Source organism: Vibrio owensii CAIM 1854 = LMG 25443, from assembly GCF_000817815.1.
Lineage (GTDB): Bacteria > Pseudomonadota > Gammaproteobacteria > Enterobacterales > Vibrionaceae > Vibrio > Vibrio owensii.
The window spans coordinates 1-57671 of sequence record NZ_JPRD01000068.1 but is presented as its reverse complement, the minus strand read 5'-3'; the positions used below and the strand labels follow the sequence as shown (position 1 = coordinate 57671).

Here is a 57671-nt window from a genome sequence, read left to right as displayed (position 1 = left end):
AGTTCAAAGAAGGCGGTAAACTGTCTGACCTTGCACCAACAATGCTTTCTCTAGCAGGTCTAGAAATCCCTGCAGAAATGTCTGGTGAAGTGCTAGTTAAGTAATTAACTGACGATTCAGAATGATAAAAGCCCGAGTTCGACTCGGGCTTTTTTGTATCTGTAATTCTGTGTTCGGTAAGGCGGTGAGTTACTGAGCTCAACAGTTACTAAGCTCAACAGCCCCTAATTGAACCTGATCTATTGCACTAGGATGCCAGTGCCTATGACCGCCAGTGCTGCGCCAAACCAAGCGAATCGATTCGGACGTTTCTTGGTGTAAACCCACAACAATGGCAGCAACATGATTGGCGTTGTTGAAGAAAGTAGAGCCACCATCCCGACATTACCCTCACGCAGGGCATATAGAATCAACGTCATACCCACCGCCATGGCCAAAAAGCCGTTTAATGCGGTAATGCCAAAAACTTTCCATGTGATGGTTTGAGTCGCGCGAGCGACTTTTGCGCCAATTAACCAAAGTGCGCAATGTGCGACGAAAGCACTGATCATACGAATCGCGGAAGCGGCGACAGGATCGACACTGGTTTGCATGACAGGTTTAGCGATGATGCCGCCCAGAGCCTGACACATAGCGGCAGTTAAACCGAGCCCGACACCAATCCAAACATTACCTTTGATCTCTTCTAGCGTGTTACTGGCTTGTCCGCGTCGGCCGTAGAAAATCGCCATGACGACACCGCTAAAAACTAAGGCGGCTCCAATCAGCTCCATACCCGTCATGCTTTCGCTAAATAGAAAGTAACCTAAAATGGCGGAGAAGACGGCGTGACAAGAAAACAACAAACCTGCTTGGCGTGGCCCCATGCGGTTCAAACAAGCGAATAACGCGGTATCGCCAATAAAGATACCAATCAAACCGGACGCCATCATCGGCGTAATGTGTTCCGCCGATACGCTGAGCCAGCCACCCGTTATCCACGCCATTGTGGAGAGGATTACCGCGGTACAACCCATACGCCAACGGCTATAGGCAAACGCACCAAGATGCTGAGCGGGAACAACAGAAATTAAGCTAGAAACAGCCCATAGGAAAGCAGCGCATAGCGCCAGCCATTCATAATCCATGATTGCGAGACATCCTTGTAGAGCAGGGTAAGGCTCTAATATGCATCAATTTATAGAGATATAAAAGAGCACCTTATCGCTAATAAAAAAGCAGCTCGTGGAGCTGCTTTTGATGGGGAGGTTATACTTTAAAGCGACTGATGTTCTCACGCATCGTATTGGCGGTATCGTACATCTGGCGTGCACCTTCACTGCTCTTAAGCGATTGTTCGGCAATCATGTCGGCATCGTCTTTAATGCCTTGTGTGTTGCGGCTGATGTCTTCGCTTACCGCGCGTTGCTCTTCTGCAGCGCTTGCGATTTGCATTGCCATGTCGTTGATCTCAGTGATCGAGTTAGTAATGCTGGTTAAGCTGTCGTGTGCTTGCTGAGCATAATCCACGCTAGTATCTGCCAAACTGGTACTGGTTTGCATGCTATTGACCGCCAGCTTGGTGTTGTTTTGCAACGTTTCGATCATAGTGCGGATTTCTTCCGTTGAACCATGAGTGCGTTGGCTAAGCACGCGTACCTCATCGGCAACCACGGCAAAACCACGACCTTGCTCACCGGCACGAGCCGCTTCAATTGCTGCGTTGAGTGCCAACAAGTTAGTTTGTTCGGCAATGCCTTGGATCGTCGATAGGATTTGGTTGATGCTTTGCGTGTTTGCTTCTAGCTCTGAAATCACGCTGGCAGCATCACTGACTTGTTCAGCCAGTTCGACAATCGCTTCACGGTTTTTCTGGATAACGTTTTGCCCTTCCATACAAGCAGATGCGGAGTTTTGCGAAGCGCTTGCTGTTAGCTCTGCATGACTTGCTACTTCTGCTGCTGTCGCTGACATCTCATGAATGGCTGTAGCAATTTGGTTGACGTCATTTTGCTGATGTTCAACACGACCCGCTGCCATCGCAGATAGCTCATTCGCTTGGTTAGCCTGATCAGAAAGTTGCTCACTGTTTTCAACAATACTCTTCAACATGGTCTGCATTTGAGCAAGGAACTGGTTCACGTGAGTGGCAAGTTCGCCAATCTCATCCATGCGCTCGATCTTGATGCGTTGAGTAAGATCGCCTTCGCCCTGAGAAAGTTCTGAAAGTGCATCAGACAGTGTTTGAAGTGGCTGCAGTAGGCGAGTGATGATGTAAGTGCTGATTGCCGCAATAATCAAGTACAACACAATCGAAGCAATAGCCGTAAATGTCACTTGCTCAGAGACAGAAGCAAACGCCATTTGTTTGTCTTGCACAATACCTAAAGACCAATCGGTGTTCGGCACTTTAGCCACGTAAATCAGCTTATCGCCTTGGCTCGGCCATTGAATGGTGTCTAGTTTCGCATCACCGGCCAACGTCATCATCGTGCTATGAGTTAAGGCTGGGTTGAGTTCTGTTAGCGGTTTTTGGCTGAGCTTTTCATCTTTGTAAGCCACTAAGTTGTTGTTGCCATCAACTGGGAACGCAAAGCCATCGTTGTCAAGCTGAATGTTAAGGACTTCTTTGATGATGTCAGTTACTGCTAAGTCAGCGGCAAGTACACCTTTTTACCTTGATTGAATGCCTTAGCAAAGCTAACCACAATGCTGCCATCGAAATCTTGGTATGGCTCCGTGATGATCAACCCCGATTTCTCCATCGCATCTTGATACCAAGGGCGAGTGCGAGGATCATAGTCAGAAGGCCAAGATTCAGATTTATCACCGTAGGCAATCGAGCCGTCAGAGAAGCCAGCGTAGACCGATAAAAACTTACCAGCACGCTTGGTCAGTAGTATCTCGCGATCGGCGTTATCAGTGCCAGCGATGATGTTTTCATTCGCGAGCATCATGTCGCTGCGAATCGCCAGCCAATCGCTGATATAACGGTTGGTCGATTGAGAGATGTTTTGAATTTCTCGATTCAGGGTAGAAGTGGTTTCTTCGCGCAGTTGATTTACGGAAACCCAAGCTTGAACGCCACTAACAATGGCGATAATGACTGCAATCGCAATCTGTATTTTAAGTTTGATGGTATTTCTCATTGCCTTACCTTCATAAAACAGACAAAAAGATCAATGTCACGAGCCGTGACTTCAAAGGGTGTGAGACGATTCAAGCACTGAAAGTTACATGAAAGGCTGTAGCTAATTTATCGACGTTTTACGTGAAAACTTGAGATAAATAGCGTGATTTTTATTCAACATGTTGATTATAAAAGTGATTTTTCTAGATTCGAAAATCGATATAGATTTCGCAAATATCGCTGTGGGTTGAAAGTGCTGGAAGGAAAGAATCTGGGGTGGCGTGAACCACCCCGAAGTTAGCGTGTTAGAACAAGATAATCACAGCGCCATAGACGATGAATAGGCCCACCAAACCGATAATCACCCCGACTTTTGCCATGTCTTTGCTTTCAATTAATCCTGTTGAGTAAGCGAGTGAGTTAGGTGGTGTAGAGACTGGCAAAATCATACCGAGCGATGCCGAGAAGGCGACCACAACCAACAAACCTTGTAGGCCACCGATAGCAACCAGGCTCGGCATAGAAGCCCCAATCGCTGCAGCAATCGGCATCAACAAGTTCGCGGTGGCAGTGTTGGACATAAAGTTTGCCATTAGCCAACACACGATCGATAGGGCAACGACGACCGCAAATGGAGATAGGGACTCATAATCTATTGCGTGAGCGAGGGCTTCTGCCAAGCCGGTTTTATCTAGCGCAATACCAATGGCGATACCACCGGCAACCAGCCATAACACATCCCAGTTGATAAGCTTGAGCTCTTCTTTACCCATGATGCCTGTTAGCGTGAATACGGCGAGTGGAATAATGGCGACTACATAGGTATTCATGCCATGCACTTTGGTTGTCATCCATAGCAGAATGGTCATGGCGAAGGTCACGTAAACCACGATCGCACGCCAGCTCTTCTTGAACTTGCCATCCAGACGCAGCTTCATTTCTGGTTCGCTAGAAGGGAAGAGCTTTTGCAATAAGAACCAAGCTAGCGTCAATTGCACTAAGACAAAAGGCAAGCCCATCATCATCCAAGATAAGAAATCGATGCTGTTTTCTCCGGTTAAATATTGCAAGGCAATCGCGTTAGGCGGGGTACCGATTGGCGTTGCGATACCACCCGTATTAGCGGCAATAGGAATACACAAAACCAGCGCTTTGATCCCTAAGTCTCCTTTTGGTGCTGAAGCAACAATGGGACCAAGGAGAGCCAGCATCATAACGGTCGTCGCAGTGTTCGACATAAACATCGAGAACACGGCGGTGATCAGCATTAAGCCTAACATGATGAACTTAGGTTGAGTGCCAAACGGCTTGAGCAGCACACGAGCAAGGTTGTTATCAAGCTCGTATTTAGAGGCCGCAATAGCGAGTGCGAAACCACCCATGAAAAGGATGATGATGGGAGAGGAGAAAGCGGAGAAAATATCGGTGTAAGCAATCAACTCACCCAAATCATGTCCCGCTGGTGGATTGCGAAATAGGTGTAAGCCTTTGTCCGATATCATGATCAATTCAAGAGCGATGATCAGAATCGAAGTAGCGAAGACGGGAACCGGTTCTAAAACCCAAAGTAGTGCAGCGAGAAGGAAAATCGCCAGAAGACGATGCTGAATTAAAGTTAGATCGTCAATTGGAATGGCATCTATCGGCATCATTAAGACACCGAGTGGAATCAAAAAACACACCAGTAACTTGACCAGTGTGTCCGCACTTATCTTTGGCATTGGCAGCCCCTTTTATAATCATCCCTCAACGCAGAATAATTGATTGCGCTTTTAGGTACTTAGAGGCAAGTACGAGTTTGAAAAAGAGAGGCGAAATTTCGAACAGAGTTTTGCTTTTTGTCAATAAAAAAGCCCCCGCGAGCGGAGGCTTTAAAATCAGTTTGAGCGGAAAAGCTTACTGCTGGTGGGCGTAAGGAGTACCCATTACGGTTGGCTTGCCATTTTCCATGCTTTCATCGAATGCGATAGCATCTTTTGCGAACAGGTTGATAACGGTTGAGCCAAGCTTGAAGCGACCCATTTCCTCGCCTTTCTTCAAGATAACTGCTTTATCGCCTTCTGCAGGGTAATCCCATTTGTAAACCGAGTTACCACGTGGTGGCGTGATAGTGCCAGCCCATACTTGCTCGATGCTACCTACGATGGTTGCACCAACCAGTACTTGTGCCATTGGACCAAACTCAGTATCAAAGATACATACTACGCGTTCGTTACGTGCGAATAGGTTTGGCACGTTCTCTGCGGTTAATGGGTTTACCGAGAATAGGTCACCAGGTACGTAAATCATCTGACGTAGCGTACCGTCACATGGCATATGCACACGGTGGTAATCACGAGGTGATAGGTACAAGGTTGCGAAAGAGCCGTCTTGGAACTCTTCAGCCAGTTTTGCGTCACCGCCAAGTAATTCTTGTGCCGAGAAGTTATGACCTTTAGCTTGGATAAGCTGGCCGTCTTCAATTGGACCGAATTGGCTTACACATGCGTCCGCAGGGTGAGTAATCACGGCATCGCCTTCAGCAATTGGGCGTGCGCCTTCCTTTAGCTCACGTACAAAGAACTCATTGAAGGTTTTGAAGTGTTTAGGATCGGAGTGCTTCGCCTCATCCATGTTCACGTTGTATTGCTTGATAAACCAGCGAATGATTGCTGTTGTTAGACCGCCAGCCTCTGCTGAAGCCAGTTTGCCCACTAGGCGTGTTAACCCATGTTGTGGGATCCAGTACTGCAGTCCAACTTTAATCTTGTCCATCTTTAATTCCGATACTTCTGTTTGATTCTCGCTTTAGGGCGCGTGATGTTACTGAAATTTAATCTGCTTGTCAGTATTAGGTGATGATTTCTTACACAGTTGCAGTCTTAACTCAGCTACAGATCCGCTTTCTTGCTGCGTGAGTACTGACGGTTTGCTTTGTTTTCACTCATGCTTTCTAGGATGCGATGGTAGTTTTCAAAACGGACTTCACTCACTTCACCTTTTTCCACGGCTTCTCGCAAGATACAGCCAGGATCGTCGTTGTGCTTACAGTCGCGGAACTTACACCCACCAAGATAAGGACAGAATTCAACGAACGCTTTGGTCACTTCTTCTGCTTCTAAGTGCCACAGGCCAAATTCACGTACCCCTGGAGAGTCAATCAGATCGCCGCCAGTAGGGATGTGGTACAAGCGAGCAGCTGTAGTGGTGTGTTGACCCAAGCCTGAGTTCTCAGAGATCTCGCCTTCTTCAACTTCTTGCTCAAGTTCTGGCATTAACGCGTTCACTAGACTTGATTTACCTACACCAGATTGCCCAACGAAGATGTTGATACGGTCGCGTAGTTGCTCTTCAAGTTCTGCAATGCCCTCGCCTGACTGCTTACTTACAAACAATACTTTGTAGCCAATACGTTTGTATTCTTCTAGCCACTCTTCGTACATTGCTCGATCTTCATCAGCAAGCAAGTCGATTTTGTTGAGTACCAACAGCGGGGCAATGTTCAGTGTTTCGGACGCCACTAGGTAGCGGTCGATGATGTTGAGTGAAAGCTCTGGCAAAACCGAAGAAACGATCACCATTTGATCGATGTTTGCGGCGACGGGTTTCAAACCATCATAGTAATCAGGGCGAGTCAGCATGGATGTTCTAGGTTCAACGGCTTCAACAACACCAGAAATACCAGCCATTGATTCAAGACCTTCGCGCCATAGCACGCGATCGCCTGATACCAGTGATTCGATACCACGACGAAGGTTACAGCGCTGCACTTCACCAGTTTCTAAATCTTCGATGTCAGCGTGCTGACCGAAACGAGTGATAACGAGACCCTGTTTACTTGCGCCTAGCATGTTCTCATCCCACTGGATGGACTCTTCTTGCTTCTTTAGGCGTTTTTGTTGGTTGCTGCGTACGCGGCGCACCTGACCTTTGGTTAACTTTTTCTTTTTTGCCACAATCTTGTACTTAATGTGAGTTAACTCAGTTGATTAAACGGAATCTTCGTCAATCGAGTGAGTATCATGTTTCAAGTATTTTCAGGTATAGTACCTCTTTTATCGATAAACAAATAGGCGGCGTAATCATGTCCTTTAGCGATCAAAACCTGATTTGGGTGGATTTAGAGATGACAGGCCTCGATCCTGAAACGCATAAAATCATCGAAATTGCTTCTATCGTTACGGATAGTGAATTGAATATTTTGGCTGAAGGTCCTGTTCTTGCTGTCCATCAGCCAGAAGAAGAATTGGCTAAGATGGACGACTGGTGTACTAATACACATACGGCAAGTGGTTTGGTTGAGCGTGTTCAAAACAGCCAAATTTTAGAGCAAGATGCTGTTGCGCAGACCATTGAGTTTCTCGAAAAATGGGTACCAAAGGGCGTTTCTCCAATTTGTGGTAACAGCATTGGTCAGGACCGTCGATTCTTGTACAAACATATGCCTGAGTTGGAAGAATACTTCCACTACCGCTATTTGGACGTGAGTACGCTAAAAGAGCTGACTCGCCGCTGGAAACCAGAAGTGTTAGACGGTTTTTCGAAGCAGGGCACGCATCTGGCATTGGATGATATCCGTGAGTCGATTGCTGAGCTAAAGTACTACCGCGAAACGATCTTTAAGATCTAACTGTTAAGGCTGCGATCCAAATTGTTGGAATTAATGAGTGTTTTGCTTGCTTTTTCATCTGTTGGTAAAAAAATAAAGTTTTTTTGAACGAAGGACTTGCATCACAAAAAAATGCTCTTATAATTCGCAGCCCTGAACGACGGAAACGTTGTTGATGCGACACTAGCTCAGTTGGTAGAGCGCAACCTTGCCAAGGTTGAGGTCACGAGTTCGAACCTCGTGTGTCGCTCCAAATTAAAAGGCGTTCATCATGCCTCAAATGGTGAATTACGGACGCGGGGTGGAGCAGCTTGGTAGCTCGTCGGGCTCATAACCCGAAGGTCGTCGGTTCAAATCCGGCCCCCGCAACCAACTCTCTTTTGAGAATATGCGACACTAGCTCAGTTGGTAGAGCGCAACCTTGCCAAGGTTGAGGTCACGAGTTCGAACCTCGTGTGTCGCTCCAATTTAATAGCTCTCATTGTGCTTAACAATGAAACACGGACGCGGGATGGAGCAGCTTGGTAGCTCGTCGGGCTCATAACCCGAAGGTCGTCGGTTCAAATCCGGCTCCCGCAACCAATGCGACACTAGCTCAGTTGGTAGAGCGCAACCTTGCCAAGGTTGAGGTCACGAGTTCGAACCTCGTGTGTCGCTCCAGTTTGATAGCTCTCATTGTGCTTAACAATGAAATACGGACGCGGGATGGAGCAGCCTGGTAGCTCGTCGGGCTCATAACCCGAAGGTCGTCGGTTCAAATCCGGCTCCCGCAACCAATTCTCTTTTGAGAATATGCGACACTAGCTCAGTTGGTAGAGCGCAACCTTGCCAAGGTTGAGGTCACGAGTTCGAACCTCGTGTGTCGCTCCAGTTTGATAGCTCTCATTGTGCTTAACAATGAAATACGGACGCGGGATGGAGCAGCTTGGTAGCTCGTCGGGCTCATAACCCGAAGGTCGTCGGTTCAAATCCGGCTCCCGCAACCAATTCTCTTTGAGAATATGCGACACTAGCTCAGTTGGTAGAGCGCAACCTTGCCAAGGTTGAGGTCACGAGTTCGAACCTCGTGTGTCGCTCCAATTTAATAGTCCTCATTGTGCTTAACAGTGACATGCGACATTAGCTCAGTTGGTAGAGCGCAACCTTGCCAAGGTTGAGGTCACGAGTTCGAACCTCGTGTGTCGCTCCAGTTTGATAGCTTTCATTGCGCTTAACAGTGAATTGCGACACTCGCTCGTTTACAGAGCAAACTTACCAAGGTTGAGGTTACGCCTTTCTGTTATGGATAGGGAACTTCGTGTGTCGTTCCAATTCTTATTACTGCTTAAAGCAGTGATACATGGACGCGGGATGGAGCAGCTTGGTAGCTCGTCGGGCTCATAACCCGAAGGTCGTCGGTTCAAATCCGGCTCCCGCAACCAATTCACATCGCTCTTTTCATAATGCTGCGAAGCATGAACCCCTGAAAATCATATTTTAATCCGCATCAGTCGATGCCGGACGATTTCGTTTGTGTTTTAAACATGAGACGACTTGTCTGAGCAACGAATTATCTGGTGTTCGGAGTGCTTTCTGCTCTTTAATTAACAGAGTTATCCACATATATCATTCTGTGGATAAGTTGGTTGATAAAGTGTTTTCAGCTTGGGTTTAAAGGGCTGCAAAGAAAGATCTTTTCTTTATGCGACAACAATAAAAATTCCCCTTTACGACATAAGTGCATGTTATTTAAGGGGAAAGTTGCTTTTATTGCGGATCGGGTGCGTTAAATCAGGATCATTAATTTGTATTTTTTTGATCCTAATCATTTCTTCAGGTTGTGTTTAACTTTTTTCTCTTCCCTGAAATCTTTCGAGTCTTGACTTTTTTTCCACATTCCAGAATTGAGAACAAGGTCATGAATTGAACATGTAAAAAGTGTTTTCAATCTCTTGCATATGAGCTACGCGTTAGGCGTCTCTTGGAAGGCCTTTTTCGACGATTCTGATTAAGCGTTTCTTCTTCGTCTCGATAGAGTCTGATTCATTGGTAGGGAATTGGCTGAATTGCTGCTCTAGAGCCCAATTGATATGTTCATCTAGTAATTCACTTTCACCACGACGACTCTCTAAGGCGTCAATGGCCTTTTGGCTGTATTCTGCATTACCAAGTGCGACAGAAATATTACGCAACCATTGTAAGTGGCCAATTCGGCGGATCGCAGACCCTTCCATTTGTTTAAGGAACGTTGCTTCATCCCAATTGAACATAGTAATGAGATCTGGGTCTTCAAAACTATCACGGCGGTGAAAGTCTTCTTGAACGGTAACTTCCGCGTATCGGTTCCATGGACAAACTAACTGACAATCGTCGCATCCGTAGATACGGTTACCCATTGGTTTACGGAACTCTTCAGGGATAACACCATCAAATTCGATAGTGAGATAAGAGATACAGCGTCGTGCATCTACGATTTTATCGTCAACGATAGCTTGCGTCGGACAGGATGTGATACATGCTTTACACTTGTCACATTGATCGACGCTTGGTTCATCCACGGGTAATGGCAAGTCGATAAGTAATTCGCCAAGGAAGAACCATGAACCACAGTCTTTATCTAAAATGAGTGAGTGCTTACCTGTCCAGCCTAACCCGGCTTTTTGAGCGAGTGGGCGTTCAAGGATAGGGGCTGAGTCGACAAAGGGGCGATAGCCATATTGTCCGACTTCTTGCTCAATAAGTTTGCCAAGTTTATTAAGTTGCTTTCTCACCAACTTGTGATAATCACGACCAAGCGCATAGCGACTGATGTAAGCATGGTTTTTGTTTGCCAAATTGGAAGCGAACTTAGCTTCAGGTGGCAGATAGTCCATGCGCACGCTGATGACACGTACGGTTCCCGGTAGAAGTTCATTGGGTCTGGCTCTCATCATGCCGTGACGAGCCATCCAATCCATTGAACCGTGATAGCCAGCATCAAGCCATTTTTGCAGAGCCGCTTCATGTTCACTAAGATCAACATCGCAGATACCGACTTTCTGAAAGCCGAGCTCTTTACCCCAAATTTTGATTTGTTGAGCGAGTTGTTCGAAGTTCATGTTTTATCACCGAGATAAAGGGGGGCGGATCTTACCGGATCTTATGAATTGGTGCTACCAGAAAGTCTAGATAAGTATTTTGAAACAAAGTCAGCAAAAGTTGACGTGGGCATGAGCAATTTTCCTTATGCATTCAATAGAATCAGGTAATTAGGATTTGTCTTTTTTGGTCATTTTTTCGCATATATGACATTTGAGAGCTTGTCTCTCAAAACCAACACAGTTTACTATTCCTGTTCTTTTGATTTTTATATAGTCAACGATCATTAGTTAGAGAAACATCAATGAGCACGAAACAATTTAATCTTAAAGATGAGCATGAAACGGTAGCACTAGGCACCGCACTGGCTCAGCTTTGTTCTCAACAAACCACCATTTATCTGCACGGTGATCTGGGTGCGGGTAAAACAACCTTCAGTCGTGGTTTTGTCCGTGCTCTTGGCCATCAAGGAAATGTAAAAAGCCCGACCTATACTTTGGTTGAACCTTATCAGCTAGATAAGTGGCAAGTTTACCATTTTGATCTTTACCGATTGGCGGATCCGGAAGAGTTGGAATTCATGGGGATTCGAGACTACTTCACGGATGATGCGATTTGTTTGGTGGAATGGCCAGAGAAAGGGCAAGGAATGCTGCCACAACCAGATCTTGATGTGGACATTCGTTACCAAGGCGAGCAGCGTGTAGCCGAACTAACGGCGAACAATGAATATGGTGTGCAGTTACTCAGTCGATTGGAGCTATGTTGAGTCTTCCTAAATTTAGAGTAGTGGCGGCGTTTGTCGCCACTTTTCTCCTTATCATCCCCAATTTAGCATTTGCTAACGTCGTAAAAAGTTTCCGAGTTTGGCCTTCACCAGATGAGACTCGTGTCGTCATCGATTTGAGCTCGGAAGCAGATTATTCCTATTTTTCTCTGTCTGGACCAGACCGCTTAGTCGTGGATATTAAAAACACCACGATGCAAGCCAAATTACCAGTGACCGTAACTGACAGTCCGGTTCTAAAGCGGGTTCGTAAGAGTTCTCCTCCGAGCAAAGGTACATACCGTCTGGTATTTGAGCTCAAAAAGAACGTTAAAGCTGAACTCTTCACGCTAAAGCCAACGCCGGCTGGGCAGTATGGCCACCGTTTGGTTATTGACTTGCCACATGGCGCGAAGACATCGACAGCAGCAACCAGTACACCGAAACCAAGTACTCCAGCAACACCAAGTAAAGACATGAGCTCGGTGAAGCGCGCACAAGAGATTCTTATCGTCATCGACCCTGGTCATGGTGGTGAAGACCCTGGTTCAATCGGTCCATCGCGTCGTAAATATGAAAAGGATGCGGTGCTGAGCATTTCTCGTAAGATCTCGGCTCAGTTAGATGCGGTTCCAGGTATCAAAACTCGTATGACTCGTAACGGTGACTACTTTGTTAACCTCAACCGTCGTGTGGCGATTGCGCGTGAGAACAATGCGCACCTGCTAATTTCGATTCACGCTGATGCGTTCACCTCTCCAAAACCTCGTGGTGGTTCGGTATTTGTATTGAATACTCGTCGTGCAAACACAGAAATTTCACGTTGGGTTGAAAACCACGAGAGACAATCTGAGTTGCTCGGCGGATCGGGTACGGCGTTTGTTAGCAACACCAATGATCGTAACGTGAATCAAACATTGTTGGATCTTCAGTTTAGCCATTCGCAGAAAGAAGGCTATAAGCTAGCTACCAACATTCTTGGCGAGATGGGTAAAGTTGCTCGTTTGCATAACTCGAAGCCAATCAATACCAGCTTGGCGGTTCTGCGTTCTCCGCAAATCCCTTCAGTTCTGGTTGAAACAGGTTTTATCTCGAATCCAACGGAAGAGAAGTTATTGTTCCAACGTGCGCACCAAGACAAGCTAGCACGTGCTATCACTAAAGCAGTTGTACAATATCTGAAAGATAACCCGCCAGAGGGCACGGTGTTCTCGTCTTCTGCTAAGCCATCGATTCATACTGTGAAACGTGGTGAGTCGTTGTCAGTTATTGCTCAGAAATACGGTACGTCGACCAAAGCAATCATGAGCGCGAACAAGCTTAAATCGAGTGGTCTGGCGGTTGGTCAAAAATTGAAAATTCCTGGTTCTGGTGCGGCGTCGGTTTCTGTTCCGAACAAGCCAAATACCGTTGAAACTGAGACGATCACACACACGGTTAAATCCGGAGAGTTCCTTGGCAAGATTGCCAGTCACTACAAAGTGAAAATTGCGGATATTCGCCGTGAGAACAATCTGAAATCAGATACGGTTTGGGTTGGCCAGAAGTTGAAGATCACTGTCGCAGTGAAAGACAAACCAATCCGCAAGCACAAGGTTGCTCGCGGTGAATACCTAGGTAAGATTGCATCGAAGCATGGCGTTAGCGTGTCAAGTATTCGTAAGGCGAACAACTTACGTTCTGATGAACTAGCGGTTGGGCAGGTGCTGATCATTCCAAACAAATAAGTGAGCTGATAACTCATCATGACCATCAAGATTTTGCCAGCTCGACTGGCAAACCAAATCGCGGCAGGGGAAGTGGTTGAAAGACCCGCCTCTGTCGTGAAAGAACTGGTAGAGAACAGTCTCGACTCTGGCGCGACTCGTATTGATATTGATATCGAGAAAGGTGGCGCCAAGCTGATTCGCGTGCGCGATAACGGCAAAGGGATTGTGAAAGATGAGTTAGGTCTGGCGTTGAGTCGCCATGCTACTTCTAAGATCCACACATTGGACGATCTAGAAGCCATCATGAGTTTGGGATTCCGCGGTGAGGCGTTAGCGAGTATTAGCTCTGTGTCGCGCTTAACCATGACTTCTCGCCCGGCAGCGCAAGAACAAGCGTGGAGTGCCTACTCGGAAGGGCGTGACATGAAGGTTAAGCTTCAGCCGACGGCACACCCAATCGGTACTTCGGTTGAAGTCTTAGATCTGTTCTTTAATACGCCCGCACGCCGTAAATTCCTCCGCACTGAGAAAACCGAATTTGCTCACATCGACGAGCTGCTAAAGCGCATTGCGTTAAGTCGCTTTGATGTCACTATCAATGTGCGCCACAACGGCAAAATGATTCGCCAATACCGCGCGGCAAAGAACCAGCTTCAAACTGAAAAGCGCATTACTGCGGTATGTGGCAATGCTTTTGTGCGTAATATGCTGCGCATCGAATTGGAGCATCAAGGTCTCAAGCTTCATGGTTGGATTACCACGCCAGAAGGGGCGAGACAGCAGAGCGACCTACAGTACTGTTACGTGAATGGGCGTATGATGCGTGACAAATTGATCAATCACGCGATTCGTCAAAGCTATGAAACCAGCTTAAAGCCGGATCAGTTCGCCGCGTATGTCTTGTTTATTGAGCTCGACCCGCACCAAGTGGATGTTAACGTGCACCCTGCTAAGCATGAAGTGCGTTTCCATCAAGCCCGCTTAGTGCATGACTTTATCTATCAAGCTTTGGCAGATGCGCTTGCGCAAAGCTCGGTGATTGATAAGCCCCACGTCAACGAGTCCGCGTTCCACCATGCCGACCCTGTTGAATCTTTTGAGGCGAGCACGGCAAATCAAGAACCACTCAGCGCACCAGAGCCTGTGAATTCTCCTGTGCCAGAGCATGTCTATCAAGCGATTGATAACACTCCAGCTTATCCGGGGCGTTCAGACTATGAATCGAAACCTCTCGATAGGGCACCAAGTGATTCTTCTGTGCGAGAAGCACGTCCGACAGATTCTTTCAGACGAACAGATTGGGTTGAATCAAAACCTGCGCCTAAACCAAGTTCTAACAGAGAACAACGTCATGCTGAGCCTGCGCCAAGTAAACAAGAAGTGCGCGCTTATCATGAATTGCTTCAAACGCCAGATTTTGAGCCTAAAAAAGAAGCTCCAAAAGCGTCAGTTAGCACATCGGCAGAAGCTGCTTTACCGCCAGTTACGGCATTAAGTAAAGCGCTGGCTGTGGTGGACGAGCAGTTTGTCTTGATGAGCAGCGACAGTGGCGCTGCTTTGGTCGCGTTGCCAAGAGCGGAGTTTTATCGGACCAAAGGTCAGCTAACACCAAGCGACGGAGCGTTAAAAGCTCAGCCACTGTTGGTTCCATTATCCGTTAAGTTGGAGCCGGAATTAGTTGAGCTTGCGCGCGATTATCAGCAAGATTTTGCGCAGTTGGGCATTCAACTGAAAGCTCGAAATGACAAAGCTTTAATGGTCATGGGCGTGCCATCACCACTGCGTCAACAAAACTTACAAAATTTGATACCAGATCTGTTATCTTACGCGCAAACTCGCGTGAGAGGAGAGGTGGCAACGGTTCAGCTGTTATTAGAGCTGATAGATTGGCTTGCTTTGCAGGTCACTACCGTTAAGAGCCACTATACTCTTTCCGAAGCCATTCAAATTATTGCGGAACTTGAACAGCTAAGACATGGTCAATTGCCATTAGAAGATACAAAATTTGTGTCTGCTGTTGATTTCTCTGCCACGATTGCCAAATTAAGACCATGACAGACAAACTACCTTTGGCGCTATTTTTAATGGGGCCAACAGCATCAGGTAAAACAGAGCTAGCGATTCGACTTCGCCAGAGATACCCAGTTGAGATCATCAGCGTGGACTCGGCGTTGATCTACAAAGACATGAATATCGGCACTGCAAAGCCAGATGAGCGAGAGCTTAGTCTAGCGCCGCATCGTCTCATTGATATTCTTGACCCGAGCGAATCATACTCTGCGGCGGACTTCCGTCGTGATGCACTACAGGCAATGGATGACATTGTTGCAGAAGGAAAAATTCCGTTATTAGTCGGCGGAACAATGCTGTACTACAAAGCGTTACTTGAAGGCTTATCACCTCTTCCTGCTGCAAATCCTGAAATTCGTCAGCAAATTGAGCAAGAGGCATTGACTAAAGGTTGGTCGGTGTTGCACGATGAGCTGAAAGAGATTGATCCTGTATCAGCTGCGAGAATTCATCCAAACGATCCTCAACGTTTATCTAGGGCATTGGAAGTATTCCGCATTTCAGGTAAAACTCTTACTGAGTTGACTCAAACGAAAGGCGACAGCTTGCCTTACCGAGTCAAACAGTTTGCAATAGCTCCCAAGGACAGGGCAGAACTTCACCGTCGAATTGAGCTGCGTTTCGATAAGATGATGGAAGCGGGTTTTGAAGAAGAAATGAAAGCGTTGTATGCGCGCAAAGATCTTCACCCTGATCTTCCTTCTATCCGTTGCGTGGGCTACAGACAGATGTGGGAGTACTTAGACGGGGACTGCACCCGCGACGAAGCCGTTTTTCGTGGCATCTGTGCAACTCGTCAATTGGCCAAGCGTCAAATCACCTGGTTACGCAGCTGGAATGATTTAACTTGGTTGGATAGCGATAACATTGAACAGGCACTTGAAACTATGTCAGAAGCAATAGCATCTGATTGAGATAGCTGTGTATAATGTGATCGTTTTTGCGTGAACGCACTCTCAAAGGATCTGTTATTGGCGGTTTTTATACTATGCTGCTAATTACTTAGGGTGCATTTTGATTCGTTTAGCTCAGATGCAAAAGCAGTATCTTTTGCATTGCACCACTAGCTAAATAATTACAACTACAAATTAAATAAGGAAAATAAAATGGCTAAGGGGCAATCTCTACAAGACCCATTCCTAAATGCGCTACGTCGTGAGCGTATCCCGGTATCTATCTACCTTGTGAACGGTATTAAACTACAAGGTCAGATCGAATCTTTCGATCAATTCGTGATCCTGCTGAAAAACACTGTAAATCAAATGGTGTACAAGCACGCAATCTCTACCGTTGTTCCGGCTCGCCCAGTGAGCCACCACAGTGGTGATCGTCCTCAAGGTGATCGTCCACAAGAGAAATCTGAAGATTAATTCTTCATTTAGTATTGCAAAAATAAGGAGTTGATTGCTTGTTTGACCGTTATGAATCCGGTGAGCGAGCCGTACTTGTTCATATCAACTTCACGCAAGAAGGTGAATGGGAAGATCTGGCTGAATTCGAAATGCTGGTTTCTTCCGCTGGGGTAGAGGCGCTGCAAGTTGTGACTGGCAGTCGTCAATCCCCACACCCGAAATACTATGTCGGAGAGGGTAAGGCGCAAGAAATTGCTACTGCGGTACAATTAACTGGCGCTGAAATTGTGATTTTTAATCACTCCCTCTCTCCTGCCCAAGAACGTAACCTCGAAGCGCTGTGCAAATGTCGAGTCCTCGACCGCACCGGTCTCATCCTCGATATCTTTGCTCAACGAGCACGAACACACGAAGGTAAGCTGCAAGTCGAGCTAGCTCAACTTCGTCATATTTCTACTCGTTTGATTCGCGGTTGGACGCACCTTGAAAGGCAGAAAGGCGGCATCGGTCTACGTGGGCCAGGTGAAACCCAGTTAGAAACCGACCGTCGTTTATTGCGTGACAGAATCAAAGCTATCCTTCGTCGTCTTGAAAAAGTCGCGAAGCAGCGTGAACAAGGGCGCCGTGCCCGAAACAGAGCAGAGATCCCAACGATTTCTCTCGTGGGCTACACCAACGCGGGTAAGTCGACACTCTTCAACCGTATTACAGAAGCTGGCGTTTACGCGGCAGATCAATTGTTTGCTACTCTTGACCCAACTTTACGTAAGATAGAGTTAGCAGACGTAGGACCTGCGATACTTGCAGATACCGTTGGTTTTATCCGACACCTGCCTCACGATTTGGTTGCGGCCTTCAAAGCAACCTTGCAGGAAACGCAAGAAGCTGACATTTTGTTACATGTTGTTGATGCCAGTGACGAGCGTTTTCGTGAGAATATTCAAGCTGTTCATGAAGTTTTAGAAGAGATCGACGCACATGAAGTGCCGACACTCGTAGTAATGAACAAGATTGACAATCTAGAAGAGCAGAAACCACGTATAGAACGTGATGAGGAAGGCGTGCCTCGTACGGTCTGGGTTTCCGCGATGGACGGATTAGGCATTGATCTTCTGTTTGACGCGCTGACCGAGCGTTTAGCGTCGCAAATGGTTGAGCATCAGTTGCGAATTCCTCCACAGTATCAAGGACGATTCCGTAGTACATTCTTCCAAATGAAGTGTATTCAACGTGAGGAATATGACCAGGAAGGTAACTTGTTGATCAATATTCGAATGCAACAGGTAGATTGGTCTAGACTTGAAAAAAGAGAAGGGGCAGTTTTAGTCGACTTTATAGTCACTTAAAGGACTGCTACAGTATAACGTCATATCAAATGATGGAGCTTTCTAATGGCGTGGAATGAGCCTGGAAATAACAACGGCAACAATGGCCGCGATAATGACCCTTGGGGTAATAATAATCGTGGTGGCCAGCGTCCTGGTGGCCGAGATCAAGGTCCGCCAGATTTAGATGAAGTGTTCAGCAAACTGAGTCAAAAGCTGGGTGGCAAATTTGGTAAAAAAGGCGGCGGTGGTGGTTCACCTATCGGCGGTGGTGGTAGTGCGATTGGCTTTGGTGTCATTGCAGTTATCGCGATTGCGGTGTGGTTCTTCGCTGGCTTTTACACCATCGGTGAAGCAGAGCGCGGTGTCGTGCTGCGTTTAGGTAAATACGACCGTATCGTAGACCCTGGTCTGAACTGGCGTCCTCGTTTTATCGACGAATACGAAGCGGTTAACGTGCAAGCGATTCGTTCGCTACGTGCATCTGGTCTAATGCTGACTAAAGATGAAAACGTAGTAACGGTAGCGATGGACGTTCAATACCGTGTTGCTGACCCATACAAATACCTATATCGCGTAACCAATGCGGACGACAGCTTACGTCAAGCAACGGATTCTGCGCTACGTGCGGTAATTGGTGACTCACTGATGGATAGCATCCTAACAAGTGGTCGTCAGCAAATCCGTCAAACAACACAAGAAACTCTGAACCAAATCATCGATAGCTACGATATGGGCATCGTGATTGTTGACGTCAACTTCCAGTCTGCACGTCCGCCAGAGCAAGTTAAAGATGCCTTTGATGATGCAATCGCAGCACGTGAGGATGAAGAGCGTTTCATCCGTGAAGCAGAAGCTTACAAGAACGAAATCTTGCCTAAAGCAACTGGTCGTGCAGAGCGTTTGAAGAAAGAAGCACAAGGTTACAACGAGCGTGTAACGAACGAAGCACTTGGTCAAGTAGCTCAGTTTGAAAAACTACTACCTGAATACCTAGCGGCACCGGGTGTAACTCGTGACCGTCTGTACCTAGACGCGATGGAAGAAGTTTACTCAAGCACATCTAAAGTGCTGATTGACTCTGAATCTAGCGGCAACCTTCTTTACCTTCCAATTGATAAGTTGGCTGGTCAAGATGGTCAAACAGACACTAAACGTAAATCGAAATCGACTTCAACGTACGACCATATCCAATTGGAATCTGAGCGTACGCAAGAAGACACTTCGAGCTCGCAGTCTCGTTCAACTGGTACACGTCAAGGGAGATACTAAGAATGCGTAAGTTAATGATCCCTGTACTGGTAATCGCACTGGCATTAATGCTGATGTCACTGTTTGTGATTCCTGAAGGTGACCGCGGTATTGTGGTTCGATTTGGTCGTGTCTTGAAAGACAACAACGACATCACTCGTATTTACGAGCCGGGCTTGCACTTCAAAATGCCTTTGTTTGACCGCGTGAAAACACTTGATGCGCGTATCCAAACAATGGACGGCCGTGCTGACCGTTTCGTAACGTCTGAGAAAAAAGACGTAATCATCGATACCTACGTGAAGTGGCGTATTGAAGATTTCGGTCGTTACTACCTGGCAACTGGCGGCGGTAACACGCTGACTGCTGAAGCGCTTCTTGAGCGTAAAGTAACAGACGTTCTACGTGCGGAAATCGGTTCTCGTGAAATCAAGCAAATCGTATCTGGTCCACGTAATAACGACGTACTTCCAGAAGACGCAAGCAGTGATGAAGTAAGTACTGAAGCCGCTCGTGAAGCATTGGAAATCGATGGCGAACGTGACCTAATCATGTCTGAAGTGTTGAAAGACACGCGCGACAGCGCAATGAAAGATTTGGGTGTTCGTATCGTTGACTTCCGTATGAAGAAGATCAACCTACCAGATGAGATCAGTGAATCTATCTACCGTCGTATGCGTGCAGAGCGTGAGTCGGTAGCTCGTAAACACCGTTCTCAAGGTCGTGAGAAAGCAGAAGTAATCCGCGCACAAGCAGAGCTTGAAGTGGCAACGATTCTTGCTGAAGCAGACAAAACAGCTCGTGTAACACGAGGTGAAGCGGATGCAGAAGCAGCGAAGATCTACGCAGATGCGTACAACAAAGATCCTGAGTTCTTCAGCTTCCTACGTTCTCTAAAAGCTTACGAGAAATCGTTCAGCTCTAAGAGTGACATCCTTGTTCTGGATCCGAAGAGTGAATTCTTCCAATACATGAACAATGCGAAAGGCGCAGAAGCGAAATAAGCTCAGCGTTCAAGCAAATTGAAAAGGCTCCGTTATGGAGCCTTTTTTGTATCTATTTCTTGCTGCGCTTATTGTTAACGGCCAAATAGGTCATAGTTAGAGCGATAGAGTGATTAACTCATCATGATAGCGATCACAGCGCCGGCTACGACCAAGCAACCGCCAATGCGACGCAGATGGTTATCGGGTTGCTCGCTCAATTGGGCAACCATGTTGCGCCAGCCATTTGGGGCGACCAAGGGGCCAATCCCTTCAACAATCAATACTAGCCCTATCGCTAGCCAAATTGACTCAGACATTGCGATTCCTTGTGGATTTAAGAAAGGTAAATATTATCAGTGATGTAGTGATTTCGAAATGAACAACATCAGTGATGTTTGCATTCTAGTATCAACTCTGTGAACAAAAATGACTGCAAGAAGAGTGATTCGGTGCTAGAATCCATTTTTAACTAGCAATCAGACTTGGAAAGATGGGAAATAACGTAGTCGTTCTAGGCACCCAATGGGGTGACGAAGGTAAAGGTAAAATTGTAGACCTTTTAACTGAAGATGCAAAATACGTGGTACGCTACCAAGGCGGTCACAACGCAGGTCACACACTTGTAATTGACGGTGAAAAAACCGTTCTTCACTTAATTCCATCAGGTATCCTTCGCGATAACGTAAAATGCGTTATCGGTAACGGTGTTGTACTATCGCCTGAAGCTCTAATTAAAGAAATGAAACCTCTTGAAGAGCGCGGCATTCCAGTACGCGAGCGTCTTTTCATTTCTGAAGCATGTCCTCTAATTCTTCCTTACCACGTTGCAATGGACCAAGCTCGCGAAATCGCTCGCGGTAAAAAAGCTATCGGTACAACTGGTCGTGGTATCGGTCCAGCATACGAAGATAAAGTTGCTCGTCGCGGTCTACGCGTTGGTGACCTATTCGATATGGAAGCTTTCGCAGAGAAACTAAAAGAAGTAATGGAATACCATAACTTCCAACTAGTTAACTTCTACAAAGCTGAGCCAGTAAGCTACGAAGAAGTACTTGAGCAAGCTAAAGGCTACGCAGATCTACTAACTTCAATGGTTATCGACGTAACTGACGAACTAGACGCAGCACGTAAGCGCGGCGACAAGATCATGTTCGAAGGTGCACAAGGTACTCTACTTGATATCGACCACGGTACTTACCCGTACGTAACTTCTTCTAACACGACTGCTGGTGGCGTTGCTGCAGGTTCTGGTTTCGGTCCTCGTCACATCGGTTACATCCTTGGTATCGCGAAAGCTTACTGTACTCGCGTTGGTGCAGGTCCATTCCCGACTGAGCTATACGACGGTCTAGACAAGCAAGACCCAGTAGGTAAACACCTAGGTGAAGTTGGTCACGAGTTCGGTGCGACAACAGGTCGTCTACGCCGTACTGGTTGGTTCGATGCTGTTGCTATGCGTCGTGCAATCCAAATCAACTCTGTATCTGGTTTCTGTCTAACTAAACTAGACGTACTAGATGGTCTAGAAGAGCTAAAAATCTGTACTGGTTACAAGATGGAAGATGGCTCTACACTAGAAGTTTCTCCGATGGCTGCTGAAGCATTCGAAAAAGCAACGCCTATCTACGAAACAATGCCTGGTTGGTCTGAGAACACATTCGGTGCGAAATCAATCGAAGAGCTACCACAAGCTGCTCTAGATTACATCAAGCGCATTGAAGAGCTAACTGGCGTGCCAGTAGACATCATCTCAACAGGTCCTGACCGTAACGAAACTATCGTTAAGGTTCACCCATTCGAAGCTTAATCGATACTCGTTAGAGATTATAAAAACCGGCTTTTATCGCCGGTTTTTTTGTATCTGTGAGTTGTGTTCACTATGGAAAAACTGCTGAAAAATGCGACTCGCTGTGGCAAATATTTGCCGTTAAGCTTAAGTAGGAGGCAAAAATTGCCTAAAGCTTAACTGACCTTTGCCGATAAGGTTATCAAGCAGAGGAGATCCTTGGCTGATCTTTGGTTTCTTAGATACCTTAAAGAGTACATTTATGAAGTTACGAACAGTGGCTGCTTCACTGTTATTGATGCTGAGTGCGACATCGGCTAAGGCAAATGTTGCCGATGTAGGGGCGCCTGTTCCTATCTACACCGAAGCAGAGCTTATAAAGCTTATTGAGCAGAATAAGCATCTAGAACGCGTGCGCGCTGATAACTGCCAGTTGGTAGAAGATATCGTGGCACGTGCGACGCGCATTAACTTGCCGTCTTATGAATTCCTTTATGGCGATATGTTGGCGTGGGGCGTTTGTGTTGATCAAGATGTTGAACTTGGTCTTTACTACATGGAAAACGCAGCACACCAAGGCTTGCCTGCTGCACTAGAGCAGCTAGGTCGCTATTACTCTCGTGGTACATTAGTCCAACAAGATAAAGAACGTGCAATCCCATACCTGCGAGAAGCAGCTGCAATGGGTAACTTGAATGCGCGTATTCATCTTGCTGAGCTATTGCTACGTGATTACGGTAGCCCGTTAGATTACGAAGATGCTTACCGTTGGTTATATAACTCGGTAACTGCCGACCAAAGAAAGCACAAGCGTATTGCGATGCTGAGAAACGGTCTTGAGCAACGTATGCCACAAAACATTATTGCGCGGGCCAAACGCCGCGACACCTTCTGGTAGGTGTACTCTTAAAATACCAGTAACTTCATAAAGCTCTGCCAATAGAGACAACAAAGCCCACATCATGTGGGCTTTGTTGTTTTTCCCGAAGCGTAATCGCAGGCGATTAAACGACTTTGTGTGGGCCGAAGCACTCGTAGTGGAACTGCTCTTGAGCTACGCCAAGCTCAAGCAATTGTTTGGCTACGTGCTGCATAAAGCCAACAGGACCACAGAAGTAGACTTGTACGTTGTCTTGCTTAAGGGCTGCTTCAATTTCAGTTAAGTTGACGAAACCGGTGAAGTGGAAGTCTTCACCAATCTTGTCTTCTGCTGTTGGTTGGTTGTACCAAACCAATGAGTTCATGTTCTCTTTAGCATTCACGAGCTGGTTTACGTGCTGTTTGAATGCATGTTGTTGACCGTTTTCTGCAGCGTGCACCCAGGTTACTGGCGCTTGGTGCCCTGAAAGGCTCTCAAGCATCGATAGAGTCGGAGTTAGACCTACGCCCGCTGATACCAAAACAACCGGTGTAGTCGCGTCCACATCCATAAAGAAGTCACCCGCAGGTGCCGCAAGTTGCACCTTATCGCCGATGTTCAATTCATCGTGAAGGAAATTCGATACTTTACCGCCTTCTTCACGTTTTACCGAGATACGATAAGTGTTCTCTTGAACCGCAGAGGATAGGCTGTATTGGCGAATCTCTTGGTTTTCGAACTTATCACTGTTGATGTAGATACCTAGGTATTGACCAGGTTTGTACTCAGAAACCACTTCACCATCGGTTGGTTTGAAAACAAAGCTACAGATGTTTTCGCTCTCAAGCTGCTTGCCCACCAACTCAAATTCACGCAGACCACGCCAGCCACCTTGCAGTGCTGCGTTCTCTTGGTAGATTTGCTCTTCACGTTGAATAAACACGTTAGCCAGCACACCATAAGCTTCTGCCCATGCATCAATCACTTCCTGGCCCGGAGAGAACAGCTCGTCGATCGTCGCCAGTAGATGTGTGCCGACGATTTGGTACTGATCTTTAGTGATCATAAAGCTGGTGTGCTTGTGCGCGATTTTCTCTACAGCACCAAGTAGTGCTGGTAGGTTATCAATGTTGGTTGCGTACGCGCAGATTGCATTAAATAGAGCTTCACGTTGGTCACCATTACGCTGGTTGCTCATGTTGAAAATGTCTTTCAACTCAGGGTTATGGGTGAACATGCGATCGTAAAAATGTGCCGTTAACTTCGGACCAGTTTCTGCTAGAAGTGGTGCGGTTGCTTTCACGATATCAATGGTTTGGTTGCTGAGCATAATGGCTTCCTATTTAAAGTTGTATTTGTAATGCATGTTTAAAGTTGTATCTCAAATGTATCTTTCGATCAAGAAAAGAATTACAATTTTGCTACTACAGAGGATAGCAACATGCAGTTAACTAGCTTTACCGATTATGCGCTCAGAACCTTGATTTACTTGGCTTCATTGCCAAAAGATGAGCTAACAAATATTACCGAAGTGACTGATTTATTTGGTGTATCACGTAACCATATGGTGAAAGTGATCAACCGTCTTGGTCAACTTGGTTATGTGCATACGGTACGCGGTAAAAATGGTGGTATTCGATTACTGAAAGCACCTAAAGAAATCACAGTTGGTGGTGTGGTGCGCGATTTAGAGCCACTAGATTTGGTCAATTGCTCCGTAGAATTTTGTCACATCACGCCAGCCTGTCGTCTAAAAGAAAAGTTAGCAAAAGCGAAAATGGCGTTTTTGGCTGAATTGGATGGTTGCACGATTGAAGAGCTATTAAGTGATAATTCTGAACTGCTGATCTTACTTGCTCGTCCTTAGTCTTCTTAACGCTTTATAAATCTTCTTACTGACACTCTTTTTTAAAGCAATTTCTGTAGCTTATCGAGAGACTCGCATATACTAGCTCTATACCTTCCTTGCTAGATAGGCGTGCCTATGTCAGACAATATTCCAAACGATCCTTTCGCAGATCGTGAATCCAAAAATTACGAAAATCCAATTCCAAGCCGAGAGTTCATCACCGAGTTTCTGCAGCAAGCTGGTGTGCCGATGAATCGCAATGATTTGTTCGAAGCATTAAAGCTAGAAGGTGAAGAGCAATACGAAGGCTTACGCCGTCGACTGCGTGCAATGGAGCGTGATGGACAGCTCGTGTTTACGCGCCGTCAATGCTATGCGCTACCAGAAAAACTCGAGATGGTGAAAGGTTACGTAATTGGCCACAAAGATGGTCATGGTTGGGTTCGTCCTGAAGGCAGTGTCGGCAAGGATAATGACATTGTACTGCCGCACCATCAGATGAAGCACATCATCCATGGTGACTACGTGTTGGTGCAACCAACGGACAATAGCAAGCGTGGTCGTCGTGAAGGTCGTCTTGTTCGCGTGTTAGAAGAGCGCAACACGCAGATCGTAGGTCGTTTCTTCTTAGAGTACGGCTACTCATACGTTGTGCCTGATGACTCTCGTATTAGCCAAGATATTCTGATCCCAAATGAGCATAAAGCAGGTGCTCGTATGGGTAACGTGGTCGTTATTGAGATTACTGATCGCGGCTCTCGCTCACGTGGCATGATGGGTAAAGTGGTAGAAGTTCTTGGCGAGAACATGGCGCCGGGCATGGAAACGCAAATAGCAATCCGCACCCACCAAATTCCACACGATTGGCCAGCAGCCGTCGATAAACAGATCGAAAATCTGGGCGAAGAAGTTCCAGAAGAAGCAAAAGAAGGTCGTGTCGATCTACGTGACTTGCCGCTAGTAACCATTGATGGTGAAGACGCTCGTGACTTTGATGACGCGGTTTACTGTGAGAAGAAAAAGAGCGGCGGTTGGCGTCTATGGGTCGCGATTGCTGACGTAAGTTACTACGTACGTACAGACTCTGCGCTGGACAAAGAAGCCATCAACCGTGGTAACTCGGTGTACTTCCCATCGCAAGTAGTACCAATGCTACCTGAAGTACTATCAAACGGCTTATGTTCACTTAACCCACAAGTTGATCGTCTGTGTATGGTGTGTGAAATGACCATCTCAGAGACGGGTAAACTATCGGGCTACAAACACTATGAAGCTGTGATGAACTCGCACGCTCGTCTGACTTACAACAAAGTGGGCGCGATTCTAGAAGGGGATGAAGAGCTACGTATGCGTTATCACGCTGTCGTTCCTCACCTTGAAGAGCTGCACGCGATGTACAAAGTACTTAAAGAAGCGCGTGATAACCGCGGTGCGATTGAATTTGAAACCGTTGAAGCTAAGTTCATCTTCAACGCGGATCGTAAGATTGAAAGCATCGAGCCAGTGATTCGTAACGACGCACACAAGATCATCGAAGAATGTATGATCCTAGCGAACATCGCTTCAGCGTCTTACGTTGAGAAAGCGAAAGAGCCAGCGTTGTACCGTGTTCACGAATCTCCGGGTGAACTGCGCCTGCAAGGTTTCCGTGACTTCCTCAGTGAGCTAGGTCTGGATCTTAAAGGTGGTCTAGAGCCATCACCAACCGACTACGCTGATTTGGTAAAACAGATCGCAGAACGTCAGGACAAAGAACTGATTCAAACCATGCTGCTGCGCTCAATGAAGCAAGCGGTCTACAACGCAGACAATGCCGGTCACTTTGGTCTAGCACTGAAACGTTACGCACACTTCACGTCGCCAATTCGTCGTTACCCAGACCTGCTATTGCACCGCGCAATCAAGTATCTGATTGCTAAAGAAGAAGGTCGCAACCAAGATCGTTGGACACCAACTGGTGGTTACCACTACTCGTTTGACGACATGGACTTCTACGGTGAGCAATGCTCGATGACAGAGCGCCGTGCAGACGACGCAACTCGTGAAGTGGCTGATTGGTTGAAGTGTGAATACATGCAAGACCATGTTGGCGACGAGCTAGATGGTGTTATTGCCAACGTAACCAGCTTTGGTTTCTTTGTTCGTCTGACTGAACTGCATATCGATGGTTTGGTGCACATTTCGACGCTCGCGAACGACTACTACCAATTTGATCCGATTGGTCAAAGACTTATCGGTGAAAGCTTCGGTAACATCTATCGTCTAGGCGATGCGGTGAAAGTGAAAGTGCTTGCGGTTAACTTAAATGACAAGCAAATTGACTTTGAATTAATCGAAACAAGCCGTAAGCTACGCGGCAAAGGTAAGACTGCGAAGAAACGCGCAGCAGATGCCAAACGCAAAGCAAAAGAGAAAAAGCGTGCGGCAACCAAAGGCGGTACTCGCGCGAAGCCGATGATTGAACCGACCAAGCACCCTGAACCTGCGGAAGCAGGCAGTGCTCGCAAAGGTAGCGTGAAACGTGGTGACGCTGAAGGTACGAAAAAGCCGAAGAAAGCACGCAAGAAAAAGCCACACAGTAAGCCGAGAAAGACTAAGCGTACTAAGAGCGACGCTGAGTAGGCTGAAGCGCCAATCTAGTCCGGATTTAAAGGCGTAGATTGGCGAAGGCAAGACGACCAGAACAACAGGTTAAACAATGAGTAACGAATTTATTTACGGCATTCACGCAGTGAAAGCGGTATTGGAACGCGAACCAGAACGTTTTATCGAAGCATACGTCCTAAAAGGCCGCCAAGACGATCGTCTAATGCCAATCCTGAACGATCTTCAGGTTTGTGGTGTTTCGATTCAACAAATGACTCGTAAAACGCTAGACGACAAAGCGCACGGTGCTAACCACCAAGGCATCATTGCTCGTGTTAAAGCTGCGAAACAGCTTAATGAAAATGACATTGATGGCATCCTAGCGCAGCATGAATCACCGCTACTATTGGTATTGGATGGCGTGACGGATCCGCATAACCTAGGTGCTTGCCTACGTAATGCAGACGCAGCTGGCGTAGCGGCGATCATCGTACCGAAAGATCGTTCTGCTCCGATGAACGCAACCGTAAGCAAAGTGGCTTGTGGTGCAGCTGAAGTCGTGCCATTGATCCGAGTGACCAACTTGGCTCGTACTATGCGTACACTGCAAGAGCAAGGTATCTGGTTTGTTGGTACGGCGGGTGAAGCAACGCACGACATCTACCAAGCAAAACTGACGGGTCCTCTTGCTATCGTAATGGGTGCAGAAGGTGACGGTATGCGTCGTCTAACTCGTGAAACCTGTGACGATTTGATTAAGATCCCAATGGCTGGCAGCGTTTCTAGTTTGAACGTATCTGTGGCATCAGGTATTTGTTTGTTTGAAGCGGTTCGTCAGCGTATTGCTGCAAAGTAATTGATAAACCATTATTTTAATAAATAAGACTAATAAACAAACAGTTACTGCAAAGTCAGACATAATGATAAAAACAAAGGATGGGGTGCCATCCTTTGTCGTTTTCACCGATTTATAAATAAAAATCTTCAGGGAAGTTATGACTCAACAAGACATTAAATTCATTGCCTTTGACCTAGACGGTACTTTGCTTGATAGCGTGCCGGATCTAGCGGTTGCGGCAGACCAAGCCGTTCAAGCACTTGGTTTTCCATCTGTTTCAGAAGAGCAGGTTCGTGACTATGTTGGTAACGGTGCAGACGTGCTGATTGGACGCTCACTAAGCCAAAGCTTGACTATCAATCCAGAGTTGAGCGAAGAGCTTCGTGCAAAAGCGCGTGTACTGTTTGATGATTACTACGAGCAAAGCGGTCACAAGCTAAGTCACCTTTACCCAACGGTAAAAGAGACACTAGCAGAGCTGCACAAAGCGGGTTTTGTTATGGCGTTGGTGACCAACAAACCTTCAAAGTTTGTGCCTGACGTTTTGGAAAAGCACGACATCGCAAAATACTTCGTTGATGTTCTTGGCGGTGATGCATTCCCAGAGAAAAAACCAAACCCAGTCGCACTGAATTGGCTGATGGAAAAACACCAAATCCAACCTAGTGAAATGCTGATGGTTGGCGACTCGAAAAACGACATTCTTGCAGCGAAGAACGCAGGTTGCGCCTCATTTGGTTTGACATATGGTTACAACCACGGTGAACCTATTTCTGCATCAAATCCAGATTTCGTCGCTGACAGTTTGGCAGAATTATTGGACGTTGTAGCGGTTTCTGCATAACGGCTACAAAAGAGCTTCCAAAATACTCGTTAATGAGTACACTGAGTAAACCGTGCACCTATTACTGCACGGTTTTTTTCATTTAATTAGATTAAGAAGTCAAAGGAATCATTCTAATGAGCAAACCCATTGTATTGAGTGGTGTTCAACCTTCAGGTGAACTAAGTATCGGTAACTACTTGGGTGCTCTACGTCAATGGCAGCAGATGCAAGACGATTATGATTGCCAATACTGTGTGGTAGACCTTCACGCTATTACGGTTCGTCAGGACCCTAAAGCGCTGCATGAAGCGACTCTAGATGCACTGGCGATCTGTCTGGCAGTTGGTGTTGACCCGAAGAAGAGCACGCTATTTGTTCAGTCACACGTACCAGAGCATGCTCAACTTGGTTGGCTTCTTAACTGTTACACCCAAATGGGTGAACTGGGTCGTATGACGCAGTTTAAAGACAAATCTGCACGTTACTCAAACGACAGCTCAAGCCAGTTTGGTGATGTAAACGTTGGTCTGTTTGACTACCCAGTACTGATGGCGGCAGACATCCTGCTTTACGGCGCGCACCAAGTGCCTGTAGGTAGCGACCAGAAGCAACACCTAGAGCTAGCTCGTGATATTGCTAACCGCTTCAACAACATCTACTCACCAGAGCAGCCAATCTTCCAAGTGCCAGAGCCTTACATTCCGACGGTAAACGCGCGTGTAATGAGCCTTCAAGACGCAACCAAGAAGATGTCTAAATCTGATGACAACCGTAAAAACGTTATCACGCTATTGGAAGAGCCAAAGTCGATCATTAAGAAGATCAACAAAGCGCAAACCGACACAGAAACACCACCGCGTATCGCTCACGATTGGGACAACAAGGCAGGTATCTCTAACCTAATGGGTCTATACTCTGCGGCAACAGGCATGAGCTTTGAAGAGATTGAAGCGAAATACCAAGGCGTTGAAATGTACGGTCCATTCAAGAAAGACGTTGGTGAAGCTCTAGTTACTATGCTTGAGCCTATTCAAGCTGAATACCACCGTATCCGTGCGGACCGCGCTTACATGAACGAAGTGATGAAGCAAGGCGCTGAGAAAGCATCGGCACGTGCGGCTGAAACGTTGAAGAAAGCGTACGAAGCAGTAGGTTTTGTTGCTCGCCCATAGTTGCTAAAAAGCATTCAGAATTTAAGAGCTCCACCATCGGTGGAGCTTTTTTTATGCCTAGAGATCTACAAGCTTAAATAGCCAGAAGGCTTATTTTGATTCACACGGTAAAAAGGAAGGAAATAATAAGTTTTGTTATTCTAAATTAGCATTAATTAATATTTGGTTTGGGTTACTAGAATCAAGTGAATTCAAAATAAATATCCAGATATTCACATAACATGTTGAGAAATATAAAACTGAGTAATAAGTCTAATTCTAGCCCTTTATTGGTTTAGTTACTGTATTTGTTACAAAAAATGTTTAAATGAACAGCCCTGGCATAATTTTACGTATCCACATGTGATTTATTTCACGGCTTTTACTGGTCTTTCTTATTTATTTCATAAATAAACCTGATAGTAGGCGCAAATGGTGGGCTCTGCTTAGGGCTTAGTTTGCATTTAAATAAATATCAGGTACGACAATGGATACGTTAATCAAACCCTCTTTACTGGCACTGACGATTGCTAGCGCACTTAGTGCTAACGCTAACGCAGAAATTATCATCTCTCAGTATGTAGAAGGTGGTTCATACGACAAAGCAGTAGAGATCGCGAACACGGGCGATGCAGCGGTAACGCTAACCGGTTACGAGCTAGCGAAATCATCAAACGGTGGTGGTACTTGGGGTAGCACACTCGATCTTAGCCAAGTGACGATACAAGCTAACCAAGTGTATGTACTGGCGCATGGTGATGCGAGCGATGCCATCAAAGCTGTTGCAGATCACACGGAGAAAAGCGTCACGAACTTTAACGGAGATGATCCGATCGCACTGCTTAAAGATGGTGAAGTGCACGACATCATCGGTGTGATGGGTGACGTAGATTTTGGTAAAGACACCACATTGGTTCGTAACAGTGATGCACTAACCCCTTCTGCTACTTATGATGCATCTCAGTGGACTGCATTTGAGAAAGACAACATTGACGGCCTTGGTGAGCTAAATGCGACAGAGCCACCAGCACCATTCGCTTGTGAAGTCGACGGTCAGCAACCTAACTTCACTACCATCCAAGATATTCAAGGTGAAGGCGATACGTCTCCATTCATTGATGGTTACCCATACATTACCGACGAAGATCATTTCGTAACTGGTGTCGTGACTGCTGTTACCACTGGCCTAACCAAAGGTTTCTACCTACAAGCACTAGAAAGTGACAACAACGACAAGACCTCAGAAGGCTTGTTCATTCATACTGACGCGGCAGACACGGAGCTAAAAGCTGGTGACGTTGTTTGTGTGAAAGGTAAAGTTCAAGAGTACTACAGCAATACTCAACTAGCTTCTGATGCTAACAGCTATGTGAAAACAGGCACATCGGATATTCCTCGAGTTACCGATCTTGTTATCAAAGAAGGTGAGACACTACGTGATGCGCTAGAGCGTCATGAAGGCATGCAAGTTGAACTGACCTCGGCAAGTGACCTGTTTGTAACTCGCAACTTCTCTTACGACTACGATTCACGTCGTAACAACATGATGCTGTCTCATGAAGCGCCACTGTTTAAGCCGACTCAATTGCACGCTGCAGAGAGTGATGCTGCCGTTGAGCTTGCAAAAGACAACGCAGCGAACCGCGTATACCTAGAATCTGATGGCAAAGCACCAAACGGCCAAATCCCTTACTACCCTGACTTTGCGAAAGATGCAGACCAAGATGGCTCTTCTGAGCAGCACATTCGCCTCGGTTCGCGAGTAGAGGGTCTGCAGGGCGTCGTGGCTTACAGCTACAACGAATACCGCCTGATTGCGACCAATGAAGTTGATAACACCAACTTCGTGACTTCAGGTGAAGGCTTCGACGTGGCTCGTAAAGATGCTCCAGCGATTGCGGATTCAGATTTGCGTATCGCAAGCTTCAACGTACTAAACTACTTCAACTCTGTGGCTGACAGTGGCCATGAAAACCCAACCGGACAAAACCGCGGTGCGACTAACCTAGACGAGTTCCTGATCCAACAAGCGAAAATCGTTGCGGCGATGAACAAGATGGACGCTGACATCATTGGTTTGATGGAAGTCGAGAACAATGGCTTTGGTGACAGCAGTGCAGTGAAGAACTTGGTTGACGCATTGAATGCTGAAATCGAAGATGCAGAAGATCATTACACTTACGTTGAAATCGCAGATCAAGACAAATACCAAGACGAATACTTTGGCAGTGATGCGATCATGGTGGCGATCTTATACCGTGCAAATGAAGTGACACCAAAAGAAACTGCGAAAGTGATTGTGACGCCAGAGCAGCACATCGAAGAAAACACCATTACGCGTGGTGACAATGCGGAAGGCAACCCAGCTTACGACAAGTACCAACGTCATAGCTTGCTACAAACCTTCACGGTGAAAGAGACCGGTAAAGATCTGTCTGTTGTTGTTAACCACTTCAAATCGAAAGGTTCTGAATGTATTGAAGAGTGGATTGCGGGCGTAGAAGACTCTGAGCCAGCGGATCTGCAAGGCAACTGTAACAACTTCCGTGTTTCTGCTGCCAACGTTGTGGGTGACGCTCTGAAAGGCATTGAAGGTGACGTGCTAGTAATGGGTGACCTGAACGCCTACGGCATGGAAGATCCTCTGCTTACACTGACTGATTACTCGAAAGAGAAATACGGCCGTGACATCTACACTGCAGCTTACACAACCATTGGTGGTGGTGAGCTTCAAATCGAGAAGACCAAAATTGAAAAAGGCTACGGTTACCATAACCTGAACACAGTACTTCATGGTGCAGATACCTTCTCATACACCTACTCTGGTGAACTAGGTAACCTAGACCACGCGTTGGCGAGCAACAGCTTGGCACAAAAAGTGGTGGCGATTGAAGATTGGCACATCAACTCACTAGAAAGTAACTTGTTCGAATACAGCAGCAAGTACACAGGTGATATGCCGAAGTACAAAGATGCGTTCTCGGCGTCTGACCACGATCCTGTGATCATCGCGATTGATTTCCCAGATACAGATATCGATCTACCAAGCTCAGGTGAAAACTTAGCAGTGGAAGTTCGTCTACCACCAAACGCAGTTGTCGGTGATATCGTGACAGTAAGCCTAACGGAAGCAACTCAAGCGGCGTCGTCAACGTCTGATGCTGACGGTTACGAAGCGAGTGCAACTCTGACACAAACGGACATTGATGCTCGTAGCGTGAGTGTGGAATTCGACAAAGCACCAACAGAAGGCCAGTACGTTCTAGAAGAGAAAGTGACAGACTCTACCGGTAACACGGTTAAGTTCAGCGACTCTCGCGATGTTACGCTGGAGCCATCGAGCACGAACCCATCAGACGATGATGATGGTGGTTCATTTGGCTTTGGCGCGCTAATTGCGCTGCTAGGTCTAGGCTTATTCCGCCGTCGCCGCTAAACGAATTTATTTCCTGACAAACAGTTCCTAAATAGCTGTAAAGACCAAAGGCCAGCCTATGCTGGCCTTTTTATTCAGCAAAAACTTGCCTTTCTTGCTTGGTATAGCAAAATACCGCCCTTGATTGTCACGAACGTGGCGATTCACTACGTAAGCATTGCCAAAACGGATTGGAGCAACCGACCCTTTATGTTGTTGATCATCGATAACTACGACTCTTTTACCTACAACCTTTACCAATACTTCTGCGAGCTTGGTGCAGACGTAAAGGTGGTGCGTAACGATGAAATCGACATCCAAGGCATTGAGGCGCTCAACCCAACTCACTTGGTGATATCTCCAGGGCCATGTACCCCTAACGAAGCAGGTATCTCTCTACAAGCCATTGAACACTTTGCTGGTAAGTTACCTATCTTGGGCGTTTGCCTTGGCCATCAGGCGATTGCGCAGGTGTTTGGAGGGGAAGTGGTACGTGCTCGACAAGTGATGCACGGTAAGACCTCACCAATTCGTCACAACGGTCGCAGTGTGTTTAAAAACCTAAATAACCCACTGACGGTAACCCGCTACCACTCTCTCGTGGTGAAAAACGGCACATTACCTGATGTGTTTGAATTGACCGCTTGGACTGAACTGCCTGACGGAACCATGGATGAAATCATGGGTTATCAGCATAAAACCCTGCCAATTGACGCAGTACAGTTTCATCCTGAGTCGATTAAGACAGAACAAGGTCACGAGCTGCTTGGAAACTTTCTTGCGCGCAAAGCGATCTGATCGTGATCACCTTTCTTAACAAATTCTTCATGTTTTTCGCCTAAGAATGGGAATGCAAAACTATGCGTTCCGTCTATTTGGTGGCGGCTATTCATTTTTCTCCTTTCTTTCTAACCCTTGTCATACATAACTTTTATAAAAAATCGCTTCTCTATTTGCGTTTCTTGGTGCATAAATAATCATAGATAGTGAGTATGGGTGGTTGCGCTCCAAGGCGAAAAGAATAAATCACTATTGAAATGGTTAATTAAATGTAAATACAATGCCGCAATAGCTTAAATGCAAAACATTATTTGCTGGCAAAGAGTGCTGGTTAAATTCGCTTATCTGCTAGGCATGCGGTATCAAGAAGGAATGTGCAATGACAACGGAAAACAAAGTAGAGCGCGGTTTATTCGATGAGGTAATGGTACCTTGCTATAACCCGATGGAAATGATCCCTGTAAAAGGTGAAGGTTCACGCATTTGGGATCAGAACGGAAATGAGTACATCGACTTTGCTGGTGGTATTGCGGTGAGCTGTCTTGGTCATTGTCACCCAGTTATGGTGAACGCATTGACTGAGCAAGGTAACAAGCTTTGGCACCTAAGTAATGTTATGACTAACGAGCCGGCACTGCGATTGGCGAAGAAGCTAACAGAAGTCAGCTTTGCTGAGCGCGTGTTCTTTGCTAACTCTGGCGCAGAAGCGAACGAAGCGGCACTAAAGCTAGCACGTCGTTACGCAGCAGACGTTCATGGTACAGAGAAATCTGAAATCATCGCATTCAAACAAGGTTTCCATGGTCGTACTTTCTTTACTGTAACGGTTGGTGGTCAAGCGGCTTACTCAGACGGTTTCGGTCCTAAGCCAGGCGATGTGACACACCTTCCTTACAACGATATCGAAGCGCTACAAGCACACATGTCTGATCGCACTTGTGCGGTAATGATGGAGCCTCTGCAAGGTGAGGGCGGCATCATTCCACCAACACCTGAGTTCGCTCAAGCAGTTCGCGAGCTGTGTGACAAGCACAACGCACTGTTGATCTTCGATGAAGTGCAAACTGGTAACGGTCGTACTGGTCATTTCTACGCATACCAAGGTCTAGGCATCACGCCAGACATTCTAAGCACAGCGAAATCACTGGGTGGCGGTTTCCCTATCGGTGCCATGCTAACGACGGCAAAACTGGCTGAGCACATGAAAGTAGGCACGCACGGTTCAACTTACGGCGGTAACCCACTAGCGTGTGCGGTTGCAGAAGCGGTTGTTGATGAAGTGACAAAACCAGAAGTATTGGCTGGCGTACTAGAGCGTGAAGCCATGTTCCGTGAAGGTCTGGAGAAGATTAACGCGAAATACAACATCTTCTCTGAAGTGCGCGGTAAAGGTCTACTGCTTGGTGCTGCACTGAATGAAGAGTGGCAAGGTCGTGCGCGTGACGTACTGGTTGCTGCAGGTAAACAAGGTCTCATGGTATTGGTTGCGGGTGCCAATGTCGTACGTTTCACACCATCACTCGTTATCACACAACAAGAAATTGAAGAAGGTTTGGCGAAGCTAGATAAAGCGATCGCAACGCTGGTTTAAGCGCGATCTCAGCTTATCGTCAACTTAGAAACCCCCATCAAGGATCTCTGATGGGGGTATTGTTCCTACAATATAGTTAGGATCTTCTTGCATCTGGAGGGAGTATTGATGCTAGTAGTTCGCCCTATCGCAATGTCGGATTATGACGCGCTGCACACCTGTGCGGTTGAGTCAGGTCATGGATTTACATCTCTACCGGTTAACGAAGAACTGTTAACCAATCGAATCAAGCACTCAGAATACAGTTTTGGCAAACCTGACGTGAAGGAAGCCGGTGATGAAGGCTACCTAATGGTGGGCTTTGAATCTGAAACTGGCGAAGTGGCAGGTACCACAGGTATTGAAGCTTCGATCGGCTGGGATGTGCCTTTTTATTCTTACCACATCAGTAAAGTGGTGCACTCGTCTCCAAAGCTTGGCGTAAACAACGTGGTTAAGCTGCTGACATTTGGTAATAACTACACGGGTAACAGCGAAATCTGTACCTTGTTCCTGCGTGAGAAATTCCGTGGTGGCTTGAACGGGCGTCTGATGTCCAAATGTCGTTTCTTAATGATGGCAGAGCACCCAGAGCGTTTCTCGGAAACCATCTTTGCTGAAATGCGTGGCGTATCAGACGAGAACGGTAACTCGCCATTCTGGCAGTGGCTTCAAGAGCATTTCTTCTCTATCGATTTTACGCTTGCGGATTACCTAACTGGTATCGGCAAGAAAGGCTTTATCGCCGACTTGATGCCGAAGTTGCCAATCTACATCAACCTACTGAGCCCAGAAGCACAAGCCGTGATTGGTAAAGTACACGACAACACGCGTCCAGCATTGAAGCTGCTTGAGCGCGAAGGCTTTACCAACCGTGGATACGTCGACATTTTCGATGGTGGTCCAACGGTGGAGTGTGACTTACGTAATATCGAATCGGTACGCCACTCATTCCGCGCGCAAGTCAAAATCTCGGAGCACACCAGCACACAAGACTTCTTGATGTGTAATTCGTCATTCGAAAACTTCCGTGCCGCAGCAGCAAAAGCAGCGTATGACGCAGAAACGCAAAACGTAGTGCTTGCACCAGAATTGGCGGATGCACTCTTGGTTGAGGAAGGGGATTTTGTTCGCCTTCTTCCGCAGTAACTGACGACAGAATTTAAGGATAGAAACAATGACACATTGGATTGCAGGTGAATGGGTACAAGGTCAGGGGGAAGTATTTACGTCTCTGTCGCCTTACAACCAAGAAGTGATCTGGCAAGGTAACGGCGCAACAGCAGAGCAGGTTAACCAAGCGGTATCTGCGGCGCGTGAAGCGTTTGTTGATTGGAAGAAGCGTCCATTCGCAGAGCGCGAAGCGATCGTGTTGGCTTTTGCTGAGAAAGTAAAAGAGAACAGCGAAAAAATCGCTGAAGTGATTGCCAAAGAAACCGGCAAGCCAATCTGGGAAACACGCACCGAAGCGGCAGCGATGGCGGGTAAAATCGCTATTTCTATTCGTGCTTACCACGACCGTTCGGGTGAAGCGACACGTGAAGCCGCAGGCAACCAAATTGTATTGCGTCATCGCCCATTGGGTGTGATGGCGGTCTTCGGTCCTTATAACTTCCCGGGTCACCTGCCAAATGGTCACATCGTGCCAGCACTATTGGCTGGTAACACTGTAGTCTTCAAACCGTCTGAGCAAACGCCATGGACGGGTGAACTCGCTATGAAGTTGTGGGAAGAGGTCGGCCTACCAAAAGGTGTGATTAACCTAGTCCAAGGTGCGAAAGAGACAGGCATTGCGCTGGCGGATGCGAAAGGCATCGATGGCGTGCTGTTCACTGGTAGTGCAAACACAGGTCATGTTCTCCATCGTCAGTTTGCTGGTCAGCCGGGCAAAATGCTGGCGCTTGAAATGGGCGGCAACAACCCGATGGTTATCTCGGATAACTACGGCGATCTAGACGCAACGGTTTACACCATTATCCAATCTGCCTTCATCAGTGCAGGACAACGCTGTACCTGTGCTCGTCGTCTATATATTCCATTTGGCGACAAGGGTGATGCAGTCATTACTAAGCTGGTGGAAGCGACACTCAATATTCGCGTAGACCAACCATTTGCAGAGCCTGCGCCTTTCATGGGACCGCAAATTTCGCTTGCGGCAGCTAAGTTCATCCTCGATGCACAAGCGAACTTGCAAGCACTGGGTGGCGAAAGCTTGATTGAAGCAAAAGCGGGCGAAGCGGCGTTTGTTTCTCCAGGAATCATCGATGTGACGAACATTGCTGAACTGCCAGATGAAGAGTACTTCGGTCCACTTCTACAAGTAGTACGCTACGAAGGGCTAGAGAAAGCAGTAGAGCTGGCGAACGATACGCGCTTTGGTCTCTCTGCGGGTCTGGTTTCAACCAACGACCAAGAGTGGGAATACTTCGTGGACCACATTCGTGCTGGCATCGTGAACCGCAACCGTCAGCTAACAGGCGCAAGTGGTGATGCACCATTTGGTGGTCCGGGTGCGTCAGGTAACCTACGTCCAAGCGCTTACTACGCAGCAGACTACTGTGCGTACCCAATGGCATCAATGGAAGGACAAGAGACGGTCTTGCCTGCCACATTGAGTCCGGGTGTGAGCCTGTAATAGAGAAACACGAAGTGGTGACAAAGTATCGCCGCTTCTCTCTGCCGGAGCTATTTACCAAGTTAGGATTCTGGTAAGCGCGCTGGCAAACGCCAAAGGCGAGCTTAAGACTCTCCAGTGCGTGTTGACTGACTGGCACTTATGCCACACATACCGTCACAGGTTGATGGCCGCTCGTTCGTGATTCTGGACAGCTTTAGGGCTGTGAACGAGCGGTCAACTTCCTCTTACCCCTAACTCTACATTTCATAACAAGGAGTCGTTATGACGCCCGATGTGTTATTTGAATCGCTATGGCAAGACTACATTCAACGTCTTTGCCCTTCCGCTGCTAAAGTCCATCAACTTCTTCAAGAAGATGAGCCTCTGATTAATGACCATATTGCGCTACGTACGTTTAATGTCGCTCCCCTAGGCATTGAAACGTTAGCGAAGCCATTCCTAGCGGTGGGTTACAAAGCCTGTGGTGACTACGTATTTGAAAGCAAAAAGCTGGTGGCAAAACATTTTGAGCACCCAGATCCGAAACAACCAAAAGTCTTCATCAGTGAATTGAAAGTGGATGAGTGCTCACCAGAGCTACAAGCCATTGTTCATAAATTGGTAGAGCAGGTTGATGCTTCTAAACTGACTGGCAATGATTTCTTGTACGGCGGACGTTTGTGGGACCTTAGCTATGCTGACTTCCAAATCTTAGCGAAAGAGAGTGAATACGCTTCTTGGCTTGCTGCGCACGGTTACGGAGCAAACCACTTCACAGTGAGTGTGAATCAACTCAACCAGCATGAAGAAGTAAAGCAAGTGAACGACCACCTACGTACAGTAGGGTTCACCATCAACGAGAATGGCGGTGAAGTAAAAGGCACGCCAGAGGTGCTACTAGAGCAATCATCGACCATGGCAGACAAAGTGCCAGTGACCTTTACTGAAGGCGTTGAGGTGATTCCTGGAGGCTTCTACGAGTTTGCTAAGCGCTACCCAATGGATAACGGTGAGTTGTACCCAGGATTTGTGGCTGCATCGGCAGATAAGATCTTCGAAAGCACCAACGGGTAAAGAAGAATCGAGAACGGGCTGCGCCCTATAGATGCGGGAACGCTTTGCTTCGAGAGAGTTGAAAACTCGAAATCTGAGAGGGCTTTATCTCGTAGGACGAAGTCCGCTCTCGGAACGCAGTGTTCTCGACTCTCGATTCTTTGCTTTCCGTTCCCGATTCCCAAAAAAGAAAAAGCCACCAAACTTGCATTTGGTGGCTTTTAAATTTTTTAAACGTTAATCGAGATTAACGAGTCCCGTAAACAACGATAGTTTTACCGTGCGCAGAAATTAGGTTCTGCTCTTCTAGCATCTTCAAGATACGACCTACTGTCTCACGAGAACAGCCAACGATTTGACCGATTTCTTGACGAGTGATCTTGATTTGCATGCCGTCTGGGTGCGTCATCGCATCTGGCTGTTTAGCAAGGTTCAGAAGAGTCTGAGCGATACGACCAGTTACGTCTAGGAACGCTAGGTCACCCACTTTTTGGCTAGTAACTTGTAGACGACGAGCCATTTGCGCAGAAAGACGCATTAGGATGTCTGGGTTAACTTGGATAAGTTGACGGAATTTCTTGAAAGAAATCTCAGCCACTTCACAAGGAGATTTAGCGCGAACCCAAGCTGTACGCTCTTGGTCTTCTTCGAATAGACCAAGTTCACCAATGAAGTCGCCCTGGTTTAGGTAAGAAAGGATCATTTCCTTACCTTCTTCGTCTTTGATAAGAACCGCAACAGAACCTTTAACGATGTAGTACAAAGTCTCTGCTTTTTCGCCCGCGTGAATTAGCGTGCTTTTTGATGGGTACTTATGAATATGACAGTGTGAAAGAAACCACTCTAATGTTGGGTCGGTTTGAGGTTTACCTAGAACCATAATATCTCACTTCCTCTGCAGGGTACGCTTGCGCTATCCATATTTTAGCTAAGCCTGAATTGGCCTACTAGAATAAGAGCACTTTTTATATGCTGCAAGCTCTCTTGTGTTTCGGTTAGAAATAGTATCCTTTTTCGAAAACGATTTCTTGATTTTAATCGTGCCATGATTGAGATTTTGTAAGCAAAACTGTGCACATGATCACGGTATGAAAAGTAAACACTCCAGTAGGGAGGTTTTTAGCCAATTTTCCCTGTTTCGATGAGTTGTTGCAGAATCGGTCTTACTATGAGCTCCATTGCAAAGCTCATCTTACCGCCAGGAACCACAATGGTGTTATGGCGAGACATGAATGAGCCATCAATCATCGCCAGCAAATACGGGAAGTCGACATTCTTGATGCCGCGTAGACGGATCACCACAAAACTCTCATCCAAACTTGGGATCCCTTTGGCGTTAAGTGGGTTAGAAGTATCGACGGTCGGTACGCGCTGAAAGTTGATATGTGTACGAGAAAATTGCGGGGTAATGTAGTTTAGGTAATCGTCCATCGAGCGCACGATCGAATCCATCACCGCTTCTCTTGAATGACCACGATCGCGCGTGTCACGAACGAACTTTTGAATCCACTCCAAGTTCACAATCGGCACCATGCCAATTAGAAAATCGACGTGACGCGCCACATTGACATCACCATCTACCACGCCACCGTGTAAACCTTCATAGAAAAGGACATCGCTGTTTTCTGGCAGATCTTGCCAAGGCGTAAAGGTGCCCGGCATTTGGTTGTATGGAACGGCTTCATCAAAAGTGTGCAGATAGCGGCGCACGCTGCCAGTGCCATCTTCACCGAACTTACGGAAGAACTCTTCTAGGCCCGGAAAGTCATTGGCTTGCGGACCAAAGTAGCTGATGTGTTTGCCTTGTTCACGCGCTTTGCGGATTTCGACATCCATCTCTGGACGTGTAAAGCGGTGGAAGCTGTCGCCTTCAACCCATGCTGGTTTGACGTTCATCATATTGAACATCTTACGGAAGGCTTCAGAAGTGGTGGTTGTGCCGGCACCGGACGAACCAGTAACCGCAATGATTGGGTGTTTCGCTGACATGACAAACCTTGTCGAAAATTACTTACCTGTAAAGTGCAGCACACGTATGCTGCACGGTCGATAACCCACTATAGCACGTAACAAGCCCTTGTCATCGAGTGGGATACGGTAAAATGTGAAGGGTCTAAAACTTTGCTTTTAGTTGGATATCAACCGTTTCATGAAGCTCAGAAAATACGATGACCGCTTCGCCTTTCTCTAATTGGGATTTGACCTGATCGATTTTACTCTGCAGTGAAACTTCGACTGAGCCGTAGTCGGTGCCTTCACGTAGCACGAATTCTCGGATCAGGTTTTCTAGTGTCTCTGGCGCAATGTCTTGCCATGGAATGATCATAAATACCTCAAACTTTTATGATGTTTAGTGCGTGCAGAAGCGTTATGTCTGACACGCTTAGTAGTTTACTGTGTTCGCGGTACGGATACAGCAGAAAGGTAGTCTGCGGCGATACTTTCGTAATAAGCCGGTAAAGCTTCTTCCAACCAGAACTTAGGTTTTAATGCAGTACCTGTCAGGAAACCAACGTGACCACCGTGCTCATAAAGTCGGTAATCGATGTTGTCTGGCAGCACGAATTTTGGGATCACCTCTTCGGTCATAAACGGATCGTCTTTGGCGTGGATGATCAAGGTTGGCAAGGTGATCTGTTGCAGCTTGCTCAAGCCTGAACACTGGTCGTAATAATCTTGCGCGTCTTTAAAGCCATGCAAAGGGGCAGTGATCAGATCGTCGAATTCGTATAAGCGCGTCACGCGTTTGATTGAGTTATACGACAAGGCGAGTTCACCTTGGATTAAGTCGTGTTTTTGCAGCGCATTGCGTTTGAGCGAAGAGAGTAGGTAGCGCTTGTAGACCTTGGAGAAGCCTTGTTCAATACGGTTAGCACACGCGGCCAAATCCAGCGGTGCAGAGACAATGGTTGCAGCGCTCAAGATTGGATCATCTTTGTACTCAGCCAAGTAGTTCGCCAACATGTTCCCACCGAGAGAAATGCCTACTGCAACTTTTGGGTTATTGGGAAACTGCTGATTGAGCTGTTCAAGAAAGAAACGAGCGTCCGTCACTTCACCGGAATGATAGGCACGGGCTTTCTTGTTTGGTTTACCGCTGCAACCACGAAAGTGCATCATGACCGACAGCCAACCCGATTTAGAGAAAGCGTTCATCAAACCGTTCGCATACGGGCTATAGAAGCAGCCCTCCAAGCCATGGAATAAGACGAAGATAGGTTTGTTGCGTGCGGCTTCGGAATCTGGCTGTTGCGACCATGCCAAATCGAGGAAGTCACCATCTGGTGTATCGAGTGTTTGCCAAATAGGCGTAAACAACGCTTTCTTGCGGATAAAGCGCGGTAATAGCGTCTGAAGATGCGGGTTCTTAATCCCGGCGGCTGCGAAAAATTGTGTCATACCTAACTGCTCTTATATGGTCCTTCAATGTTCGCTGAAGAACTTATTAATATAATCCTTTATAGCTTTAGTATAGATATTTTACTGGTTTATGACGGATTTATGGATGGTGAATGTTCGGAACGGGAATTGAGAACGCCTGTTGCAAATGCTCTCCACCCAATTGGCGGCAGTATCTCAGCGTCAGTGGGTCACCATCGTTTTTGACTAATTGAAGTGAGTTAACACAGTCAACTAAGTCTGATTGCTGCTGCTTTTCGAGCTGCAATTCGAACTGCAATGCTTCACGATAAAGTGCGTCGTTGACTTGCGCTTTGAGGTGGCGACGAAGTTCGCGGTAAGAGTGGAGTAGAGTTTCGCTTCGACCAAGACAGCCTTGAACTAAATGCCAGTCTTGCTCTTGGAAAATCACCTGCTGCTCATCGAGCCATCTGAGCAGCAGTAATAGGTTCACGTTGCCGTGGTAGTTGTTTTGCAATGATAAGCACGCTTCCTTCACTTCTCGCACACCATAAAATTGCAGACTGAACTGCCAAAGGTGTTCTAGGGTAAGAGTGTATTCTGCGTGCTCGTTTGTCATTGATTAAACTCTAGTTCCATCTGCTCGAGTGTTTCTTGGGCAGACATCCATTCCATTTCTACTTCTTCAAGATCTGCTTTGCTAGAAGCTTGAAGCGCCAACACTTCGTTAAGTTTAGCCTTGTTTTCGGCTTCATACAGCGAGTTATCCGCTAATTGCTCTTCTGCTTTCGCTAGAGCTTCACCTAACTTATCCATTTTGTTTTCTAACTGTGTCAGCGTTTTGCGAATTGGTGCGGTCAGCTTACGAAATTCTGCTTCGCGTCGCTTTTGCTCTTTTTTCGCCGCTGCACTGTTGGCGTTATCTTTAACTGGCTGAGCTGCTTGTGCTTCTTTACGCTCGGCTTTTTGTTGTTCGGTCAACCACTTGTAGTAATCACTCAAGTCACCGTCGAATGGTGCTACTTGGCGATCGTGCACAAGGTACAGATCATCTGTGGTTGCACGCAATAGGTAACGGTCGTGCGAAACAATCACCATTGCACCTTCGAATGTTTGCAGTGCCATGGTCAGTGCTTGGCGCATGTCCAAGTCCAAGTGGTTGGTCGGTTCATCGAGTAGCAACAGGTTTGGTTTCTGCCACACAATTAGTGCCAATACCAAACGTGCTTTCTCACCACCAGAAAACGGTGCGACTTTCTCAAGCGCTTTATCACCTTGGAAACCAAAGCTACCTAGGTAATCACGTAGCTGCTGCTCGGTTTGATCTGGTGCGATTTGCATCATGTGCTGCAGCGGTGTTTCTTCTGGGTGCAGTGTTTCTAGTTGGTGCTGAGCGAAGTAACCGATCTTCACGCCTTGCGAGTAAGTCAGATCGCCGCCTTGCGCTTTTAGCTCACCAGACAGCAATTTGATCAAGGTTGATTTACCCGCGCCGTTACGACCAAGTAGACCAATGCGGCTGCCCGGTACTAGGTTTAGGCGGATCTTCTCTAGGATCAGGTTGTCACCGTAGCCTGCCGACACTTCATCCATCATCATGATTGGGTTTGGTAGGGCTGCAGGATCGCGGAACTGGAAACTAAATGGGTTATCGAACTGCGCTGGCAGTACCTTCTCCATACGCTCCAGCGCTTTAATTCGGCTTTGTGCTTGGCGCGCTTTGGATGCTTTGTAACGGAAGCGGTCAATGTAGCTTTGCATGTGCGACATCTGTTTCTGTTGCTTCTCGAACATCGCTTGTTGCAGCACCATTTTTTGTGCGCGTTGGTTTTCGAATGACGAGTAGTTACCCGTGTATTCGTTCAGCTGCTGATTCTCGATGTGAATGATGCGACCAACGATTGGATCCAAGAAGTCACGGTCGTGCGAGATCAGAATCAATGTGCCAGGGTAGTTTTGTAGCCAACGCTCTAGCCACATTACCGCGTCCAAATCTAAGTGGTTGGTTGGTTCGTCGAGTAACAGTAGATCAGAACGACACAACAGCGCTTGAGCCAAGTTAAGGCGCATACGCCAACCACCCGAGAACTGAGTCAGGTTCCAGCTCATTTGCTCTTGGCTAAAGCCTAGGCCGTCAAGCAGTTCGGCTGCACGTGCGCGAATGCTGTAACCGCCAATGGTTTCAATCTTGCCGTGGATCTCTGCAACCAGTGTGCCGTTGTCTTTCTCTTCGGCGATCGCCAGTTGAGCTTCAAGATCGCGGAACTCACGATCACCATCAATAACGTATTCAATTGCGCTGCGGTCTAGTGCAGGGGTTTCCTGTGCTACCCATGCCAACTCCCAATGCTGCGGCTGACTGAATGAGCCCGCATCAATCGACAATTCGTCTTTCAGTAGTGCGAATAGGGTCGATTTACCACAGCCATTTTTACCAACCAGACCCACTTTATCGCCTGGGTGAATGGTTGCAGAAGCTTGGTCTAAAAGAGGTTTACCGCCACGCAGTAACTGAATATCAGAGAAGGTAATCATAGAGTTTTAATTCACTTTGCGCAGTGCGCGTTTCTTGGTCGTTGATCTCGCGATGAATAGTAGGGGTATTGGCGGGAAAAGTCGATCTCTGAGCTTTAATTGCATTATGCTATACAAAAAAGTATAACAATCTGATAACGATAATTTTTACTAGGAAATCAACACAAGGACGACCATTTGGCTGTTGCAGCGTCTATTCCCCCAAGAGTTCTGGTTATTTATGCTCACCCAGAGCCGCAAAACTCCATTGCTAATCAAGTGATGATTAAAAAAATCGAATCGCTTGATCATGTCACGGTGCACGATCTTTATGGTGCGTACCCTGATTTCTTTATCGATGTTAACTATGAACACCACTTATTGGCGGAACACGATGTGATCGTTTTTCATCATCCCCTCTATATGTATTCCTGCCCAGCGTTGCTAAAAGAGTGGATGGATCGTGTGTTAGGCAAAGGCTTTGCGTTTGGCGATGGTTGCGCATTAGAGGGTAAATATTGGCGCAGTGTGATTACTACTGGCGGTAAAGAGGATGCGTTCAGTCCTATGGGCTACAACAAGTACCCACTTGAGCAAATCCTGCAACCATTCGAGTTGACTGCGGCACTATGTCAGATGCACTGGATGGAACCTTTAGTGTTGTACTGGTCGCGTAATGTCTCGGATATCGAACGTTATCAGCATGCAGAGCAGTATCGTCAATGGCTCAATCATCCCCTGAGAGAGTGGGGAGAGCAAGGAGGCCAACATGGCGATGACCAGTGAGTTTCTTCAAAGTAGCGTCGTTTTTCTTTCTGCCGCCGTTGTTGCCGTACCGATTGCTCAGCGACTTGGTTTGGGATCGGTACTCGGTTACCTGATTGCAGGTGTTTTAATTGGCCCTTGGGGGCTGGGGTTGATCAGCGATGTGGATGCGATTCTCCATTTCGCTGAACTCGGGGTGGTGTTGCTGCTGTTCTTAATTGGCTTGGAACTGAACCCCAAAAAATTATGGCAAATGCGTGGGCCGATACTCGGCTTAGGTGGTGCTCAAGTCATCGTGACCACGGCTGTGATCGGCAGTATCGTCAGCTTGTTTGGATTGAGCATGCAAGTCAGCCTCGTCATTGGTATGGGTTTGGCGCTCTCGTCGACGGCAATTGCACTAAAAGTGATAGAAGAGCAGGGGCAAGCCGGCACCGAAACCGGACAATCTGGTTTTGCTGTGTTGCTATTCCAAGATATTGCCGTCATTCCGATGCTCGCTATGTTGCCATTACTTGCTGGTGGGCAAGGTGGTGGCGATTGGTTAGATGCCATTTGGGTACTAGGTAGTGTGGTTGCGTTATTAGTTGGCGGTCATTTCCTTTTACGTCCTCTGTTCCGTTTTGTGGTGATGAGTGGCGTGCGTGAACTTTTCACCGTTGCCGCTCTTCTAGTGGTACTTGGTATCTCTGTTGCGATGCAAAAACTGGGGCTATCGATGGCACTCGGCACTTTCCTTGCGGGCGTGCTGCTGGCAGAAAGTGAATACCGTCATGAGCTAGAAATCGCGATTGAACCTTTTAAAGGCCTGCTGCTTGGCTTGTTCTTTATTGCGGTTGGTATGGCGGTGAATTTGGGCTTATTAGCACTTCAACCGTTCGCGATTATTAGTGCCGTGATTGCCCTTGTTGTAGTGAAAGGTTTGGTGCTGTATGTCTTGGCTCGCACTGCTCGAGTCCGTGCAAAATCGCGCAGTCGTATGGCGGCGATTTTGAGCCAAGGTGGTGAGTTTGCGTTTGTGATTTTCACCGCAGCAAGCCAAGAAGGCATCTTAACCAAAGAGCAAGTTTCCTTCTTATTGGTTGTGGTGAGTTTGTCAATGGTGACGACACCACTGTTGCTCATGGGGCAGAAAAAATGGTTTGCTCATACGCTGAACCAAGAAGAAGAGAGCGTGGCTAGCAATGTTGTTGATCGTCGACCTCGAGTGATTATCGCAGGCTTTGGTCGTTTTGGTCAGATTGTTGGACGCTTGATGTACGCCAACAAGATCAAAGTAACGGTACTAGAAAGTGACGCGAGCCAAATCCACTTGCTGCGTAAATACGGCTATAAGGTGTTTTATGGTGATGCGACTCAGATTGATTTGTTACGTGCCGCAGGTGCGGATAAAGCAGAAGCCTTAGTGATCTGTACCGACTCACCAGATGAGGTGATGGCGATTGTCGACATTTGCCGTGAATACTTCCCGAAATTAAAAATCCTCGCCCGTGCTCGCAGCCGTGTGGAAGCGTATCAACTGATGAATCACGGCGTGCAGAACTACTCGCGTGAAACCTTTTTAGGCGCCTTAGATCTAGGTCGCCAAGCGCTCGTAGAATTAGGCATGCACCCGTATCAAGCAAAGCGGGCAGAAGCACATTTTCGTAAGTTAGATAATGCTATGCTCAAGGACTTGTTACCTCAGCATAATGAGGACAAAGAACTTGCTCAACGCTCGAAAGAAGCACGTAAAGAACTAGAAGAAATCTTCGGTCGCGAAATGGAAAGCGATCAACAGTCGCCAAATCATTGGAAGTAGTACCCGCGCAGCATCAAGCGGGAAAAGGAATAAAAGTGAAAGCCAAGAAACGTTTTATCGCGGGTGCAAGCTGCCCGAAATGCAGCCAGCAGGATACCTTACGCTGGTGGATCGAGAACAACATCGAACTGGTTGAGTGTGTTGACTGTAATTTTACCGAACAGCGTAAACCGCAATCTGTAGAAAAAAATAAACACTCAGAACAAGAAATGATTGGGATTTTTAAGCCTGAGTAATTGAACTTCGTTAATTGATCCCCATAATACTACCATCTCGGTACTTAACCCCATTCTGGTTAGGTCAATTAATCTCCCTGGAGTTAGTATGAAAATTGAAAAGAACGTTGTTGCAAGCCTTGCATACAAAGTAATGTTGGAAGACGGTGTTGTTGTTGATCAATCAACAGCTGACGCGCCTCTTGATTACCTACACGGTCACAACAACCTGATCACTGGTCTTGAAAACGAACTAGAAGGCAAAGTGGCTGGCGACAAGTTCTCAGTAACAGTAGCTCCTGAAGATGCGTACGGCGACCACAACGATGCACTAGTGCAACGTGTTCCTGCAGACGTATTCCAAGGCGTTGACCAAATCGAAGTTGGCATGCGTTTCCTAGCAGATACTGATCAAGGTCCAATCCCTGTAGAAGTAACTGAAGTAGACGGCGACGAAGTTGTTGTAGATGGCAACCACATGCTAGCTGGCCAAACACTAACTTTCGAAGTAGAAGTTATGGCTACTCGTGAAGCAACAGCTGAAGAGATCGAGCACGGTCACATCCACCAAGGTGGTGGCTGCTGCGGCGGTGACGACAAAGAAGGCGGCTGCTGTGGTGGCGAAGAGAAAGGCGACGACCACGAATGTTGTGGCGGCGGCGGTTGCGGTTCTCACTAATCGCACGCTCTTTACTAGATAACGTAATCTAGAAAAGCTTTGAAAAGCGCAAGTTGAGGTTTCAACTTGCGCTTTTTGTTTATCTAGGGTGTAGTGCAAATCATACAAGGAATAACAGTTGGACAAAGTGATGACGAAACCCTTCTCGATTGCGATTCATGGTGGTGCGGGCACTATCTTACGTGAACAGATGAGTGATGAACTGCAGCAATCCATCTTGACGGATTTAGAAGCTGCGGTAAAAGCGGGCCATCAAATTCTAGAAAAAGGCGGCGAAGCGTTGGATGCTGTGGTTGCTGCGGTTAAGGTTCTTGAAGACTCTCCTAATTTCAATGCAGGCAAAGGCTCGGTTCTTACTCACAATGAAATGGTAGAAATGGACGCCTCTGTAATGGATGGTAGAAACCAAGCGGCAGGTGCTGTTGCCGGTATTCGTCATATTAAGAACCCCATCGAGCTCGCTCGTGATGTAATGAAAAACAGCAACCATGTGCTGTTAGTCGGCGAGGGTGCTGAGAAATTTGCTTTCGAACAAGGCCATGAGTACACAGAGCAAGATTACTTCTTCACTGATCGTCGCTATGAACAACTGATTTCTATGCGTGAGAAAGGCATGTTTGCTCTTTCCGAGTCCCGTTACCCAGATGATCGTAAACACGGTACCGTCGGCGCTGTAGCATTGGATCAACATGGTAACTTAGCGGCAGCGACCAGTACTGGCGGTGTGACCAACAAGAAATACGGACGAGTGGGAGATTCTGCTCTGATTGGGTGCGGCACGGTGGCAGAGAATGGCGTTGTTGCGGTTTCCACTACAGGTGTCGGCGAGTTCTTTATCCGTAAACGAGTGGCGGAAGACGTTGCAGCGCGCATGCGTTATTTGCAAGAAAACGTCCGCACTGCCTGTGAACATATCATCCAAGGTGAACTTAAAGAGATGGGCGGAGAGGGCGGTCTAATCGCTATTGATGCACAAGGTGAGTTGCACTTTGCGATGAACAGTTCTGGTATGTATCGAGCAGGGATCAACACTCAAGGTGAATTGAGCGTAAACATTTACTCAGACGAGTAGCGATTCGCTTCTTAAAGACAACAAAGCCCAGATAAGAGTCTGGGCTTTGTGTTATTTACTGCACTGAGATTCGGATGAATCAGTAGTGCGGTGGCGGTGTTTCTTCTGATGGATCGGCCAAATTCGACGAATCCATATTCTTCACTTTACCTACCACGTATTTCATCTGATCGAGCATCTTGGTGATTTGCAGTTGCTGCTGTGACAAGGCACCGTTCAGATCTTCAATCGTCTGTTCTTGGAACGCAAGCTGACACTCTAAGTCATTAATGCGACTTTCCAATTGCTGAATGATTTTCTCTGTCATGATCCGTTCTCTAGCTGCCAAGCTTGGGCAATGCCCGCAGAAGTGGCAGTAATTACACGTTGCTTGGAATCAAAGGCTGCATCATACACGACCGCACGAGGAGGGCGAGTATCTTTTTTCGGCTCGACTTCAAATCTATCCACTCGTTTACCCGTGTGAGTATCCCATACCATCACGCGCCCTGAAGGCGTTCCTGTAACCAATAAGCTGCCATCGTCTGAGAATCGTGCCGTCGAGAAGATCAACTGACGAGACCAACTGCTGAGCTGAGTGACTTCTTCACCCGTCTCTAAATTCCAGATAATGGCTTGGTTGCCACCGTCTGAAGTCATGGCCAGTTTTCCATCTCTCTGCAAGGCAACTCGAACAACGCGCTGGTCGTGTTCAAAGGTACGCAATACTAGCCCGGTTTCGGTATCCCACAGATACGCTTTGTAGTCATTACCACCCGTTAAGGCGAAGCGACCGTTGGGTGAGATAGCGACAGAATTGACTTTTTCTTGGTGCGCAAGGAACTCTAGCCTGCGACCAGTGACTAAGTTGACGTGAATCGCTTTACCGTTGGACAAGCCAAGCAACACTTGTTCTCCGTTACTGGTGATATCAACGTCTCGAATCAGCGCGTCATCGATAGACCAAAGTCCTTCGGCTTGAGTCCATCCGAGATCCCACACAGCGAAGTTCATTTGGCTCGCAGTGACTGCATAACGACCATTGTCCGAAATGCGAATATGGGAGACCACATTGGCGGCTTGATCGAGTTCACCCAGCTTTGCGAGTTGTTTGTTTTGCTCCAAATCCCAAAGAACCAATTGGTGCTCTTTGGAGTACAGCAGCGCGAATCGACCATCTCGACTGAGCGCAAAGCTGGTGGAACCTTGTGGTTCGAGTGACCAACGTTGAACATCGCGATCGGTAAAAAAGCATCCATTTAACGTGGTGATGACAATTAAATATAGGAATAAATGAGAAATTCTTTGCATCACATCTAATAATCCGGTTTGTGTCTTAAGACATATAGCTAGTATATTGGTATAACGATTGTCTTCACTAGTCTCATAGAAGATTTGTGCACAACAACCAGTGGCTAAGCCATTATTGGGAGAATTTAATGAAATCAGTTTTAAAAGTGTCGCTACTTGCTGCAACAGTAATGCTAGCGGTAGGTTGTCAAAAAGAAGAAACAAAACCAGAAGCAGCACCTCAAGCAGAACAAGTTCAAGCAGAAACTGGTAAAGCAGTTCACTTTAAAAACGACGATGACAAAGCGGCTTACGCGATCGGTGTTTCATTTGCTAACTACCTAAGCACTAGCATTGAGAAACCAAGCGAGATTGGCATCGACCTAAACAAAGACCTAGTTCTTAAAGGTATCGAAGACGTATTTAAAGACAAAGCAGCGCTAAACGAAGAAGAAACTCGTGCAGCTCTAGAATCTCTAGACAAGCGCGTTGCTGAAACTATGCAAAAGCAAGCGGCTGAAAAAGCAGCTGAAGCGAAGAAAGCTGGCGATGACTTCCGTGCTGAGTTCGAGAAACAAGAAGGCGTAGTGAAGACAGATTCTGGCCTTCTATACCAAGTTGAGACTCCAGCTGAAGGCGAGAAGCCAAAAGACACTGATACTGTTCAAGTACACTACAAAGGTACTCTGATCGACGGTACTCAATTCGACAGCTCATACGATCGTGGCGAACCAGCAACATTCCCACTAAACCGTGTAATCCCAGGTTGGACTGAAGGTGTTCAGCTAATGCCTGTGGGTTCTAAGTTCAAATTCGTTATCCCGCCAGAGCTAGCATACGGTGATCAAGACACACCAAGCATTCCAGCTAACTCAACGCTAGTATTCGAAGTTGAGCTACTAAAAATTGAGAACGACAACGCTGCTCAATAATTACAGTTAGCGATAACTTGATGAAAAAAGGTCCGTTTTACGGACCTTTTTTGTTCTAGGTCACTAGTTGGTGAGTTTGCTAGGTTGCCTTTCAAATTTTCTGATAAACTTACACCAATTTGTTGATTTTTCGCTCGAAGGCTTATGACAACTACAGAAACAATAAATGCGGAAATGTTGCTCGAAATGGAATCTGTCAACGTGATGCCATTTACCGAGCACGATAAAATCATCTTGAGATCCTACGAGGCGGTCGTGGACGGCATTGCCAGCCTGATCGGTCCTTTCTGTGAAATCGTTCTTCACTCACTCGAAGATCTCAATACCTCTGCAATCAAAATCGCTAACGGCGAGAACACTGGTCGTCAGGTGGGCTCTCCTATCACAGATTTAGCGCTTAAGATGTTGAAAGACATCGAAGGCTCTGAGCGTAACTTCTCGCGTTCGTACTTTACCCGCGCAAAAGGCGGCGTATTGATGAAGTCGATCACCGTTGCTATTCGTAATGGCGAAAACCGCGTGATTGGTCTGCTTTGTATCAACGTCAACCTTGATGCGCCTTTCTCTCAAGTGCTGCAATCGTTCATGCCAACGCAAGAAGCGAAAGAAGCGGCGTCTTCTGTTAACTTTGCAAGCGATGTTGAAGAACTCGTAGACCAAACGGTTGAGCGCACGATTGAAGAGATCAATGCTGACAAATCCGTATCGAACAACACCAAAAACCGTCAGATCGTGATGGAGTTGTACGACAAAGGCATCTTCGACATCAAAGACGCCATCAACCGTGTCGCAGACCGTCTGAACATTTCTAAACACACCGTGTACCTATACATTCGTCAGCGTAAAACTGAGGACGAATAAGCGTGAGTGGATTAACTTACACGCTGGTCGTGAATGGTCCTGTTTACGGCAGTCAATCGGCACGCAGCGCATACCAATTCGCACAAGCGGTAATTGAACAAGGACATACTCTGGTGAGTGTGTTCTTTTACCAAGATGGCGTCACCAATGGTACGGCTCTGAGCGTGCCTGCCAACGACGAGTTTGACCTAACCAAAGCATGGCAATCACTCGCACAGCAACGCGATGTTCGTTTGGAAACGTGCGTGGCAGCGGCATTGCGTCGCGGTATCATCAGCGAAGATGAAGCGAATCAACACGGTCTTGAACAGGACAACCTAGCTACAGGGTTCGAGCAAGCCGGTTTGGGGAGCTTAGCCGAAGCCATGTTAACCCAAGATAGAGTGGTGCAGTTTTGAGTCAGCTAACTTACCTATTTCGTAGCGCACCTCATGGTAGTAATGCAGGACGTGAAGGTGTGGATGCACTGCTAGCGGCATCTGCGTACTGTGAAGACATCACCGTCCTATTTGTTGGCGATGGTGTTTATCAGTTACTGCTTGGACAAGAGCCTAAAGGCATCTTAAGCAAAGACTACGCACCAATGCTGAAGTTGTTCGACTTGTACGACATTGAGCAAGTGTTTGTTTGTGCTGATTCGCTTGCCGAGCGTGGCGTGGCTCAAGCCGATTTAGTCATTGATGCAGAGGCTCTAAATACTGAGCAACTAAAAGCTAAACTGCAACAAGCGGGCAAACTGCTGTCATTCTGAGGAAGCCATGTTACATATCATCAAATCCGTAGCTGCGTTAGACGATGCAATGGCACTGTACAGTGAGCAAGATGATGTCTTGTTGATTGAAGATGCCGTGTACGCTGCGAACCCTCAGCATAAGGCGTTCAGCAAGGTAAAAGGTCCATCAGTGTTTGTGCTACAAAGCGATATTGAAGCCCGTGGTATGAGCAATCGTATCAGCCCATCTATTGAGGTGATTGACTATGCTGGCTTTGTTGAACTAACAGCAAAACAAGCCAAATCTCTGACTTGGGATTAACCCTTCTTTCCTGTCGATTGAGCTTTACGGACTAATTACCCTAATTGAACAAAAAAGATCCGTATATTTCTTGACACACCTCTCACTGCTGCATAGAATTTTGCGTCCCTAACTGCCAACCGCTGTTAGGGATAGATTTTTCACAAAGCTTACTTTCAAGTAAATCAGGAGCTAGTTAATGGCAACTATTAACCAGTTGGTACGTAAGCCACGTGCAAAGCAAGTTGTTAAAAGCAACGTGCCTGCACTAGAAGCGTGCCCACAAAAACGTGGTGTATGTACTCGTGTTTACACTACTACACCTAAAAAACCTAACTCAGCACTTCGTAAAGTTTGTCGTGTACGTCTGACAAACGGCTTCGAAGTTACATCGTACATCGGCGGTGAAGGTCACAACCTTCAAGAGCACAGTGTTGTACTAATCCGTGGCGGTCGTGTAAAAGACCTTCCGGGTGTACGTTACCACACTGTTCGCGGTGCACTTGACTGTGCTGGCGTTAACGACCGTAAACAAGGTCGTTCTAAGTACGGTGTGAAGCGTCCTAAGTCTTAATGGATTCCGTTAAGTAAGGCCAAACACTAAATTATTTTTAATTTTTTGAAAAAACTGAAAAGTTTTGGATAAAACCTGAAGAAGACAACGGAGAAAATCCATGCCACGTCGTCGCGTCATTGGTCAGCGTAAGATCCTTCCAGATCCAAAGTTCAAATCTGAACTGCTGGCAAAATTCGTTAACATCCTAATGGTTGACGGTAAAAAATCTACTGCAGAGAAAATTGTTTACACTGCACTAGATTCTATGGCTGAAAAGTCTGGTAAAGACCACTTAGCTATTTTTGAAGAAGCTCTTGAAAATGTTCGCCCAGCGGTAGAAGTTAAATCTCGCCGTGTAGGTGGTTCAACTTACCAAGTACCTGTAGAAGTACGTCCGGTTCGCCGTAACGCACTTGCTATGCGTTGGTTGGTTGAAGCTGCGCGTAAGCGTGGTGAAAAATCTATGGCTCAACGCCTAGCTGCTGAAATGCTAGACGCGTCTGAGAACAAAGGTACTGCGGTTAAGAAACGTGAAGACGTTCACCGCATGGCTGACGCAAACAAAGCGTTCGCTCATTACCGTTGGTAATACCTTTTCAGTGCTGCAAGGTTCCTTGCAGCACTTCTTTAGTTCCTATGCATATGCTAGGAACTATTGCTATATCTAGGGGATAGCATTTTTTAGCTATAGCAATAGTCCCTATCTTTAAGTAAGAGGATTCAATCGTGGCTCGCAAAACTCCTATTGAGCGCTACCGTAATATCGGTATCTGTGCTCACGTAGATGCAGGTAAAACAACCACTACTGAACGTATTCTGTTCTACACTGGTCTGTCTCATAAAATCGGTGAAGTTCACGATGGCGCAGCAACCATGGACTGGATGGAGCAGGAGCAAGAACGTGGTATCACAATCACGTCTGCGGCGACTACTACCTTCTGGCGTGGTATGGAAGCACAATTCCAAGAGCACCGCGTTAACATCATCGACACCCCTGGACACGTTGACTTTACTATCGAAGTAGAGCGTTCTCTGCGCGTACTTGATGGTGCAGTTGTTGTGTTCTGTGGTTCATCTGGTGTTGAACCTCAGTCTGAAACTGTATGGCGTCAAGCTGACAAGTACCACGTTCCACGTATGGTATTTGTAAACAAGATGGACCGTGCAGGTGCTGACTTCCTACGCGTTGTGGACCAAATTAAAAACCGTCTTGGTGCGAATCCTGTTCCAATCCAACTGAACGTTGGTGCAGAAGATGATTTCCGTGGTGTTATCGACCTTATCAAGATGAAAATGATCAACTGGAATGAAGCCGACCAAGGCATGTCGTTCACATACGACGAAATTCCAGCAGACATGCAAGAGCTTGCTGAAGAATGGCGCAACAACCTAGTTGAAGCGGCAGCGGAAGCAACTGAAGAGCTAATGGACAAGTACCTTGAAGAAGGTGAACTGTCTGAAGCTGAGATCAAACAAGCTCTACGTACTCGTACACTAAGCAACGAAATCGTACTGGCTACTTGTGGTAGTGCGTTCAAAAACAAAGGTGTTCAAGCAGTACTAGACGCAGTGATCGAATTCTTGCCGTCGCCAGTTGATGTTCCTGCAATTAAAGGCATCGACGAAAGAGAGAACGAAGTTGAGCGTCACGCAGACGACAACGAACCGTTCTCAGCACTAGCATTCAAGATCGCGACTGACCCATTCGTGGGCACGCTAACTTTCATGCGCGTTTACTCAGGTGTTGTGAACTCAGGTGATGCTGTTTACAACTCAGTAAAAGATAAGAAAGAGCGTTTCGGTCGTATCGTACAGATGCATGCGAACAAGCGTGAAGAAGTTAAAGAAGTTCGCGCTGGTGATATCGCAGCTGCTATCGGTCTGAAAGACGTTACAACAGGTGACACGCTATGTGACCAGAACCACAAAGTGATTCTAGAGCGCATGGAGTTCCCTGAACCGGTAATTCAGATCGCGGTAGAGCCTCGCTCTGTTGCCGATCAAGAGAAGATGGGTATTGCACTGGGTAAACTAGCGGCAGAAGATCCATCATTCCGCGTAAAAACGGACGACGAAACAGGTCAGACACTGATCTCTGGTATGGGTGAGCTTCACCTAGATATCATCGTTGATCGTATGAAACGTGAATTCAGCGTTGACTGTAATGTTGGTAAACCTCAGGTTGCGTACCGTGAAACAATCCGTGGCAACGCGGAAGTTGAAGGTAAATTTGTACGTCAATCTGGTGGTCGTGGTCAGTATGGTCACGTATGGATCAAACTGGAGCCATCTGAACCTGGTGAAGGTTTTGTCTTTGTTGACGAAATTGTGGGTGGTGTTGTTCCTAAGGAATACATCAACTCGGTAGCGAAAGGTATCGAAGAGCAAATGAACAGCGGTGTTCTAGCGGGTTATCCTGTATTAGATATTAAAGCCACTCTGTTTGATGGTTCTTACCACGATGTTGACTCTAACGAGATGGCGTTTAAGATCGCTGGCTCGATGGCATTCAAGAAGGGTTCATTAGAAGCACAGCCAGTTCTTCTTGAGCCAATGATGAATGTTGAAGTAACTACTCCTGAAGATTGGATGGGTGATGTTGTTGGTGACCTTAACCGCCGTCGCGGTATGATCGAAGGTATGGACGATGGTGTGGCTGGTATTAAGATCATCCGCGCTCAAGTACCACTATCTGAGATGTTTGGTTACGCAACGGACCTACGTTCTGCAACTCAAGGCCGTGCGTCTTACTCTATGGAGTTTAACGAGTACGCTGAAGTACCGAAAAACTTCGCAGATAAAATCATTGCAGACCGTGGTTACTAATTAAAACGCTTTGAGCTGAAAAAAAGTCCAGCTTTTTTTAAAGATCAATGCGTCCAAATATTGCGCTAACAGGCGTTGGCGCATAAAATAACAATTTCTGGCGCGTCGGGATCAATAATGATCACGGCGAATCATAACTAGGAAGGAACACGATTGTGTCTAAAGAAAAATTTGAACGTGTAAAACCGCACGTAAACGTTGGTACTATCGGCCACGTTGACCACGGTAAAACTACTCTAACTGCAGCTATCTGTACAACACTTGC

The 57671-nt window shown here is 46.8% G+C and carries 52 protein-coding genes, 11 tRNA genes and 1 pseudogene (1 of these 64 running past the window's edge); 48 read left to right on the top strand and 16 right to left on the bottom strand.

Annotated features, from left to right (window positions below; all coding sequences use genetic code 11):
• Positions 1–104 carry the end of a 2,3-bisphosphoglycerate-independent phosphoglycerate mutase gene (gpmM, locus tag H735_RS27180; protein ID WP_020194837.1) on the top strand. The gene continues 1429 nt to the left of window position 1, outside the view, so only the last 104 of its 1533 coding nucleotides appear in the window; the start codon falls outside the window, past its left edge; its stop codon occupies positions 102–104.
• Positions 105–239: 135 nt separating this feature from the next.
• Here gpmM and H735_RS27175 read toward each other — a convergent pair whose 3' ends face one another.
• The 5 genes and pseudogenes from H735_RS27175 to rsgA all read right to left on the bottom strand — a co-directional run bounded on the left by H735_RS27175 (position 240) and on the right by rsgA (position 7044).
• Positions 240–1127, bottom strand: a complete 888-nt coding sequence (locus tag H735_RS27175) for a DMT family transporter (protein ID WP_020194838.1) — start codon at positions 1125–1127, stop codon at positions 240–242.
• 121 nt (positions 1128–1248) lie between these two features.
• Positions 1249–3128: pseudogene (locus H735_RS27170) on the bottom strand (methyl-accepting chemotaxis protein).
• Between the two features lie 286 nt (positions 3129–3414).
• Complete coding sequence (locus H735_RS27165) at positions 3415–4830, bottom strand: SLC13 family permease (protein ID WP_020194839.1); 1416 nt, start codon at positions 4828–4830, stop codon at positions 3415–3417.
• A gap of 175 nt (positions 4831–5005) precedes the next feature.
• Positions 5006–5863, bottom strand: coding sequence for an archaetidylserine decarboxylase (gene asd / locus H735_RS27160; protein ID WP_005443754.1), 858 nt, complete (start codon positions 5861–5863; stop codon positions 5006–5008).
• A gap of 116 nt (positions 5864–5979) precedes the next feature.
• Entirely contained in the window at positions 5980–7044 is a 1065-nt protein-coding gene (gene rsgA, locus H735_RS27155) for a small ribosomal subunit biogenesis GTPase RsgA (RefSeq protein ID WP_020194840.1), read from the bottom strand.
• Between the two features lie 128 nt (positions 7045–7172).
• On the opposite strand from rsgA, the gene orn reads away from it, so the two are divergent.
• The 12 genes from orn to H735_RS27095 all read left to right on the top strand — a co-directional run bounded on the left by orn (position 7173) and on the right by H735_RS27095 (position 9118).
• Entirely contained in the window at positions 7173–7718 is a 546-nt protein-coding gene (gene orn, locus H735_RS27150; protein WP_020194841.1) for an oligoribonuclease, read from the top strand.
• A 156-nt stretch (positions 7719–7874) separates the two neighbouring features.
• Positions 7875–7950 (top strand) — tRNA-Gly (locus H735_RS27145).
• Between the two features lie 42 nt (positions 7951–7992).
• Positions 7993–8069, top strand: a tRNA-Met gene (locus H735_RS27140).
• A gap of 18 nt (positions 8070–8087) precedes the next feature.
• Positions 8088–8163, top strand: a tRNA-Gly gene (locus H735_RS27135).
• A 39-nt stretch (positions 8164–8202) separates the two neighbouring features.
• Positions 8203–8279 (top strand) — tRNA-Met (locus tag H735_RS27130).
• A 2-nt stretch (positions 8280–8281) separates the two neighbouring features.
• Positions 8282–8357: transfer RNA gene (locus H735_RS27125), tRNA-Gly, on the top strand.
• A gap of 39 nt (positions 8358–8396) precedes the next feature.
• Positions 8397–8473: transfer RNA gene (locus tag H735_RS27120), tRNA-Met, on the top strand.
• Between the two features lie 18 nt (positions 8474–8491).
• Positions 8492–8567, top strand: a tRNA-Gly gene (locus H735_RS27115).
• 39 nt (positions 8568–8606) lie between these two features.
• Positions 8607–8683: transfer RNA gene (locus H735_RS27110), tRNA-Met, on the top strand.
• 17 nt (positions 8684–8700) lie between these two features.
• Positions 8701–8776: transfer RNA gene (locus H735_RS27105), tRNA-Gly, on the top strand.
• 34 nt (positions 8777–8810) lie between these two features.
• Positions 8811–8886 (top strand) — tRNA-Gly (locus H735_RS27100).
• A 155-nt stretch (positions 8887–9041) separates the two neighbouring features.
• A tRNA-Met gene (locus H735_RS27095) sits at positions 9042–9118 on the top strand.
• A 528-nt stretch (positions 9119–9646) separates the two neighbouring features.
• On the opposite strand, the gene queG is transcribed toward H735_RS27095, so the two are convergent.
• On the bottom strand, positions 9647–10774 hold the full coding sequence (gene queG, locus H735_RS27090; RefSeq protein WP_020196230.1) for a tRNA epoxyqueuosine(34) reductase QueG: 1128 nt from the start codon (positions 10772–10774) through the stop codon (positions 9647–9649).
• 284 nt (positions 10775–11058) lie between these two features.
• Between queG and tsaE the strand changes: the two genes are divergently transcribed.
• The 8 genes from tsaE (at position 11059) to hflC (ending at position 20231) form a co-directional block, all read left to right on the top strand.
• A complete protein-coding gene (gene tsaE, locus H735_RS27085; protein WP_005438321.1) occupies positions 11059–11523 on the top strand; it encodes a tRNA (adenosine(37)-N6)-threonylcarbamoyltransferase complex ATPase subunit type 1 TsaE in 465 nt (154 codons plus the stop codon).
• On the top strand, positions 11517–13247 hold the full coding sequence (locus tag H735_RS27080) for a LysM peptidoglycan-binding domain-containing protein (RefSeq protein ID WP_020196231.1): 1731 nt from the start codon (positions 11517–11519) through the stop codon (positions 13245–13247). Before tsaE ends, H735_RS27080 begins: the two co-directional genes overlap by 7 nt.
• Before the next feature lie 18 nt (positions 13248–13265).
• Entirely contained in the window at positions 13266–15284 is a 2019-nt protein-coding gene (gene mutL, locus H735_RS27075) for a DNA mismatch repair endonuclease MutL (protein WP_020196232.1), read from the top strand.
• Entirely contained in the window at positions 15281–16213 is a 933-nt protein-coding gene (miaA, locus tag H735_RS27070; protein ID WP_005438326.1) for a tRNA (adenosine(37)-N6)-dimethylallyltransferase MiaA, read from the top strand. The genes mutL and miaA overlap by 4 nt, the downstream gene beginning before the upstream one ends.
• 192 nt (positions 16214–16405) lie before the next feature.
• Positions 16406–16669 (top strand): RNA chaperone Hfq, encoded by a 264-nt coding sequence (hfq, locus tag H735_RS27065; protein ID WP_005438329.1) that lies wholly within the window; start codon positions 16406–16408, stop codon positions 16667–16669.
• Positions 16670–16707: 38 nt separating this feature from the next.
• Positions 16708–17997 carry a ribosome rescue GTPase HflX gene (hflX, locus tag H735_RS27060; RefSeq protein WP_005438331.1) on the top strand — a complete coding sequence of 430 codons (1290 nt, stop codon included), beginning with the start codon at positions 16708–16710 and terminating at the stop codon, positions 17995–17997.
• A gap of 45 nt (positions 17998–18042) precedes the next feature.
• Positions 18043–19248 carry an FtsH protease activity modulator HflK gene (hflK, locus tag H735_RS27055; RefSeq protein WP_005438333.1) on the top strand — a complete coding sequence of 402 codons (1206 nt, stop codon included), beginning with the start codon at positions 18043–18045 and terminating at the stop codon, positions 19246–19248.
• 2 nt (positions 19249–19250) lie between these two features.
• A complete protein-coding gene (gene hflC, locus H735_RS27050; RefSeq protein WP_005438334.1) occupies positions 19251–20231 on the top strand; it encodes a protease modulator HflC in 981 nt (326 codons plus the stop codon).
• A gap of 113 nt (positions 20232–20344) precedes the next feature.
• Here hflC and H735_RS27045 read toward each other — a convergent pair whose 3' ends face one another.
• On the bottom strand, positions 20345–20530 hold the full coding sequence (locus tag H735_RS27045) for a DUF2065 domain-containing protein (protein ID WP_005432777.1): 186 nt from the start codon (positions 20528–20530) through the stop codon (positions 20345–20347).
• A 173-nt stretch (positions 20531–20703) separates the two neighbouring features.
• Between H735_RS27045 and H735_RS27040 the strand changes: the two genes are divergently transcribed.
• Complete coding sequence (locus H735_RS27040; RefSeq protein WP_020196233.1) at positions 20704–22020, top strand: adenylosuccinate synthase; 1317 nt, start codon at positions 20704–20706, stop codon at positions 22018–22020.
• Between the two features lie 241 nt (positions 22021–22261).
• Positions 22262–22897 (top strand): flagellar protein MotX, encoded by a 636-nt coding sequence (motX, locus tag H735_RS27035; protein ID WP_005432781.1) that lies wholly within the window; start codon positions 22262–22264, stop codon positions 22895–22897.
• 106 nt (positions 22898–23003) lie between these two features.
• Here the strand turns inward: motX and hmpA are convergent, their stop codons facing one another.
• Positions 23004–24188: an NO-inducible flavohemoprotein gene (gene hmpA, locus H735_RS27030; protein ID WP_020196234.1), complete on the bottom strand. Its 1185-nt coding sequence runs from the start codon at positions 24186–24188 to the stop codon at positions 23004–23006.
• Positions 24189–24299: 111 nt separating this feature from the next.
• Here hmpA and nsrR point away from each other — a divergent pair, with 111 nt between their 5' ends.
• The 11 genes from nsrR to H735_RS26975 all read left to right on the top strand — a co-directional run bounded on the left by nsrR (position 24300) and on the right by H735_RS26975 (position 39564).
• Positions 24300–24725 carry a nitric oxide-sensing transcriptional repressor NsrR gene (gene nsrR, locus H735_RS27025; protein ID WP_009705482.1) on the top strand — a complete coding sequence of 142 codons (426 nt, stop codon included), beginning with the start codon at positions 24300–24302 and terminating at the stop codon, positions 24723–24725.
• Positions 24726–24842: 117 nt separating this feature from the next.
• Complete coding sequence (gene rnr, locus H735_RS27020) at positions 24843–27329, top strand: ribonuclease R (protein ID WP_020196235.1); 2487 nt, start codon at positions 24843–24845, stop codon at positions 27327–27329.
• 76 nt (positions 27330–27405) lie between these two features.
• Positions 27406–28149, top strand: a complete 744-nt coding sequence (gene rlmB / locus H735_RS27015) for a 23S rRNA (guanosine(2251)-2'-O)-methyltransferase RlmB (protein WP_005438340.1) — start codon at positions 27406–27408, stop codon at positions 28147–28149.
• A gap of 139 nt (positions 28150–28288) precedes the next feature.
• Complete coding sequence (locus tag H735_RS27010) at positions 28289–28975, top strand: phosphoglycolate phosphatase (protein ID WP_005382834.1); 687 nt, start codon at positions 28289–28291, stop codon at positions 28973–28975.
• A gap of 116 nt (positions 28976–29091) precedes the next feature.
• Positions 29092–30129, top strand: coding sequence for a tryptophan--tRNA ligase (gene trpS / locus H735_RS27005; protein WP_005432761.1), 1038 nt, complete (start codon positions 29092–29094; stop codon positions 30127–30129).
• 466 nt (positions 30130–30595) lie between these two features.
• Positions 30596–33544, top strand: a complete 2949-nt coding sequence (locus H735_RS27000) for an ExeM/NucH family extracellular endonuclease (RefSeq protein WP_020196236.1) — start codon at positions 30596–30598, stop codon at positions 33542–33544.
• 189 nt (positions 33545–33733) lie between these two features.
• A complete protein-coding gene (locus tag H735_RS26995) occupies positions 33734–34321 on the top strand; it encodes an aminodeoxychorismate/anthranilate synthase component II (RefSeq protein WP_020196237.1) in 588 nt (195 codons plus the stop codon).
• A 361-nt stretch (positions 34322–34682) separates the two neighbouring features.
• The gene (locus tag H735_RS26990) at positions 34683–35894 is read left to right on the top strand and encodes an aspartate aminotransferase family protein (RefSeq protein WP_005432766.1); all 1212 of its coding nucleotides are present in this window, start codon (positions 34683–34685) and stop codon (positions 35892–35894) included.
• A 108-nt stretch (positions 35895–36002) separates the two neighbouring features.
• On the top strand, positions 36003–37022 hold the full coding sequence (gene astA / locus H735_RS26985; RefSeq protein ID WP_020196238.1) for an arginine N-succinyltransferase: 1020 nt from the start codon (positions 36003–36005) through the stop codon (positions 37020–37022).
• Positions 37023–37050: 28 nt separating this feature from the next.
• A complete protein-coding gene (gene astD / locus H735_RS26980) occupies positions 37051–38508 on the top strand; it encodes a succinylglutamate-semialdehyde dehydrogenase (protein ID WP_020196239.1) in 1458 nt (485 codons plus the stop codon).
• 264 nt (positions 38509–38772) lie between these two features.
• Positions 38773–39564 carry a DUF1338 domain-containing protein gene (locus tag H735_RS26975; RefSeq protein WP_020196240.1) on the top strand — a complete coding sequence of 264 codons (792 nt, stop codon included), beginning with the start codon at positions 38773–38775 and terminating at the stop codon, positions 39562–39564.
• A 226-nt stretch (positions 39565–39790) separates the two neighbouring features.
• On the opposite strand, the gene crp is transcribed toward H735_RS26975, so the two are convergent.
• From crp to H735_RS26945, 6 genes are all read right to left on the bottom strand, one after another.
• A complete protein-coding gene (gene crp, locus H735_RS26970) occupies positions 39791–40423 on the bottom strand; it encodes a cAMP-activated global transcriptional regulator CRP (protein ID WP_005381432.1) in 633 nt (210 codons plus the stop codon).
• A gap of 239 nt (positions 40424–40662) precedes the next feature.
• The gene (locus tag H735_RS26965) at positions 40663–41532 is read right to left on the bottom strand and encodes a phosphoribulokinase (protein WP_005438358.1); all 870 of its coding nucleotides are present in this window, start codon (positions 41530–41532) and stop codon (positions 40663–40665) included.
• A 124-nt stretch (positions 41533–41656) separates the two neighbouring features.
• Positions 41657–41869 carry a YheU family protein gene (locus H735_RS26960; RefSeq protein WP_005432763.1) on the bottom strand — a complete coding sequence of 71 codons (213 nt, stop codon included), beginning with the start codon at positions 41867–41869 and terminating at the stop codon, positions 41657–41659.
• Positions 41870–41934: 65 nt separating this feature from the next.
• Entirely contained in the window at positions 41935–42942 is a 1008-nt protein-coding gene (locus H735_RS26955) for a hydrolase (protein ID WP_020196241.1), read from the bottom strand.
• A gap of 100 nt (positions 42943–43042) precedes the next feature.
• The gene (locus H735_RS26950; RefSeq protein WP_009705493.1) at positions 43043–43522 is read right to left on the bottom strand and encodes a TIGR02444 family protein; all 480 of its coding nucleotides are present in this window, start codon (positions 43520–43522) and stop codon (positions 43043–43045) included.
• Complete coding sequence (locus tag H735_RS26945) at positions 43519–45438, bottom strand: ABC transporter ATP-binding protein (protein ID WP_020196242.1); 1920 nt, start codon at positions 45436–45438, stop codon at positions 43519–43521. Before H735_RS26945 ends, H735_RS26950 begins: the two co-directional genes overlap by 4 nt.
• Before the next feature lie 177 nt (positions 45439–45615).
• Between H735_RS26945 and kefG the strand changes: the two genes are divergently transcribed.
• The 5 genes from kefG to H735_RS26920 all read left to right on the top strand — a co-directional run bounded on the left by kefG (position 45616) and on the right by H735_RS26920 (position 49949).
• Positions 45616–46203 carry a glutathione-regulated potassium-efflux system ancillary protein KefG gene (gene kefG / locus H735_RS31245; protein ID WP_005438364.1) on the top strand — a complete coding sequence of 196 codons (588 nt, stop codon included), beginning with the start codon at positions 45616–45618 and terminating at the stop codon, positions 46201–46203.
• Positions 46187–47983, top strand: a complete 1797-nt coding sequence (gene kefB / locus H735_RS26935) for a glutathione-regulated potassium-efflux system protein KefB (protein ID WP_020196243.1) — start codon at positions 46187–46189, stop codon at positions 47981–47983. The genes kefG and kefB overlap by 17 nt, the downstream gene beginning before the upstream one ends.
• A gap of 35 nt (positions 47984–48018) precedes the next feature.
• Complete coding sequence (locus H735_RS26930; RefSeq protein ID WP_020196244.1) at positions 48019–48219, top strand: YheV family putative zinc ribbon protein; 201 nt, start codon at positions 48019–48021, stop codon at positions 48217–48219.
• A gap of 88 nt (positions 48220–48307) precedes the next feature.
• Positions 48308–48877 carry a peptidylprolyl isomerase gene (slyD, locus tag H735_RS26925; RefSeq protein ID WP_005438368.1) on the top strand — a complete coding sequence of 190 codons (570 nt, stop codon included), beginning with the start codon at positions 48308–48310 and terminating at the stop codon, positions 48875–48877.
• Positions 48878–49007: 130 nt separating this feature from the next.
• Positions 49008–49949 (top strand): isoaspartyl peptidase/L-asparaginase family protein, encoded by a 942-nt coding sequence (locus H735_RS26920; protein ID WP_042980686.1) that lies wholly within the window; start codon positions 49008–49010, stop codon positions 49947–49949.
• Positions 49950–50028: 79 nt separating this feature from the next.
• Here H735_RS26920 and H735_RS26915 read toward each other — a convergent pair whose 3' ends face one another.
• Positions 50029–50256: a SlyX family protein gene (locus H735_RS26915; RefSeq protein WP_020196246.1), complete on the bottom strand. Its 228-nt coding sequence runs from the start codon at positions 50254–50256 to the stop codon at positions 50029–50031.
• A complete protein-coding gene (locus H735_RS26910; RefSeq protein ID WP_020196247.1) occupies positions 50253–51239 on the bottom strand; it encodes a WD40 repeat domain-containing protein in 987 nt (328 codons plus the stop codon). Before H735_RS26910 ends, H735_RS26915 begins: the two co-directional genes overlap by 4 nt.
• A 128-nt stretch (positions 51240–51367) precedes the next feature.
• On the opposite strand from H735_RS26910, the gene fkpA reads away from it, so the two are divergent.
• From fkpA to H735_RS30515, 9 genes are all read left to right on the top strand, one after another.
• Positions 51368–52150: an FKBP-type peptidyl-prolyl cis-trans isomerase gene (gene fkpA, locus H735_RS26905; RefSeq protein ID WP_009705500.1), complete on the top strand. Its 783-nt coding sequence runs from the start codon at positions 51368–51370 to the stop codon at positions 52148–52150.
• Positions 52151–52294: 144 nt separating this feature from the next.
• Complete coding sequence (locus H735_RS26900; RefSeq protein ID WP_005438378.1) at positions 52295–53011, top strand: helix-turn-helix transcriptional regulator; 717 nt, start codon at positions 52295–52297, stop codon at positions 53009–53011.
• 2 nt (positions 53012–53013) lie between these two features.
• Positions 53014–53409 (top strand): sulfurtransferase complex subunit TusD, encoded by a 396-nt coding sequence (gene tusD, locus H735_RS26895; protein WP_020196249.1) that lies wholly within the window; start codon positions 53014–53016, stop codon positions 53407–53409.
• Complete coding sequence (gene tusC, locus H735_RS26890; RefSeq protein WP_020196250.1) at positions 53406–53762, top strand: sulfurtransferase complex subunit TusC; 357 nt, start codon at positions 53406–53408, stop codon at positions 53760–53762. The genes tusD and tusC overlap by 4 nt, the downstream gene beginning before the upstream one ends.
• Before the next feature lie 7 nt (positions 53763–53769).
• Positions 53770–54045 (top strand): sulfurtransferase complex subunit TusB, encoded by a 276-nt coding sequence (gene tusB / locus H735_RS26885; RefSeq protein ID WP_020196251.1) that lies wholly within the window; start codon positions 53770–53772, stop codon positions 54043–54045.
• Positions 54046–54223: 178 nt separating this feature from the next.
• Positions 54224–54598, top strand: coding sequence for a 30S ribosomal protein S12 (gene rpsL, locus H735_RS26880; RefSeq protein WP_004399892.1), 375 nt, complete (start codon positions 54224–54226; stop codon positions 54596–54598).
• 100 nt (positions 54599–54698) lie between these two features.
• A complete protein-coding gene (gene rpsG, locus H735_RS26875; RefSeq protein WP_005438390.1) occupies positions 54699–55169 on the top strand; it encodes a 30S ribosomal protein S7 in 471 nt (156 codons plus the stop codon).
• A gap of 137 nt (positions 55170–55306) precedes the next feature.
• Positions 55307–57406, top strand: a complete 2100-nt coding sequence (gene fusA, locus H735_RS26870; RefSeq protein ID WP_020196252.1) for an elongation factor G — start codon at positions 55307–55309, stop codon at positions 57404–57406.
• Between the two features lie 155 nt (positions 57407–57561).
• Positions 57562–57671, top strand: a 110-nt coding sequence (locus tag H735_RS30515) for a GTP-binding protein (protein ID WP_133152127.1), incomplete at its 3' end; no start/stop codon positions are given.

What these genes read in the sequence shown, in the direction of transcription:
- H735_RS27175 (WP_020194838.1), bottom strand. Translation starts at nt 1,127, where the DNA reads ATGGATTATGAATGGCTGGCGCTATGCGCTGCTTTCCTATGGGCTGTT.
- H735_RS27165 (WP_020194839.1), bottom strand. Translation starts at nt 4,830, where the DNA reads ATGCCAAAGATAAGTGCGGACACACTGGTCAAGTTACTGGTGTGTTTT.
- asd (WP_005443754.1), bottom strand. Translation starts at nt 5,863, where the DNA reads ATGGACAAGATTAAAGTTGGACTGCAGTACTGGATCCCACAACATGGG.
- orn (WP_020194841.1), top strand. Translation starts at nt 7,173, where the DNA reads ATGTCCTTTAGCGATCAAAACCTGATTTGGGTGGATTTAGAGATGACA.
- queG (WP_020196230.1), bottom strand. Translation starts at nt 10,774, where the DNA reads ATGAACTTCGAACAACTCGCTCAACAAATCAAAATTTGGGGTAAAGAG.
- tsaE (WP_005438321.1), top strand. Translation starts at nt 11,059, where the DNA reads ATGAGCACGAAACAATTTAATCTTAAAGATGAGCATGAAACGGTAGCA.
- H735_RS27080 (WP_020196231.1), top strand. Translation starts at nt 11,517, where the DNA reads ATGTTGAGTCTTCCTAAATTTAGAGTAGTGGCGGCGTTTGTCGCCACT.
- mutL (WP_020196232.1), top strand. Translation starts at nt 13,266, where the DNA reads ATGACCATCAAGATTTTGCCAGCTCGACTGGCAAACCAAATCGCGGCA.
- miaA (WP_005438326.1), top strand. Translation starts at nt 15,281, where the DNA reads ATGACAGACAAACTACCTTTGGCGCTATTTTTAATGGGGCCAACAGCA.
- hfq (WP_005438329.1), top strand. Translation starts at nt 16,406, where the DNA reads ATGGCTAAGGGGCAATCTCTACAAGACCCATTCCTAAATGCGCTACGT.
- hflK (WP_005438333.1), top strand. Translation starts at nt 18,043, where the DNA reads ATGGCGTGGAATGAGCCTGGAAATAACAACGGCAACAATGGCCGCGAT.
- hflC (WP_005438334.1), top strand. Translation starts at nt 19,251, where the DNA reads ATGCGTAAGTTAATGATCCCTGTACTGGTAATCGCACTGGCATTAATG.
- H735_RS27045 (WP_005432777.1), bottom strand. Translation starts at nt 20,530, where the DNA reads ATGTCTGAGTCAATTTGGCTAGCGATAGGGCTAGTATTGATTGTTGAA.
- H735_RS27040 (WP_020196233.1), top strand. Translation starts at nt 20,704, where the DNA reads ATGGGAAATAACGTAGTCGTTCTAGGCACCCAATGGGGTGACGAAGGT.
- motX (WP_005432781.1), top strand. Translation starts at nt 22,262, where the DNA reads ATGAAGTTACGAACAGTGGCTGCTTCACTGTTATTGATGCTGAGTGCG.
- hmpA (WP_020196234.1), bottom strand. Translation starts at nt 24,188, where the DNA reads ATGCTCAGCAACCAAACCATTGATATCGTGAAAGCAACCGCACCACTT.
- nsrR (WP_009705482.1), top strand. Translation starts at nt 24,300, where the DNA reads ATGCAGTTAACTAGCTTTACCGATTATGCGCTCAGAACCTTGATTTAC.
- rnr (WP_020196235.1), top strand. Translation starts at nt 24,843, where the DNA reads ATGTCAGACAATATTCCAAACGATCCTTTCGCAGATCGTGAATCCAAA.
- rlmB (WP_005438340.1), top strand. Translation starts at nt 27,406, where the DNA reads ATGAGTAACGAATTTATTTACGGCATTCACGCAGTGAAAGCGGTATTG.
- H735_RS27010 (WP_005382834.1), top strand. Translation starts at nt 28,289, where the DNA reads ATGACTCAACAAGACATTAAATTCATTGCCTTTGACCTAGACGGTACT.
- trpS (WP_005432761.1), top strand. Translation starts at nt 29,092, where the DNA reads ATGAGCAAACCCATTGTATTGAGTGGTGTTCAACCTTCAGGTGAACTA.
- H735_RS27000 (WP_020196236.1), top strand. Translation starts at nt 30,596, where the DNA reads ATGGATACGTTAATCAAACCCTCTTTACTGGCACTGACGATTGCTAGC.
- H735_RS26995 (WP_020196237.1), top strand. Translation starts at nt 33,734, where the DNA reads ATGTTGTTGATCATCGATAACTACGACTCTTTTACCTACAACCTTTAC.
- H735_RS26990 (WP_005432766.1), top strand. Translation starts at nt 34,683, where the DNA reads ATGACAACGGAAAACAAAGTAGAGCGCGGTTTATTCGATGAGGTAATG.
- astA (WP_020196238.1), top strand. Translation starts at nt 36,003, where the DNA reads ATGCTAGTAGTTCGCCCTATCGCAATGTCGGATTATGACGCGCTGCAC.
- astD (WP_020196239.1), top strand. Translation starts at nt 37,051, where the DNA reads ATGACACATTGGATTGCAGGTGAATGGGTACAAGGTCAGGGGGAAGTA.
- H735_RS26975 (WP_020196240.1), top strand. Translation starts at nt 38,773, where the DNA reads ATGACGCCCGATGTGTTATTTGAATCGCTATGGCAAGACTACATTCAA.
- crp (WP_005381432.1), bottom strand. Translation starts at nt 40,423, where the DNA reads ATGGTTCTAGGTAAACCTCAAACCGACCCAACATTAGAGTGGTTTCTT.
- H735_RS26965 (WP_005438358.1), bottom strand. Translation starts at nt 41,532, where the DNA reads ATGTCAGCGAAACACCCAATCATTGCGGTTACTGGTTCGTCCGGTGCC.
- H735_RS26960 (WP_005432763.1), bottom strand. Translation starts at nt 41,869, where the DNA reads ATGATCATTCCATGGCAAGACATTGCGCCAGAGACACTAGAAAACCTG.
- H735_RS26955 (WP_020196241.1), bottom strand. Translation starts at nt 42,942, where the DNA reads ATGACACAATTTTTCGCAGCCGCCGGGATTAAGAACCCGCATCTTCAG.
- H735_RS26950 (WP_009705493.1), bottom strand. Translation starts at nt 43,522, where the DNA reads ATGACAAACGAGCACGCAGAATACACTCTTACCCTAGAACACCTTTGG.
- H735_RS26945 (WP_020196242.1), bottom strand. Translation starts at nt 45,438, where the DNA reads ATGATTACCTTCTCTGATATTCAGTTACTGCGTGGCGGTAAACCTCTT.
- kefB (WP_020196243.1), top strand. Translation starts at nt 46,187, where the DNA reads ATGGCGATGACCAGTGAGTTTCTTCAAAGTAGCGTCGTTTTTCTTTCT.
- slyD (WP_005438368.1), top strand. Translation starts at nt 48,308, where the DNA reads ATGAAAATTGAAAAGAACGTTGTTGCAAGCCTTGCATACAAAGTAATG.
- H735_RS26920 (WP_042980686.1), top strand. Translation starts at nt 49,008, where the DNA reads ATGACGAAACCCTTCTCGATTGCGATTCATGGTGGTGCGGGCACTATC.
- H735_RS26915 (WP_020196246.1), bottom strand. Translation starts at nt 50,256, where the DNA reads ATGACAGAGAAAATCATTCAGCAATTGGAAAGTCGCATTAATGACTTA.
- H735_RS26910 (WP_020196247.1), bottom strand. Translation starts at nt 51,239, where the DNA reads ATGCAAAGAATTTCTCATTTATTCCTATATTTAATTGTCATCACCACG.
- fkpA (WP_009705500.1), top strand. Translation starts at nt 51,368, where the DNA reads ATGAAATCAGTTTTAAAAGTGTCGCTACTTGCTGCAACAGTAATGCTA.
- H735_RS26900 (WP_005438378.1), top strand. Translation starts at nt 52,295, where the DNA reads ATGACAACTACAGAAACAATAAATGCGGAAATGTTGCTCGAAATGGAA.
- tusB (WP_020196251.1), top strand. Translation starts at nt 53,770, where the DNA reads ATGTTACATATCATCAAATCCGTAGCTGCGTTAGACGATGCAATGGCA.
- rpsL (WP_004399892.1), top strand. Translation starts at nt 54,224, where the DNA reads ATGGCAACTATTAACCAGTTGGTACGTAAGCCACGTGCAAAGCAAGTT.
- rpsG (WP_005438390.1), top strand. Translation starts at nt 54,699, where the DNA reads ATGCCACGTCGTCGCGTCATTGGTCAGCGTAAGATCCTTCCAGATCCA.